This window comes from Streptomyces sp. NPDC057694 (genome assembly GCF_042799415.1).
Classification (GTDB): domain Bacteria; phylum Actinomycetota; class Actinomycetes; order Streptomycetales; family Streptomycetaceae; genus Streptomyces.
On record NZ_JBHVIX010000040.1, the window covers coordinates 1 to 41,046 of the forward strand.

The 41,046-nt window shown below is 71.2% G+C and carries 40 protein-coding genes; 23 read left to right on the forward strand and 17 right to left on the reverse strand.

Annotated features, from left to right (window positions below):
• Positions 1–121 precede the first annotated feature (121 nt).
• Positions 122–1,729, forward strand: a complete 1,608-nt coding sequence (locus ACFVDP_RS41780; protein ID WP_383502436.1) for an amidohydrolase family protein — start codon at positions 122–124, stop codon at positions 1,727–1,729.
• A gap of 422 nt (positions 1,730–2,151) precedes the next feature.
• Here the strand turns inward: ACFVDP_RS41780 and ACFVDP_RS41785 are convergent, their stop codons facing one another.
• Entirely contained in the window at positions 2,152–2,769 is a 618-nt protein-coding gene (locus ACFVDP_RS41785; protein WP_383502439.1) for an alpha-ketoglutarate-dependent dioxygenase AlkB, read from the reverse strand.
• Between the two features lie 137 nt (positions 2,770–2,906).
• On the opposite strand from ACFVDP_RS41785, the gene ACFVDP_RS41790 reads away from it, so the two are divergent.
• From ACFVDP_RS41790 to ACFVDP_RS41805, 4 genes are all read left to right on the forward strand, one after another.
• A complete protein-coding gene (locus ACFVDP_RS41790) occupies positions 2,907–4,064 on the forward strand; it encodes a ThiF family adenylyltransferase (RefSeq protein WP_383502442.1) in 1,158 nt (385 codons plus the stop codon).
• Positions 4,061–4,762 carry a GNAT family N-acetyltransferase gene (locus ACFVDP_RS41795; RefSeq protein ID WP_383502445.1) on the forward strand — a complete coding sequence of 234 codons (702 nt, stop codon included), beginning with the start codon at positions 4,061–4,063 and terminating at the stop codon, positions 4,760–4,762. Before ACFVDP_RS41790 ends, ACFVDP_RS41795 begins: the two co-directional genes overlap by 4 nt.
• Before the next feature lie 103 nt (positions 4,763–4,865).
• Positions 4,866–6,077: a pyridoxal phosphate-dependent aminotransferase gene (locus tag ACFVDP_RS41800; RefSeq protein WP_383502448.1), complete on the forward strand. Its 1,212-nt coding sequence runs from the start codon at positions 4,866–4,868 to the stop codon at positions 6,075–6,077.
• 112 nt (positions 6,078–6,189) lie between these two features.
• Positions 6,190–6,588, forward strand: a complete 399-nt coding sequence (locus ACFVDP_RS41805) for a hypothetical protein (protein ID WP_383502585.1) — start codon at positions 6,190–6,192, stop codon at positions 6,586–6,588.
• Here the strand turns inward: ACFVDP_RS41805 and ACFVDP_RS41810 are convergent.
• Together ACFVDP_RS41810 and ACFVDP_RS41815 are read right to left on the reverse strand one after the other, a co-directional pair.
• Entirely contained in the window at positions 6,585–8,921 is a 2,337-nt protein-coding gene (locus ACFVDP_RS41810) for an NACHT domain-containing protein (RefSeq protein ID WP_383502451.1), read from the reverse strand. The genes ACFVDP_RS41805 and ACFVDP_RS41810 overlap by 4 nt on opposite strands.
• The gene (locus ACFVDP_RS41815) at positions 8,914–9,882 is read right to left on the reverse strand and encodes a DUF6801 domain-containing protein (RefSeq protein ID WP_383502454.1); all 969 of its coding nucleotides are present in this window, start codon (positions 9,880–9,882) and stop codon (positions 8,914–8,916) included. The genes ACFVDP_RS41810 and ACFVDP_RS41815 overlap by 8 nt, the downstream gene beginning before the upstream one ends.
• A 253-nt stretch (positions 9,883–10,135) precedes the next feature.
• Between ACFVDP_RS41815 and ACFVDP_RS41820 the strand changes: the two genes are divergently transcribed.
• A complete protein-coding gene (locus tag ACFVDP_RS41820; RefSeq protein ID WP_383502457.1) occupies positions 10,136–10,504 on the forward strand; it encodes a hypothetical protein in 369 nt (122 codons plus the stop codon).
• A gap of 81 nt (positions 10,505–10,585) precedes the next feature.
• Here the strand turns inward: ACFVDP_RS41820 and ACFVDP_RS41825 are convergent, their stop codons facing one another.
• Entirely contained in the window at positions 10,586–12,451 is a 1,866-nt protein-coding gene (locus ACFVDP_RS41825; protein WP_383502461.1) for a phosphoenolpyruvate carboxykinase (GTP), read from the reverse strand.
• A gap of 298 nt (positions 12,452–12,749) precedes the next feature.
• Here ACFVDP_RS41825 and ACFVDP_RS41830 point away from each other — a divergent pair, with 298 nt between their 5' ends.
• The 3 genes from ACFVDP_RS41830 to ACFVDP_RS41840 all read left to right on the forward strand — a co-directional run bounded on the left by ACFVDP_RS41830 (position 12,750) and on the right by ACFVDP_RS41840 (position 15,748).
• Positions 12,750–13,439 carry a hemolysin III family protein gene (locus tag ACFVDP_RS41830; RefSeq protein WP_383502464.1) on the forward strand — a complete coding sequence of 230 codons (690 nt, stop codon included), beginning with the start codon at positions 12,750–12,752 and terminating at the stop codon, positions 13,437–13,439.
• Between the two features lie 126 nt (positions 13,440–13,565).
• Positions 13,566–15,125 (forward strand): MFS transporter, encoded by a 1,560-nt coding sequence (locus ACFVDP_RS41835; protein ID WP_383502467.1) that lies wholly within the window; start codon positions 13,566–13,568, stop codon positions 15,123–15,125.
• 11 nt (positions 15,126–15,136) lie between these two features.
• Positions 15,137–15,748 carry a TetR/AcrR family transcriptional regulator gene (locus ACFVDP_RS41840; protein ID WP_383502470.1) on the forward strand — a complete coding sequence of 204 codons (612 nt, stop codon included), beginning with the start codon at positions 15,137–15,139 and terminating at the stop codon, positions 15,746–15,748.
• A gap of 130 nt (positions 15,749–15,878) precedes the next feature.
• Here ACFVDP_RS41840 and ACFVDP_RS41845 read toward each other — a convergent pair whose 3' ends face one another.
• Both ACFVDP_RS41845 and ACFVDP_RS41850 read right to left on the reverse strand, forming a co-directional pair.
• Complete coding sequence (locus ACFVDP_RS41845) at positions 15,879–16,190, reverse strand: hypothetical protein (protein ID WP_383502473.1); 312 nt, start codon at positions 16,188–16,190, stop codon at positions 15,879–15,881.
• Between the two features lie 80 nt (positions 16,191–16,270).
• A complete protein-coding gene (locus tag ACFVDP_RS41850) occupies positions 16,271–18,301 on the reverse strand; it encodes a thioredoxin domain-containing protein (protein ID WP_383502476.1) in 2,031 nt (676 codons plus the stop codon).
• A gap of 119 nt (positions 18,302–18,420) precedes the next feature.
• On the opposite strand from ACFVDP_RS41850, the gene ACFVDP_RS41855 reads away from it, so the two are divergent.
• The gene (locus ACFVDP_RS41855; RefSeq protein WP_383502479.1) at positions 18,421–21,633 is read left to right on the forward strand and encodes a tetratricopeptide repeat protein; all 3,213 of its coding nucleotides are present in this window, start codon (positions 18,421–18,423) and stop codon (positions 21,631–21,633) included.
• Here ACFVDP_RS41855 and ACFVDP_RS41860 read toward each other — a convergent pair.
• The 3 genes from ACFVDP_RS41860 to mca form a co-directional block, all read right to left on the reverse strand.
• The gene (locus tag ACFVDP_RS41860; protein ID WP_383502482.1) at positions 21,611–22,243 is read right to left on the reverse strand and encodes a dihydrofolate reductase family protein; all 633 of its coding nucleotides are present in this window, start codon (positions 22,241–22,243) and stop codon (positions 21,611–21,613) included. The genes ACFVDP_RS41855 and ACFVDP_RS41860 overlap by 23 nt on opposite strands.
• A gap of 64 nt (positions 22,244–22,307) precedes the next feature.
• Positions 22,308–22,538 carry a hypothetical protein gene (locus ACFVDP_RS41865; protein ID WP_383502485.1) on the reverse strand — a complete coding sequence of 77 codons (231 nt, stop codon included), beginning with the start codon at positions 22,536–22,538 and terminating at the stop codon, positions 22,308–22,310.
• 18 nt (positions 22,539–22,556) lie between these two features.
• Positions 22,557–23,438 carry a mycothiol conjugate amidase Mca gene (gene mca / locus ACFVDP_RS41870; protein ID WP_383502488.1) on the reverse strand — a complete coding sequence of 294 codons (882 nt, stop codon included), beginning with the start codon at positions 23,436–23,438 and terminating at the stop codon, positions 22,557–22,559.
• 131 nt (positions 23,439–23,569) lie between these two features.
• Between mca and ACFVDP_RS41875 the strand changes: the two genes are divergently transcribed.
• Positions 23,570–23,980: a DUF4307 domain-containing protein gene (locus ACFVDP_RS41875; RefSeq protein ID WP_383502491.1), complete on the forward strand. Its 411-nt coding sequence runs from the start codon at positions 23,570–23,572 to the stop codon at positions 23,978–23,980.
• 208 nt (positions 23,981–24,188) lie between these two features.
• Positions 24,189–24,686: a transcription elongation factor GreA gene (greA, locus tag ACFVDP_RS41880; protein WP_111664073.1), complete on the forward strand. Its 498-nt coding sequence runs from the start codon at positions 24,189–24,191 to the stop codon at positions 24,684–24,686.
• An 83-nt stretch (positions 24,687–24,769) separates the two neighbouring features.
• Here greA and ACFVDP_RS41885 read toward each other — a convergent pair whose 3' ends face one another.
• From ACFVDP_RS41885 to ilvA, 3 genes are all read right to left on the reverse strand, one after another.
• Entirely contained in the window at positions 24,770–25,633 is an 864-nt protein-coding gene (locus ACFVDP_RS41885; RefSeq protein WP_383502494.1) for an ABC transporter permease, read from the reverse strand.
• Positions 25,630–26,601 carry an ATP-binding cassette domain-containing protein gene (locus ACFVDP_RS41890; protein ID WP_383502497.1) on the reverse strand — a complete coding sequence of 324 codons (972 nt, stop codon included), beginning with the start codon at positions 26,599–26,601 and terminating at the stop codon, positions 25,630–25,632. Before ACFVDP_RS41890 ends, ACFVDP_RS41885 begins: the two co-directional genes overlap by 4 nt.
• A 131-nt stretch (positions 26,602–26,732) precedes the next feature.
• Positions 26,733–28,025, reverse strand: a complete 1,293-nt coding sequence (ilvA, locus tag ACFVDP_RS41895; protein ID WP_383502500.1) for a threonine ammonia-lyase — start codon at positions 28,023–28,025, stop codon at positions 26,733–26,735.
• 183 nt (positions 28,026–28,208) lie between these two features.
• Here ilvA and ACFVDP_RS41900 point away from each other — a divergent pair, with 183 nt between their 5' ends.
• The 3 genes from ACFVDP_RS41900 to ACFVDP_RS41910 all read left to right on the forward strand — a co-directional run bounded on the left by ACFVDP_RS41900 (position 28,209) and on the right by ACFVDP_RS41910 (position 29,533).
• A complete protein-coding gene (locus ACFVDP_RS41900; RefSeq protein WP_383502588.1) occupies positions 28,209–28,697 on the forward strand; it encodes a MarR family winged helix-turn-helix transcriptional regulator in 489 nt (162 codons plus the stop codon).
• 81 nt (positions 28,698–28,778) lie between these two features.
• A complete protein-coding gene (locus ACFVDP_RS41905; RefSeq protein ID WP_383502503.1) occupies positions 28,779–29,282 on the forward strand; it encodes a sigma factor-like helix-turn-helix DNA-binding protein in 504 nt (167 codons plus the stop codon).
• Complete coding sequence (locus tag ACFVDP_RS41910; RefSeq protein WP_383502506.1) at positions 29,279–29,533, forward strand: hypothetical protein; 255 nt, start codon at positions 29,279–29,281, stop codon at positions 29,531–29,533. The genes ACFVDP_RS41905 and ACFVDP_RS41910 overlap by 4 nt, the downstream gene beginning before the upstream one ends.
• A gap of 29 nt (positions 29,534–29,562) precedes the next feature.
• Here ACFVDP_RS41910 and ACFVDP_RS41915 read toward each other — a convergent pair whose 3' ends face one another.
• Positions 29,563–30,732, reverse strand: coding sequence for a cystathionine gamma-synthase (locus tag ACFVDP_RS41915; RefSeq protein WP_383502509.1), 1,170 nt, complete (start codon positions 30,730–30,732; stop codon positions 29,563–29,565).
• 55 nt (positions 30,733–30,787) lie between these two features.
• On the opposite strand from ACFVDP_RS41915, the gene ACFVDP_RS41920 reads away from it, so the two are divergent.
• Together ACFVDP_RS41920 and msrA are read left to right on the forward strand one after the other, a co-directional pair.
• On the forward strand, positions 30,788–31,879 hold the full coding sequence (locus tag ACFVDP_RS41920) for a hypothetical protein (protein WP_383502512.1): 1,092 nt from the start codon (positions 30,788–30,790) through the stop codon (positions 31,877–31,879).
• 80 nt (positions 31,880–31,959) lie between these two features.
• The gene (msrA, locus tag ACFVDP_RS41925; RefSeq protein ID WP_383502515.1) at positions 31,960–32,634 is read left to right on the forward strand and encodes a peptide-methionine (S)-S-oxide reductase MsrA; all 675 of its coding nucleotides are present in this window, start codon (positions 31,960–31,962) and stop codon (positions 32,632–32,634) included.
• 37 nt (positions 32,635–32,671) lie between these two features.
• Here the strand turns inward: msrA and ACFVDP_RS41930 are convergent, their stop codons facing one another.
• Complete coding sequence (locus ACFVDP_RS41930; protein WP_383502518.1) at positions 32,672–33,775, reverse strand: serine hydrolase domain-containing protein; 1,104 nt, start codon at positions 33,773–33,775, stop codon at positions 32,672–32,674.
• Positions 33,776–34,130: 355 nt separating this feature from the next.
• On the opposite strand from ACFVDP_RS41930, the gene ACFVDP_RS41935 reads away from it, so the two are divergent.
• The 5 genes from ACFVDP_RS41935 to ACFVDP_RS41955 all read left to right on the forward strand — a co-directional run bounded on the left by ACFVDP_RS41935 (position 34,131) and on the right by ACFVDP_RS41955 (position 37,192).
• Entirely contained in the window at positions 34,131–34,514 is a 384-nt protein-coding gene (locus ACFVDP_RS41935) for an ATP-binding protein (RefSeq protein ID WP_383502521.1), read from the forward strand.
• A 5-nt stretch (positions 34,515–34,519) separates the two neighbouring features.
• Positions 34,520–35,116, forward strand: a complete 597-nt coding sequence (locus ACFVDP_RS41940; RefSeq protein ID WP_383502524.1) for a DUF4291 domain-containing protein — start codon at positions 34,520–34,522, stop codon at positions 35,114–35,116.
• 167 nt (positions 35,117–35,283) lie between these two features.
• Positions 35,284–35,835: an antibiotic biosynthesis monooxygenase gene (locus ACFVDP_RS41945; protein ID WP_383502527.1), complete on the forward strand. Its 552-nt coding sequence runs from the start codon at positions 35,284–35,286 to the stop codon at positions 35,833–35,835.
• Positions 35,836–35,873: 38 nt separating this feature from the next.
• Entirely contained in the window at positions 35,874–36,839 is a 966-nt protein-coding gene (locus tag ACFVDP_RS41950; protein WP_383502530.1) for a DUF1648 domain-containing protein, read from the forward strand.
• Entirely contained in the window at positions 36,833–37,192 is a 360-nt protein-coding gene (locus tag ACFVDP_RS41955) for a GntR family transcriptional regulator (RefSeq protein ID WP_383502533.1), read from the forward strand. The genes ACFVDP_RS41950 and ACFVDP_RS41955 overlap by 7 nt, the downstream gene beginning before the upstream one ends.
• 30 nt (positions 37,193–37,222) lie before the next feature.
• Here the strand turns inward: ACFVDP_RS41955 and ACFVDP_RS41960 are convergent, their stop codons facing one another.
• Complete coding sequence (locus ACFVDP_RS41960) at positions 37,223–37,570, reverse strand: DUF1330 domain-containing protein (RefSeq protein WP_383502536.1); 348 nt, start codon at positions 37,568–37,570, stop codon at positions 37,223–37,225.
• Positions 37,571–37,714: 144 nt separating this feature from the next.
• Positions 37,715–38,758, reverse strand: coding sequence for an NAD(P)-dependent alcohol dehydrogenase (locus tag ACFVDP_RS41965; RefSeq protein WP_383502539.1), 1,044 nt, complete (start codon positions 38,756–38,758; stop codon positions 37,715–37,717).
• A gap of 128 nt (positions 38,759–38,886) precedes the next feature.
• On the opposite strand from ACFVDP_RS41965, the gene ACFVDP_RS41970 reads away from it, so the two are divergent.
• Positions 38,887–39,759, forward strand: a complete 873-nt coding sequence (locus tag ACFVDP_RS41970; RefSeq protein ID WP_383502541.1) for a helix-turn-helix domain-containing protein — start codon at positions 38,887–38,889, stop codon at positions 39,757–39,759.
• Positions 39,760–40,235: 476 nt separating this feature from the next.
• Here the strand turns inward: ACFVDP_RS41970 and ACFVDP_RS41975 are convergent, their stop codons facing one another.
• Positions 40,236–40,901, reverse strand: a complete 666-nt coding sequence (locus tag ACFVDP_RS41975; RefSeq protein ID WP_383502544.1) for an antibiotic biosynthesis monooxygenase — start codon at positions 40,899–40,901, stop codon at positions 40,236–40,238.
• Positions 40,902–41,046 lie beyond the last annotated feature (145 nt).

The following is a 41,046-nucleotide window of genomic DNA, read 5'->3' on the forward strand; positions in this document are numbered from 1 at the left end:
GTTCCCCGCGCCCCTGGGCGAGCGGAGCTCGCTCCCAGGGGCGCGGGGAACTGCGCGACCAGCCACGACGTGACCCGCGCTCGACAACGTGACAACAACCCGGCAGACGAGAGGCTCCCCCATGGACCTGGTCATCAAGAACACCCGAGTGATCGACGGCACCGGCGGAGCCTCCTACCGCGCGGACGTGGCGATCGACAACGGCCGCATCGCAGAGATCCACCGCCCCGAAACCCCGGGCCCCCGCCCCACGGCCCCCCGCACCCTCGACGCCGAAGGCCTCACCCTCAGCCCCGGCTTCATCGACATGCACGCGCACAGCGACCTCGCGCTGCTCCGCGACCCGGACCACAGCGCGAAGGCCGCCCAGGGCGTCACCCTGGAAGTCCTCGGCCAGGACGGCCTGTCCTACGCCCCGGTGGACGACCGCACGCTGACAGAGGTCCGCAGGAGCATCGCGGGATGGAACGGCGACGGCAGCGACATCGACTTCGACTGGCGCACCGTCGGCGAGTACCTGGACCGCCTCGACCGCGGCATCGCCGTGAACGCCGCCTACCTCATCCCCCAGGGCACGGTCCGGATGTACGCGGTCGGCTGGGACGACCGCGACGCGACCGACGCCGAGCTGGCCCACATGAAGCGCCTGGTCGCCGAGGGCCTGGAACAGGGCGCCGTCGGCATGTCGTCGGGCCTCACCTACACCCCCGGCATGTACGCCAAGGACGCCGAACTCACCGAACTCTGCCGCACGGTGGCCTCGTACGACGGCTACTACTGCCCCCACCACCGCAGTTACGGAGCCGGTGCGCTGGACGCGTACCGCGAGATGGTCGAGCTGACCCGGACCGCGGGCTGCGCCCTCCATCTCGCCCACGCCACCATGAACTTCGGCGTGAACAAGGGCAAGGGAGTGGATCTCCTCGCCCTCCTCGACGAGGCGATCGCGGCCGGCGCCGACATCAGCCTGGACACGTACCCGTACACGCCGGGCGCCACCACGCTCGTGGCGATGCTGCCGAGCTGGGCCAACGAGGGCGGCCCGGACGCCACCCTCGCCCGGCTCCACGACGACGCGGTCTGCGAGCGCATCCGTGAGCACGTCGAGGTGATCGGCTCCGACGGCTGTCACGGCGTACCGATCGAGTGGGACCGGATCGAGATCTCGGGGACGACGAACCCCGCGCTCGCCTCCTACGTCGGCAAGACGGTCGCCGAGTCCGCCGCCGAGCGCGCCGAGACGCCCTGGACCGTCGCGCGCCGCCTCCTCCTGGAGGACAGCCTGGGCCCGACGATCCTTCAGCACGTGGGGCACGAAGAGAACGTCCGCGCGATCATGCGGCATCCCGTGCACACGGGGGGCAGCGACGGCATCCTCCAGGGGGCCAAGCCGCATCCGCGCGCGTACGGCACGTTTCCGCACTACCTCGGTCACTACGCCCGGGACCTGGGCGTGCTCTCCCTGGAGGAGACGGTCGCGCATCTCACGTCCCGGCCCGCGGCGCGGCTGCGGCTGCCCGATCGCGGGCTCGTCCGCGAGGGGTACCGGGCCGACCTGGTCCTGTTCGACGCGGAGACGGTGGCGGCGGGCTCGACGTTCGACTCGCCCCGCACCCTGCCGGTGGGCATCCCCCACGTCCTGATCGACGGCCGCCCCGTGATCGAGAACGGCCACCGCACGGACCTCCTCCTGGGCCGCTCGGTCCGCCGCACCCCAAACACCAACTAGCCCCTCGACGCGGGCCGATCGCGCAGTTCCCCGCGCCCCTGGTGGGTTGACGGTCAGCTGACGGCCGGTGGCCGCTTCTCGCGCAGTTCCCCGCGCCCCTGAGATGCGCACTTCGTGCGCCATCTCATCAAAGACGCGCCCCCACCCTTCATCAAAGGCGCGCCACCCACCCTCCAGGAGAGGCGCACCACCAGCCCTTCATCAGAGGCGCGCCACCCACCCTCCGGGAGTGGCCCGCCCCCTCATCAGAGGCGCGCGAAGCGCAGCCTCAAGGGGAGGCTGCGCGCAGCGCACGCCTCAGGGGCGCGGGGAACTGCGCGATCAGCCCCCACCGGCCCGCGGACGAACGACAACCCGATAAGGGGCGCGGGGAACTGCGCGAGAAGCGGCCACCGGCCCGCGGGCAGCCGCGACGCGCAGCGTCACCGAACCCCGCTGGGCCGGAACTGCACACTGATCCGGGGCCCGGCGGCCCGCGCCGACTTCGGGATCGCGTGTTCCCAGGTCCGCTGGCAGGACCCGCCCATCACGATGAGATCCCCGTGCCCGAGCGCCCTGCGCACCGAACCACCCCCACCCACAGGCCGCAGCACAAGATCCCGCGGCGCCCCCACGGACACGATGGCGACCATGGTGTCCTCCCGGGCCCCGCGCCCGATCCGGTCCCCGTGCCAGGCGACACTGTCCCGCCCGTCCCGGTAGAAGCAGAGCCCGGCGGTGGTGAACGGCTCGCCCAGCTCCTCGGCGTAGTGAGCGGACAGCGCCTCGCGGGCAGCGCCGAGCACCGGATGCGGAAGCTCCCGCCCGGCCCCGTAGAACTTCAGCAGCCGCGGCACATCGACCATCCGCTCGTACATCTGCCGCCGCTCGGCCTCCCAGGGCACCCCGTCGGCCAGCCGCTCGTACAGCGCGTCGGCGCCCCGCAGCCAGCCGGGCAGGACGTCGATCCAGGCACCGGCACCGAGCACGGTCCGCCGCACACCGGCGAGCGGGCCGAGCGCGATCTCCTCGCTCTGATCGAACAGCGAACCCTGAAGCATGACCCCACCGTACCGCCTTATTCGAACATTCGCTCGAACGACAGATGTTTCAGGGTACGAATCGTTCATGTTTTCCCGTAGCGCAAACCCCTTGCGCGCCCCCATCGCACCCCTTCGCGCTGCTAATTTCACCGACTGTGATCAATACCGCCCCCTCCGTCACTCTCCGCGCAAGTCTGCGAGGAGCGCCGGACACCCCGGCCGCACCGGCCCCCTGGCGCCCCGTCCTGCTGCGTCCCGCCGAGCCCCACGACCGGGCCCGCCTCGACTCCCTGCGCGCCTCCGGCGACGTACGCGAGACACACGACCGCCTCGCCGACCAGCTCGCGGAGCTCATGCGCTGCCTGCGCCCGGGTGACGCCCCGGCCGGACCCGCGCTCGACGCCGCGGTCGCCGAACTGCTCGACGGCACCGACCCGCGCCACTACGGAACCTGGGTCTGGTACCCGTGGTCGGGCCGGCTCGTGCGCGTGCTGCCCGAGCGGGAGTTCCGCCGGGTCCGCACCGACCGCAACCGGGACAAGATCACCACCGCCCAGCAGGAGCACCTGCGGCACCGCAGGATCGGGGTGGTCGGCCTCTCCGTGGGCAACAGCGCCGCGCTGACCTGCGCCATGGAAGGCGTCGGAGGATCGTTCCGGCTGGCCGACTTCGACGAGATCGGCCTGAGCAACCTCAACCGGCTGCGGGCCGGCGTGCACGACCTCGGCGTCGCCAAGTCCGTCCTGTGCGCCCGCCAGATGTACGAGACCGACCCCTATCTGGACATCGAGCTGTGGCCCGAGGGGCTGACCGAGGACACCGTCGGCGCGTTCGTCGGCGCCGGGGAGCAGGCGCTCGACCTGCTCGTGGAGGAGTGCGACACCCCCTGGGTGAAGACGGCCGTGCGCGAGCACGCCCGGGCGCACCGCGTCCCCGTCCTCATGGACGCCAACGACCGCGGACTGCTCGACGTCGAACGCTTCGACCTGGAACCCGGCCGCCCGCTCTTCCACGGCCGCGGCGGCGCCCTGACGGCGGCGCAGGTGCGCGCCCTCGCCCCGGCCGACGCGCTCGCGTACCTCCTCGACATCTGCGACGAGGAGAACCTGAGCCCCGCCATGACCGACGCCCTGAGCCGGATCGGCACCACCCTGTCCAGCTGGCCGCAACTGGCCAGCGGGGTGGCGCTCGGCGGCGCCCTGGTCACCGACACCGCCCGCCGGATCCTGCTCGGCGAACCGGTCGCGTCGGGCCGCTACTACGTGGACCTGGAGCGGCTCGTCGGGCGTGCGACGGCGGGAGCGGCCGCGTGAACCAGCTGCCCGAGCTGCACGGCCACCGGCTCTGGCTGCGCGAACTGCGGCCCACCGACCTCGCCCCGTTCGAACGCATCCACACCCACCGGGTGCTGACCCGCTATCTCGGCATCGACCGGATGGACGCCCGGCAGGCGCAGGACGCGTTCGTCCAGTGCCTGACCCAGCCCTTCTCGTATCCGCGCCGCAAGCACACGATGGCGGTGTGCGCGCCGGGCGACGACACGATGGTCGGCATGATGGGCCTGCTCGTCGAGGAGTACGGCCGCAACGCGATGCTGACCAGCCTGGTGCTGCTGCCCGGCGCCCCCGTGCGCGGCCACGGCCACGAGGCGGGCCGGCTGCTCATGGCGCACGGCTTCGGCCGGCTCGGCCTGCACCGGATCTGGGCGGGCCACCGCGCCGACCACACCCGGATGCGGGACATCATGCTCGCGGCGGGCCTGCGCCCGGAGGCGACCCTGCGCGGCCTCTTCCACACCCAGGGCGCCTGGCACGACGTGACGACCTACGCGGCCCTGGCCCCGGAGTGGATCGAACAGGCGACCCCCGCCGAACGGGCCATCCTCACCGAAGAGTCCGCCGACGAGTCCGCCGAAGGGCTTGCCGAGACCTCGTGGCGGGAGCCAGTGGCCCATCTCACCCGCCCGCGCGACCAGCTCGTTCAAAGCCCCGCCGGACCCGCCACCCCGTAATCCGAAGACACCCGGCACCGCGTGCCACCGCATCCGAAGTGCCTCTGCCGCCTGCGGCGCAAACCGCGCGCGCCGGGCCGAAACACCGCCGTAAAGTCTGAGCATGCAGCTCATCCAGTCGACCAAGCTCGCCAACGTCTGCTACGAGATCCGGGGACCGGTGCTCGAGGAGGCGATGCGGCTGGAAGCGGCAGGGCACCGGATCCTGAAACTGAACACGGGGAACCCGGCGGCGTTCGGCTTCGAATGCCCGCCGGAGATCCTGGAGGACATGCTCCGCAACCTCGGTGACGCCCACGGCTACGGCGACGCCAAGGGCCTGCTCACCGCCCGCCGCGCGGTGATGATGCACTACCAGACCCTGGGTGTGGAGACCGACGTCGAGCACGTCTTCATCGGCAACGGCGTCTCCGAGCTGATCGTGATGGCGATGCAGGCCCTGCTCGACGACGGCGACGAGGTCCTCGTCCCCGCCCCCGACTACCCGCTGTGGACGGCGGCCGTCTCACTCTCCGGCGGGACGGCCGTCCACTACCGCTGCGACGAGCAGGCCGACTGGATGCCGGACCTCGCGGACATCGAGCGCAAGGTGACCGACCGCACCAAGGCGATCGTCATCATCAACCCGAACAACCCCACGGGCGCCGTGTACAGCGACGAGATGCTGCGCGGCCTCACCGACATCGCGCGCCGGCACAATCTGCTCGTCTGCTCCGACGAGATCTACGACAAGATCCTCTACGACGACGCGACGCACACCCCGACGGCGGCGATCGCCCCGGACGTCATGACGCTCACCTTCAACGGCATGTCGAAGGCGTACCGGGTCGCCGGTTACCGCGTCGGATGGATGGCCGTCTCCGGCCCGCGCATCCACGCCGAGTCCTACATCGAGGGCCTGACGATCCTCGCGAACATGCGCCTGTGCGCGAACATGCCGGGCCAGCACGGGGTCGTCGCCGCGCTCAGCGGCCGCCAGACGATCAACGACCTGGTGCTGCCGGGCGGCCGGCTGAAGGAACAGCGCGACGTCGCGTACGACCTGCTGACCCAGATCCCGGGCGTGACGTGCGTGAAGCCCAAGGGCGCCCTGTACCTCTTCCCGCGCCTGGACCCGCAGGTCTTCAAGGTCAAGGACGACCGGCAGATGGTGCTCGACCTGCTGCGCGCCGAGAAGATCATGGTCGTTCACGGCACGGGCTTCAACTGGACCGAGCCCGACCACTTCCGCGTCGTCACGCTGCCGTCCGTGCAGCAGCTGACGGAGGCGGTGACCCGGATCGGGAACTTCCTGGACGGCTACAGCCAGCCGTGACACACGGAGCCCGGCCTGACGACCCGGCCTACTTTGGACAAGTTCTAACTTAGACAGTTTCTAAGGTACGATGGAGACCAAGTTACGCACCTGCCGCTGCCTGGAGGTCTCCATGTACGAGCCGATCCGCACCAAGTCGGTCCACTCGACGGCGGCCGGCCACGACACCTTCCCGCACCGCTCCCGCGAGGAGGAGCTGGACATCCAGCTCGCCGGGCATCTGTCCGCGCTGCTCGCGGTGACCGACGAGCTCCGCCGGCTCCAGCCCGGCGCCGAGCTGGACGCCGCCGCGGAGGCCCTCGCCGAGCAGGTGACCCGCCTTCGGGGCGGGCACCCTCCGGTCCGGTCCGCGGTGGCCGCCGCCATCCACGAGCCCGCCGTCGCCGGCCTGCACCAGCGCGCCCACGCCCTCGCCGGGCGGGCCCTGGTCGTCGCGGCGTCCCGCGCGGACACCGCCGCCGCGATCCTGGCCGCGCAGCGCATGGAGGCCCACACGCTCGTCGCCGCCTAGGAGCACGGGGCCGCGACATCGGTGGCGTCTCCATCGGTGGCGTCGCCATCGGGCGACGGCTGATCCTGCCTTCCTTTTGCCCCGGAGGACGGCGCCTGCGAAAGGGGCGTCGCCAAGTGAGCCTGGAGCCGGGCATGGCGGAACTGATACACGGCGCCTGCCCGTCGCAGCACGTCGCGTGAACAGGCATCCTCCAGGAACGCCACCGGCCGCCACGGCATACGCCCCGTCAGGGGAAGCCAGACTCGGACCAGGGCGAACCACTGGCCGTACGCCGTCAGACAGAGGCAGTAACCGAACCCGCCGCCGAACGCGCCTTCGAGCCCGAAGACGAGCCCGATCTGGAAGCTGCGGAGCGGGGTCTCGACGAAGCTGGCCGCGACTCCCGAAATGAGTCCGAGCGCGAGTGCCCAGACGACGAGTTGGGCGAGCGCGTTCTCCCGGTTCTGCCTCAACAGGTCGACACAGCCGACGGACTCCTTCAGGTCGATGGGCGTCTCCAGCCAGGTCATGAGCGCGAGTGCGGTCCCGGCGGACAGCCCGATGGTGAGCGGAAACTGGGCCGCCGCCACGAATCCGCCGCCGAGCCCGTCGCCGAGCGCCAGCAACGGCAGGAGCAGTCGGTCGACGAGCACGATGAGCAGCGCGACGACGAACCCGATGCGGGCGGCCAGGAGCGCTTTGTGGAAGAGCCCGTGGAAGAACTGTCCGCCCCGTTCACCTCTGTCGCGGCCGGTCAGGCGGACCTGTACGGGACTCGGTCGCGATCGTTGAACGGAGTTGGCGCGCCAGTAGGCGTAGCCGAAGGCCGGCCCGGACACGAGTCCGTGCAACAGCCCGACGACGACGCCGCGCAGGATCGCGAACCCCAGTCCGTGCGACGTGGCGATCAGGTTCACGGGAATGTTCCCGATCCCGGTCGCCAGCGCGAAGGGCATCCCCGCCAGGAACGAGACCACGGCCGTCCGCGCGCGCAGGCTCATCTCCGTGCCGAGCCGCCACCACTCCAGATCAGGGCTCTTGATGGAATTCAGATGGTCCGCGAGGTAACCGAGCCAGCGCCGGGCACGCCGCGGGCTCCAGTGCCGGGGAGGCGAGTTCGGGTCGCTGGGCCGCCGGTCGTAGGCCGACGGAACGAAGCTGCTCAGGAGGTGCTCCTCGAGCTTGTCCCGTGAGGCGAACTTGAGCAGGTCCTCGGGCCGCTGGTCGGGGCGTCCGGCGCCGTTCCCCGTGTCGGCCCTCTCGCCGTAGATGTCCCGGACGAGGGAGACCATCAGAGGCGTGGACAGGACCTCGCGCAGGCTGCTGTGGGCCGTGGTGTCGGGACGGTCGCGCAGCTTCGCCAGCACTTGGTTCCACTCGGACTCGGCGCTCGGGGCGCTGCCGAGCACCAGAAAGCTCTCCGTATCGTCCGGAGTGAGCGCGTTCAGTTCGATCGCGGCGGCGCGCTGGATGCCTCTGGTATCGGCGGTCGCGCCGGCGTACGGACCGGTACGGCTGGTCAGGACCAACGGGCCCTCGTACGAGTTGAGTTCCTTGAGCGCATCGTGCCGGAGTCTTTCGGCGATCTCGTCGAATCCGTCCAGCACAGGGAGGATCATCGCCTCGTCGACCAGTGCGGCGGCGACCGGCTTGCCGTCGGCGGTGGCGGCGTCCATACCGGTCGTGTCACGGGTCAGCCGACTGCTCAGCCACTCCGCCAGCTTCTCCTCCTTCGGGTTCCACGCCCCCAGACTGAAGAACTCCGGGACGGGCTCGCCGGGCCGCCGGTCCTTCAGGAGTTCAAGGACGAGTCGCAGGCCCAGGACGGTCTTCCCCGAACCGACTTCGCCTAGCACCACCAGTCGGCCGGAGGGCACCTTCCTGTACGTCCGGGCGATGTCTCCCGAGGCCTCGCTCAGGTCCAGTGGTCCGGCCCTCCCCTCCGTGTCGCCGCAGATGTGGGTCCAGTGGTCCATCAGGGTGTCGGCTGTCGTCCAGCGCACGGGCAGCAGCCGCGCTTTCGGCTGCCCGACCTTCCGCCGCCGTGTCTCGTTCCCCCAGCGGACCTCGACGGCTTTGGCCAGCCTCTCCGCGGCCCTGCGGAGTTCGTCCTGCGGGTCCGGCTCGGCGCGCAGCCCCGGCTCGCGCGCCGTCAGCTGCTCCTGCCCGGCCGTCGGAGGCAGGGAGAAGTGGACCGTCACCCCACCAGTGAAATCTCTGCCCTGGAACACCGGGCCGTAGACGACGGCACCGTCGCTCACCTTGTTCACGTGCGCCCCGGCAGGCGCGTCGTCCTTGTCCGCGGGTCCGGGCTCGGGTGCCCCGCCGTCGATGGGGGCCACGTCACTCATCCCGGCCCTCCGTCCGGCTGCGGCGGCCCCACCAGCCGATCCCGACCACGACAGCGCTCACCACGAGGAATGCCGCGACCGCGCCCACCGGCACCGGCCAGTGCGCGCCCCGGGCCGGGGCGTCGTCGGCAGCGGGGGTGCCCGGGGCGCCGGGCTGCGAGGGCATGGCCGTGCCACTGGGCGAACCGGAGGGGTCCTTCCCCTTTGCCGATGAGGAAGCCGAGGCGGACGCGGATGCCGAACCCGCGCCGCTGGTACCGGCCTTCCCCGGTCCCCCGGCAGTTCCCGGTGCGCCCGACGCTCCGGTCCTCCCCTCGGATCCGCCCGGCACGGGCGCCGTCCCCGATGCGCTCGGGCCCGTCGAGGCGGGTACGACCTTGAAGGTCGCCAGCAACCCGCTCTGCCCGCTGTTGAGGTCGCACGATGTATCGATCTTGCCTGCGAGCGTCTCGTCTCCGTCGGCGTTGCGCGGAGTGAGGTGCAGGTCGATCGCGCCGACGATGATCTTCGCCGGGCCCGAGCGGTGGAAGACGAACGAGGGGAGGGTGCCGCTCGCCGGGACGGTCAGCGCATCGGAATCCCTGACCGCAGTCCTGGCCACCTTCAGCCGCACGGTGACGGGGAGGTTGCCCTCCGGTGCGGCGACGACGGCGTGCACTTCCGCCGTGCCCTCGACTGTGGCCGCGCCGACGAACCGGAGCGACCGGACGACGCCGGAACCGACCGTCGCCGCCGTCCGGATCGGCTGCAGCGGGGTGGGCCGGCCTACCACGTGGGTGTGCGAGGCGTCCCACACGACCGACGCCGTCATCGGCTCGTCCCCTATCACCGGAAACGGGCACGTGTAGCGAAGCGAACTCGGATCCGGGTCCGCGACCGCGGAGCCGGATCCGAAGGCGGTGACAAGAACGACGAGCGCCGCTGTCCAGATGTGTAACGCGGCCCTGGGCAGGATCTTCATGTGGCGGCTCCCGTGAAAGCGTCGGTCACCGGTCTGGGGCGATGCCACGGAGACCGGCCGAACGGGGACCTCACATGGTGAAGCGGTTCCATGGCGGTCGTCAATAACCTTCTGTGCTCACTGAGTTGAGATGGTGTGACGAGGTCGTGATGCATTCGCGCGCCAAAGTTGTCAGGAAGCAGTACGAGTGGACATGGTGATGCGTCATCACGGTCAATGGTGGGGTTGCGGCACCTGAGTTCGGAGGTTTTCCGTGGAACCGATTGCAGCCGATCTGCTCATGGCCTTTGCGGGCAGCACAGCGGGCGCGGCGGGACACCAGGCGTGGCAGTCGCTGCGGGCGCTGGTGATACGTCGCCCGGGAGAAGAGGGGCACGGGCAGCGGGAGTTGACGGCACTGACCGACGAGCCTGGAAGGCGCGAACACGCTCAGGCTCTGGCTGCGGCACTGGCGTCCCGGGCCGAACAGGATCCCGAGTTCGCCCGGCTACTGGAGGCGTGGCGCCAGGAACACGGGACGCTGCGGACCGGCGCGGGCGATGTACGGAACGACATCTCCGGCACCGTGCACGGGCCGGTCGTGACGGGGCGGGACTTCAACGGACCGATCACCCTCGGCTGAGAGCTCGCGGCCCCGCGCCCCTCACAGGACGCGAACAAGCCCCCCGCACGTCGTTGTGCAGGGGGCTTGATCAGGTCCGGGCTAGCCGAGGCGGTCCACCAGCTTGTGGTACTCGGCCCACAACTCGGCCGGCGTGTGAGTGCCGAACGTGTTGAGGTGGGCCGGGACGAGAGACGCCTCCTCGCGCCAGACCTCCTTGTCGACGGTGAGCAGGAACTCCAGGTCGCTGTCGGCCAGGTTCAGGCCGTCGGTGTCCAGGGAACCCTTGGCCGGAAGAATGCCGATCGGAGTCTCGACACCTTCCGCCCGGCCGTCGAGGCGGTCCACGATCCACTTCAGGACGCGGGAGTTCTCCCCGAACCCGGGCCACACGAAGCGCCCGTTCGCGTCCTTGCGGAACCAGTTGACGTAGTAGATCTTCGGGAGCTTGGCCGCGTCCCTGCCCTCCGCGACCTTCACCCAGTGGGCCATGTAGTCGCCCATGTTGTAGCCGCAGAACGGCAGCATCGCGAACGGGTCGCGGCGCAGTTCGCCGACCTTGCCCTCGGCCGCGGCCGTCTTCTCGGAGGCCACGTTGGCGCCGAGGAAGACCCCGTGGTTCCAGTCGAAGGACTCGGTGACCAGCGGCACGGCCGAGGCGCGGCGGCCGCCGAAGAGGATCGCCGAGATCGGCACGCCCTTCGGGTCCTCCCACTCCGGCGCGATGATCGGGCACTGCGCGGCGGGGGTGGTGAAGCGGGCGTTGGGGTGCGCGGCCGGAACGCCCGACTCGGGCGTCCAGGAGTTGCCCTTCCAGTCCGTGAGGTGAGCCGGGGTCTCCTCGGTCATCCCCTCCCACCACACGTCGTTGTCGTCGGTGAGCGCGACGTTCGTGAAGACCGAGTTGCCCCAGAGGGTCTTCATGGCGTTCGCGTTGGTGTGCTCACCCGTGCCGGGCGCGACGCCGAAGAAACCGGCCTCGGGGTTGATCGCGTAGAGCCGGCCGTCCTCGCCGAACCGCATCCAGGCGATGTCGTCACCGATCGTCTCGACGGTCCAGCCGGAGATCGTGGGCTCCAGCATCGCGAGGTTGGTCTTCCCGCACGCGGACGGGAAGGCGGCGGCGACGTACTTCGACTCTCCCTGCGGCGGGGTCAGCTTGAGGATGAGCATGTGCTCGGCCAGCCAGCCCTCGTCCCGCGCCATCACCGAGGCGATGCGCAGCGCGTAGCACTTCTTGCCGAGCAGGGCGTTGCCGCCGTAGCCGGACCCGTACGACCAGATCTCCCGGTCCTCGGGGAAGTGCGAGATGTACTTCGTGGAGTTGCACGGCCAGGCCACGTCGGCCTCGCCCGCGGCCAGCGGGGCGCCGAGCGTGTGGACGGCCTTGACGAAGAAGCCGTCCTCGCCGAGTTCGTCCAGGACGGGCTGCCCCATCCGGGTCATGGTGCGCATGGAGACGGCCACGTAGGCCGAATCGGTGATCTCGACGCCGATGGCGGAGAGCGGTGAGCCGAGCGGGCCCATGCAGAAGGGGACGACGTACATCGTCCGGCCCTTCATGGAGCCGCGGAAGATCCCCCCGTTGCCCTCGTTGCCCCGGAAGATCTCCCGCATCTCCGCGGGGGCCTTCCAGTGGTTCGTGGGGCCGGCGTCCTCCTCCTTCTCGGAGCAGATGAACGTCCGGTCCTCGACCCGCGCGACATCGGTCGGGTCGGAGGCGGCGTAGTAGGAGTTGGGGCGCAGCGTCGGATCGAGCTTCCTGAACGTTCCCTTGGCGACGAGTTCGTCCGCGAGCCGCTGGTACTCGGCCTCGGAGCCGTCGCACCAGACCACACTGTCCGGTTGCGTCAGTTCAGCGATCTCGTTGACCCACGAGATCAGTTCCTTGTGGTTGGTCGGGAGGGTGGTGGTGTCCTGGGAGACAGGGGAAACAGGGGAAACGGGAGCCGCGATGTCGCGCGCCACGATCGCTCCTAATGAGGGTGTTGAGTTGGTTGCCCCGTGGGGGCTGCGACCCGGACGCTGCGCCTCCCGTCCACTGTTTCCCACAGCGAGCGCTCATCCGGTGCCGACCGCACTCATTTGATCATCCGACCGTTTCGCCCATCTGTCCAGGGGGGCTCACAGGTGAGCGACGTGAGCATTGCCACTCGCACGGAAAGGCCTCCGGAGGCTTAACGATCGATGAATTCGGGTTCCCCCCAGGCCGGATCCGGGGGCTGGCCCTATCTGTTACTTACGGTTGCGTAGGTACGATGCCGGGATGAGCGTCGCCGCAGAGCAGCCCGTCACCCCCGCCGCACTCACCGATCCGCCCACCCTGAAGCCGAGACTCCGCGGCTGGCTGCACGCGGGCATGTTCCCGGCGGTGCTGATCTCCGGCCTGTTCCTGACCGCACTGGCGGACTCCACCCGGGGCCGCGTGGCCTGCGGCATCTTCGTGCTGACGGCCTGCCTGCTCTTCGGGGTGAGCGCGCTCTACCACCGGGGGAACTGGGGGCCGCGCGCCGACGGCGTGCTGCGCCGGCTCGACCACGCCAACATCTTCCTGATCATCGCCGGTACGTACACACCGCTGACGATGCTGCTGCTGCCGGGCGCCAAGGGCGACGCGCTGCTGTGGGGCATCTGGGCGGCGGCCGGCGCGGGCATCGCCTTCCGCGTCTTCTGGGTCGGCGCCCCGCGCTGGCTCTACACCCCCTGCTACATCGCGATGGGCTGGGCGGCGGTCTTCTTCCTGCCCGACTTCATGCGGACCGGCGGCATCGCGGTGCTCGTCCTGGTCGTCGTGGGCGGACTGCTCTACAGCGCGGGCGGCGTCATCTACGGCATCAAGCGCCCGAACCCCTCCCCCCGCTGGTTCGGCTTCCACGAGGTCTTCCACTCCCTGACCCTCGCGGCGTTCGTCGTGCACTACGTCGGCATCTCCCTGGTGGCGTACCAGCACGGCTGACACCCCCCAACCAGCACGAACCCTGGCCGCGGCTCACCAGCCGCGGCCCTTTTTTGTGCCCGGATCCACAAGGAGAGAGCGACTTCCCATTGACAGACACTACGAACTGACAGCTACTCTCATTTCATGGTTACTGTCACTGCTCCTTCGGAGTCGCGCCTGGATCCCCGGCGCTGGTGGGCCCTCGGGGCCCTGGTCGCGAGCATGCTCGTGCTCGGTTTCGACATGACGATCCTGAACGTGGCGCTGCCGACGATCGCCGAGGACCTCGGCGCCAGCACCGGCCAGCAGCAGTGGATGGCGGACGCGTACATCGTGGTCTTCGCCGCCCTGATGCTCCCGGCCGGACTGCTCGGCGACCGGTTCGGGCGGCGCCGGATGCTCATCGGCGGGCTCGGCGTCTTCCTGGCCGCGTCGCTGGTCGGCGCGCTCGCGGGCGATGTCACCTGGGTCATCGTGGCCCGCGCCCTGATGGGCGTCGGCGGGGCGTTCGTGATGCCGCTCGCGATGTCCGTGCTGCCCTCGCTCTTCCCGCGCTCGGAGCAGACGAAGGCCATCGGCATGATCTCGGCGGCCTCCGCGCTCGGCATGCCGCTCGGCCCGATCATCGGCGGCTGGCTGCTCAACCACTTCTGGTGGGGCTCGGTGTTCGTGCTGAACGTGCCGATGGTCGCCATCGGCATCACCGCCTGCCTGTTCCTGCTCCCCGAGAGCCGCGACCCGGCCGCGCCCAAGGTCGACACCGTCTCCACCGTGCTCACCGCGCTCGGCCTCGGCAGCCTCATCTACGCGATCATCGAGGGCCCGGGCCGGGGCTGGAGCGACGCCGTCGTCGTCGGCGCCTTCGCGGCGGCCGTCGCGCTGCTCACCGCGCTGATCCTGCGCGAGCGGCGCGGTACCCGGCCCATGCTCGACCTCTCGCTCCTGGCCCACCGCGGCTTCCTCAGCAACACCCTGGCCGCCACGCTCGGCATGTTCGTCCTGTCCGGCGTGCTGTTCCTGCTGCCGCAGTACCTCCAGGCCGTCCTCGGCATCGACTCGCTCGGCACCGGTGTGCGGATGGTCCCGCTGATGGGCGGCATGCTGCTCGCGGCGCGTCTCGCGCAGCCGCTCGTCGTCCGGTTCGGGGCCCGGTCGGTGGTCTGCGCGGCGCTGGCGGTGCTCGCCTTCGCCGCGTTCCTCGGCGCCCGCACCACCGTCGACTCGGGCTACGGGTTCACCGCGCTGTGGCTGTCGATCGGCGGCGTCGGCATCGCCTTCGCCATGATCCCCGCGATGGGCGGCGCCATGGCCGCGCTCGACAAGGACCAGGCCGGGCGGGGCACGGGTCTGCTGAGCACGGTGCGCCAGACCGGCAGCGCGCTCGGCGTGGCCCTGCTCGGCGCGCTCGTCGCCGGCGCCTACACGGACCGGCTCTCCACCGCGGGGCTGCCGGGCCCGGCCGCGGAGGTCGCCCGCGACTCGGTGACCGGCGCCCATGTCGTGGCCGGACGGCTCGGCGACGAGGCGCTCGCGGCGTCGGCGAACACCGCGTATCTGCACGGCATGGACCTCGCCCTGATCGTCATCGGCGTCGTCGCGCTGGCCGCGGCGCTGCTCTCGGCGGCCCTGATGCCCGGCCGCGTCCGCCCCGACGAGAACACCTCTTCCACCGCGGAGGTGGCCCCGATCAGCGCCGATGCCTGACAATGAGCGCCATGGCCGCCTCAGCACAGACGCCCGCGGAGCCCAAGATCGGGCTCCGCGAGCGCAAGAAGATCAAGACCAGGACGGCGATCCGCGAGGCGACGTACCGCCTGATCGAGGAGCAGGGGTACGACGCGACGACGGTCGAGCAGATCGCCGAGGCCGCCGAGGTGTCGCCGTCCACGGTCTTCCGCTACTTCCCGACCAAGGAAGACATCGTCCTCACCGACGAGTTCGACCCGGTCCTGGAGCGCGAGCTGCGGGCCCGGCCGGCCGACGAATCGATCGTCGACTCCATCCGGCACGTCGTACAGCGCAGCCTGGAGCTCGCGTTCGAGAGCGAGAAGCCCGAGGTCGCCCGGCTGCGCACCCGCCTCCAGGTCGAGACGCCCGCGGTGCGCTCCCGGATGATGGAGTCGATGTCGGTCACCGGCCGGCTGATGTGCCGGGTGATCGCCGAGCGCACCGGCCGCGACGCCGACGACCTGGAGGTCCGCGTCTACGCGATGGCCCTGGTCGGCGCCATCATGCAGGCCACGATGTACTGGGCCGAGCACGACCACGAGGAGGACCTCCGCGACCTGGTCCTGCGCGCCCTGGACACCGTCCAGCACGGCCTCTAAAGCGCCCCGTAAGGGGCGCGGGGCTGTGCACATCAGCGGCTCCGCCGCGGGGCGCGAGCAACCACGACGAGAGCCGCGGACGCGTCCAGTCGTGCACCGCTCAGACGCGTCGGCGGCTTGCCGCGGCCCGCTAAGCGCGCCCGAGGTCGGCGAAGCTCAGCGGCTTCAAGGAGATGAAGCTCCACGTCGAGCCCTTGGCCCCGGCCTTGACCTTGATGTCCTCGTTGCCGGACGCCGCCGACGACCAGCGGATGCGCAGCGTGTGCGCGCTGTCGCAGCGATTGCGGTAGTACACGGTCGTCGTGACGGCGCCCCCGTCCTTCCAGGACCAGGAGAAGCAGCCGGTGACGCCCCGGTGGACCGTGTCCGGGGTGAGCGCCGGGGACGCGCTCGGAAGGAGCGGGGCGGCGGCGAGCGCGGCGGTCGCGAGGTAGCGGATCATGCCCTACGTATCTCAGCGACCGCCCCGGAGGAAACGGCCTTTGCACCGGTCCAGTGACGCCCGGCGCCGCACCGCGGCCGTCAGGCCGTCGTACCGCCCACGATCTGTCCCAACCGGTCGGGATCGGTCACCGGGGCGTCGCACACGAAGTGCCGGCACACATAGGCGGTGTCCTGGTCCTCGATCCGCAACCGGTCCGCCAGCAGCGGCAGTTCACCGCTGCCCTCGGGCCCGGCCGCGACGACGGCGCCGGGGGCCGTCCCGGTGAGCGCGGTGTGGTGCAGCCGCCCGCCGACCTCCCCGACCACGGCGATCTCGCGGGGCCCGTCGAGCAGCGCCTCGGCGACCGCCAGACCGTTGCCGATGAAGCGGGGCACGCGCGGGCCGAGCGCCTTGACGACGCCCAGCGCCCGCTCGGCGGCGGTGCGGTGCGGCTCCGAACCGGTCTGGGCCGCGTACGAGAGCAGGGCCCCCGCGGCGGCGGTCCAGCCGGACGGCGCGGCGTTGTCCGTCGGGTCCTGCGGGCGGCGGATCAGCTGCTCCGCGTCGACAGCGGTGTCGTAGAGCGCCCCGCTCTCCGCGTCCACGAACCGGTCCAGTACGTGGTCCAGCAGGAACCCGGCGAACTCCAGCCAGACGCCCTCCCCCGTCACCGAGGCCAGCGCGAGGAAGCCCTCGGCGACATCGGCGTAGTCCTCCAGAACACCCGCGTTGCGGCCGACGCGGCCGTCCTTGCTGGTGCGGGAGAGGCGGGCCTGCGGGTCCATGTGCAGGCGCACCAGCAGATCGCCCGCGGCGACGGCGGCGTCCACGAGGTCCTGCCGCCCGAAGTAGGCGCCGGTCTCGGCGAGCGCGGCGATCGCCAGGCCGTTCCAGGCGGCGACGACCTTGTCGTCCCGGCCGGGGGCGGGGCGCTCGGCGCGGGCCGCGGCCAGCCGCCGCCGGATGCCGTCGATCCGCTCGGCGTCGAACACCTCGTCGCTCTGCGGGAGTTGGAGGACGGAGGCGCCCTCCTCGAAGGTGCCCTCCTCGGTGACCCCGAAGCAGCGGGCGGCGAGCTGCCCGTCCTCCTCCCCCAGGACTTCGGTCAGCTGCGCGGGCGTCCACACGTAGTAGGCGCCCTCGACGTGCTCGCCGCTCACCGGGTCCTCGCTGTCCGCGTCCAGCGCCGAGGCGAACCCGCCCTCGTTCGTCCGCAGTTCACGGACCATGAAGTCGGCGGTCTCCAGGGCGGTCCGGCGGGCGAACTCCGAGCCGGTGGAGCGCCACAGATGCGCGTAGGCGCGGCACAGCAGCGCGTTGTCGTAGAGCATCTTCTCGAAGTGCGGCACGGTGAACTCGCGGTCCACGGAGTAGCGGGCGAAGCCGCCGCCGAGCTGGTCGTAGATCCCGCCGCGCGCCATCCGCTCGCAGGTGTCGGTGGCCATCTGGAGCGCGCCCTCGGCGCCGGTGCGCGCGTGGTGGCGCAGCAGGAACTCGATGACCATGGACGGCGGGAACTTGGGCGCGCCGCCGAACCCGCCGTACGTGGCGTCGTACTCCCGCACGAGCCCGAGCAGCGCCTGCCCCAGCTCCTCCGCGCCGGGCACCTCCGTGCCCCCGTAGGTCAGTTCGCGCGCCGCGAGATCGGCGCTGATCTTCCCGGCGACCTCGGTGACCTCCCCGCGCCGCTCGCCCCACGCGTCGCGCACGCCCTGGAGGACCTGGGTGAAGGAGGGCGAGCCGTGGCGCGCCTCGGGCGGGAAGTACGTCCCGAAGTAGAACGGCTCGGCGTCCGGCGTCAGGAACACCGTCATGGGCCAGCCACCGTGCCCGGTGGCGGCCTGCACGGCCTCCATGTAGACGGCGTCGACGTCGGGCCGCTCCTCGCGGTCGACCTTCACGGCGACGAAGTGCTCGTTGACGAGGGCGGCGGTGGCGTCGTCCTCGAAGGACTCGTGCGCCATGACGTGGCACCAGTGGCAGCTGGAGTACCCGACGCTGAGCAGCACCGGGACCCCCCGCCGCTTCGCCTCCTCGAAGGCGTCGGCCGACCAGGGCCACCAGTCCACCGGGTTGTCGGCGTGCTGGAGGAGGTAGGGGGACGTCTCATGGGCCAGTCGGTTCGGCATGCCCCCATACTTGCGCATCACCGTCACGGTCCTGATCTTTGGTCGCAGGGACCCTCGCGCCGACACCCCATACGCAGGACACTTGAGGCTGAACTGTCGCCACCGGAGGGGGACCGAAGATGCGAGACAGCCATCGGGCGGAGGCCGAGCGGCTGTTGGCCCGGGCCGTGGAGGAGGAGGTACGGCGCTCGGGCGGGCGGACGGATGCCGGGGTGCTGCTGTCCCGGGCCAAGGGTGCACTGGATGCCATGGAGCAGACGGCGGCCGAGGAGTATGCCGCGTACACCGGAGCGCTGGACGAGGCGGCGGCCGGGCAGATGACGTTCGGGGAGCGGTTCGCCAAGCAGGGCGGGTCGACTCCCCTGCAGGTGGCGGGAGTCGGCGCCGTCACCGCGTGCGTGGCCGACCTGATCGTCGGCACCAGCACCGGCACGGCCCTGGGAGTGGGCGCCGCCGTGGCCGTGCTCGGGGCCGCCGCGACCGTCGCCAAGGTGACCGCGTCGCACGTGCCCGCGGCCAGCCGCAGCGCCGGCGCGAGGAACCAGCCGGGCGGGCCCGAGCAGCTGCGGCTGCAATGGCTGACCGCCCTGGAGGTGCGGGGCATCCGGCCCTTCCTGGACCAGCAGCGGGTGCTCGCCGCGTCCACCGGGTCGGTCGGCACGAAGACGGTGGTGCCGGGCGGGCGCAGGCCCGACCGGAGCGCGGCCGCGCGGCGCAGGAGCGTACTGGAGCAGTCGTTCGGTCAACTCCCGCAGCCGCAGGGACCGTTCGCCGGGCGGCGGGCCGCGATGGCGCGGATCGCGCAGTGGGTGCACGCGGCGCGGGCCAGCACCGAGACCCGGCCGACGGTCGTCGTGCTGCACGGGACGCCCGGCGCGGGGCGCACGACGCTCGCGGTGCGGGCCGCGCACGACCTGCGCGACCAGTTCCGCGGGGCGTGTGTCGTGGACCTGCGCGGGGACCGGGCGGACGGGCCCGCGCTGTCGACGCGGGACGCGCTGCTGCATCTGCTGAACCGGCTCGGCGCCCCGCGCGAGCAGCTGCTGTTCCGTGAGCGGTCCACGCCGGAGCAGCAGGTCAAGCGGCTGAGCGAGCTGTACCACCAGCATCTGACCGGGCTTCCGGTGACGATCGTGCTCGACGACGCCGAGGACGCGCGGCAGGTGCGCACGCTCATCCCCGAGCGCTCCGACAGCCTGGTGATCGTCACCTCGCGGGAGCCGCTGGAGCTCGGGGACGACACCCCCGCCTGGGTGCACCAGCTGCCGGTGGAGGCGCTGGACGCGGCGGGCGCGGACGAGCTGCTGCGGGAGGCCGCGGAGGACACCGGCGGTCCCTACGACGCCGAGTCCGCGGACGCCGTACGGGAGTTGTGCGGCGGCCTGCCGCTGGCGCTGCGCATCGCGGGGTCCGCGATCGGGCCGCGCTCTCCGCGTCAGCTCGCCGCCGACCTGAGCGCGTACGGGCCCGTCGACCCGGTCGAGCGCGTGCTGTGGCTGCGCTACACCGACCAGTCCGACGCGGCCCGGCGGCTGCTGCGGCGCCTCGCGCTGGCGGGCCGGGCCTCGCTGGGCGCGGCAGCGGCGGCGGCGCTGCTGGCCACGGACGACACGGAGGCGACCAAGCACCTGACCGCGCTGGCCCGCGCCGGTCTCGTCGACCACGTCCGGGGCAGCCGCTACCGGCTGCACGACCTGGTCCGCGTCTTCGCGCAGGCCCGCCTCGCCGACGAGGAGGAGCCGCAGGAGCGCACGGCCGCCCAGGAACGGCTGATCCAGAACTACGCCGAGCTGGCCGACTCGGTGATCCGCCTGGTCGACGGCAACATGTCGACGCGGGCCGGTCAGATGGGCCCGCACGGCTTCACGTCGCTGGATGCGGCGCTGCGCTGGCTGGACGACGAGTCGAGCTTCATCACGGCGGCGCTGCGGCACGCGGAGGGGGTCAACCAGGACGCAGTGCTCGGCCTGCTCGGCGCCCTGTGCGACTACTGCCTGCTGCGCGGCGACCTCTACCGCCTGGGCGAGATCAGTGAGCTGACGCAGGCCATCGACCAGGGCCTGCTTGTGCGTTCGGTCCAGTGGCGCACCGGTATCGCGGCCCGTCATCTCGGCGAACTCGACAAGGCGCGTACGACCCTGTCGTCGGTGGTCGACCTGTACCGCGAGGCCCACCACCGGGCGGGCGAGGCGCGCGCGCTGTGCTCGCTCGGCATCACCCTGCACCACCAGGGCCAGCTCACCGAGGCCGCCGCGAAGTTGCGGGAGGCCCTCGATCTGCAGACGACGCCCGAGACCAAGGGCGACCGCGGCTGGACCCTGCACGCGCTCGCGGCCGTCGAGCGTGACCGCGCCCATGTCCGCGAGTCGCTGTCCCTGCTCACCGACGCCCTCGCCCTGCACCGGGAGAACGAGTCGCTGCACGGCGAGGCGTGGGCCCACTTCCAGCTCGGCCAGCTGTGCCTGCGGATGGGCGACGTGCCGCGCGCGGACGACGAGCTGCGCGCCGCGCTCGACCTGTACGGCCGCACCCGCGACGCCCGCGGCGAGGCCTGGGCGATGACCCAGCTGGCCCGCGCCCGGCTCGTCGAGGGCGACGCGTCGGTCGCGGTCGACGGGCTGCGCCAGGCGGCGTCCCGGCACCGGGACAACGAGGACGCGCGGGGCGAGGCCTGGACGTACTACTACCTGGGCCAGGCCCTGGAGGAGACGGGCAACCTGGACCAGGCGGTCCGCGAGCTGGAGCGTTCGCGCACGATGTTCTCCCGGATGCGGGACGTGTACGGCCTGGCCTGCGCCCGGCACCACTCGGCGCGGGTCACCCGCGACCAGCGGGCCGTGCAGACCGGCAGCCTGCGCAACTCCGGCTTCGCCCGCCAGCTCCTGGTCGACGCCCGCGCCGACTTCCAGCGGATCGGCGTCGCGCACGGCGAGGGCTGGACGTGCCTGGAGCTGGCGGTCGTCGACGCGGGCAACGCCCGCCTCCAGCAGGCGATGACGCTGTGCGAGGAGGCGCAGGCGCTCTTCGCCTCGTACGGCGACCGGCGCGGCGAGGACTGGGCGGTCTTCCTGCGCTGCACCCTGCTGCCCTACGCCTCGCCGGGCGGTTCGGAGGTCGGCTCGGCGGTCGCGCAGGAGGAGCTGGCCCAGCTCGGCCAGGCAGTGCACCCCACGCGCGACGGCAAGCTCGACGACTACGTGGAGGCGTACCAGCTGCTGCTGGAGCGGGGCGTGGACCTGGACACGGGCTGGCAGGCGTGGCGGCTCGGCATGGTCCCGAACCGGCACGCACGGGACACGATGGGCGTGGTCATGACGACTCCGCAGCCGTGACGCGGGTCCGGTACTGAAGGTGCAGCACCCGGTCTCCCTGGACGACCACGTGCGGGTCGTCCAGGAGCCGCTCACCGGCGGCGGACCCGAAGAAACGCCTGCCCGCGCCGAGGACGACGGGGGCGACGTCCATCGCCACCACGTCGACGAGGCCGAGGGCGAACGCCTGGCCGCCGATGTCGCCCGCGGTGATCGCGACGGACCGCGTCCCCGCCAGCTCCCGGGCCCTGGCGACGGCCTCGGGCACATCGCGGGCGAAGTGGTAGTGGGACGCCTCGGGGTGCCAGTCGGCGGGGCGCGGCCGGTGCGAGACCACGACGACGTGCTCACCGGCGGGCGGCTGCGCGTCCCAGCCGTTCGTCAGGTCGAACAGACGGCGGCCCATGATGATCACGCCGAGGCTGTCCCAGATCGCACGGGTGTACTCGGCGGAGGCCTTGGACACCCGGAACCCGGCGCCCTCGACGATCGGCACGTCCCCGTTGCCGTACCAGTCGAAGAGGGCGCCGACCTGGTCCTCGGCATCGGCGATGAATCCGTCCACGGAGACGACCGCGTGCATCAGTACGGGGCTCTTGCCGGCGGGGCTCTTGCCTGTCACAGGGTTCATACCCGTACGACCGTGCGCGCCCGCGAAACTCATCGCGCGGGCGCGCCGGCGGGCACGGGGTGCGTCAGGCCGAGGTGCGGCGGTCGTCCGCGCCGGACGCCGAGGCGACCGGCTCGGACGCGGCCCCGGACGACTTCTCCTTGAAGTCGACCTTGCGCATGTGCTTGTTCATGGACTTCATCAGACCCCACACGGCCAGGGCCATCACGGCGAAGACGATGAAACCGAGGACACCCGGGGTGACCTTGTCCTCGTCCACCTCCGACTGGGCGGCGAGCGACACAAGGTGGGTCATTGCCAGATTCGCGTTCACCTAGGCATTGTGACGGACGCCCGCGAAGAGGTCGTCCTCGGGGAGGGAGGTATCGACGAGCGACTTCGCGAGCTCGTACTCCTCGGTCGGCCAGACCTCCTTCTGGACCTCCATCGGAACGCGGAACCAGCCGCCGTCGGGGTCGATCTGCGTGGCGTGCGCGATCAGCGCCTTGTCGCGGATCTCATAGAAGTCGGCGCACGGCACGTGCGTGGTGAGGTTCCGCTCGACCCGCCCGAACTCGTCCCAGCGCTTCAGCCAGTCCTCGTACGGCGACTCCATGCCGCGGGCCAGGAGCGCGTCGTGCAGCGCCTGGGTGCGCGGGCGGTTGAAGCCCTGGTTGTAGTAGAGCTTCGACGGCTGGAAGACCGGGCCGAACTCCGCCTCCGGGTACGCGACCGGGTCGTTCGCCCCGTCGAAGGCCACCATCGTGATCTTGTGGGTCATGATGTGGTCGGGGTGCGGGTATCCGCCGTTCTCGTCGTACGTCGTGATGACCTGCGGACGGAAGTCGCGGATCTGCCGCACCAGGCGGCCGGCCGCCGTGTCGACGTCCTCCAGCGCGAAGCAGCCCTCCGGCAGCGGCGGCAGCGGGTCGCCCTCGGGCAGCCCCGAGTCGACGAAGCCCAGCCACTCCTGCTTGACGCCGAGGATCTCGCGAGCCTCGTCCATCTCCTTCTTGCGCACCTCGTGGATGTGCTCCTCGATGTACGTGTCCCCCTGGAGCTTGGGGTTGAGGATGGAGCCGCGCTCGCCGCCCGTGCACGTGACGACCAGCACGTCCACCCCCTCGGACACATACTTGGCCATGGTGGCCGCGCCCTTCGACGACTCGTCGTCGGGGTGGGCGTGAACGGCCATCAGTCGCAGCTGCTCAGTCAAGACAAGATCCTCGGTGAGATAAGGCGCCCTGGTGTGTTTCGGTGCAATGGGCGGCTTCTATAGTGACCGAACCGGGGGGCCGAAAATTCCGGCGTCCGCATCTTGACGGGCGAGGCGAGAGGAACTGGCTGATGAGTGCCGTGCGGCAGGACCTGCCCGAGGGCCGCTACAGCTCCCCGCGCAGCGCCGACGCCCGCGCCGACCGCAAGCTGCGACTGGCCGCGATGATCCTGGCCCCGCTCTTCGCCGCGATGCTCGTCTGGTTCGGCTGGTACTACATCTCGGGCGGCAACAAGTTCAGCGGCGAGGTCATCGCCTTCAAGACGTACGACGATCACGTCAAGGTCCATCTGGAGATCCGCAAGGACAGCGGCACCTCCGGCTACTGCACGATCCGCTCGCAGGACGCCGCCGGCGGCGAGGTGGGCCGCGCCGACTTCCGCTTCGACCAGAAGCAGGACCGGATCGACAAGCTCGTCACGCTCCGCACGTCCGGCGGCAGGGGAACGACGGCCGAGCTGCTCGGCTGCCACGCAGACTGAACGGCCTGAACCGCTTCGGCGGCTTGACCGGTCTGCCTGCGATCCCTTCGGGTTTGTGGTGGCTGACCTGCGTTGACGTAAAACTGATGCCTTATGTCCTCCCCCTTTGGTCTGCGAATTGTTAGGCTCGTGGTTTCGCCCACCCGAGAGGGAACATCCTTCTGGGTAGGGCGATGCTTTGTATCCAAGTACCTACGAGGAGCGACCTGTGACCCAGACCAGCGAAGACGTCACCTGGCTGACGCAGGAGGCGCACACCAAGCTCAAGGACGAGCTGGCGTACCTGTCTGGTCCCGCGCGCGAGGAAGTCACGCAGAAGATCGCTGCGGCGCGCGAGGAAGGCGACCTGCGCGAGAACGGCGGGTATCACGCGGCGAAGGAGGAGCAGGGCAAGCAGGAGCTCCGCATCCGCCAGCTGACCCAGCTCCTTGAGAAGGCCAAGGTCGGTGAGGCCCCGGCCGCGTCGGGCGTCGTCGCACCGGGCATGGTCGTCACCATCGCCTTCGACGGCGACGAGGACGACACCCTTGAGTTCCTGCTGGCCTCCCGCGAGTACGCGAGTTCCGACATCGAGACGTATTCGCCGCAGTCACCGCTGGGCACGGGCGTGAACGGCAAGAAGGTCGGCGAGGACGCCGAGTACGAGCTGCCGAACGGCAAGCTGGCCTCGGTCAAGATCCTCAAGGCGGAGCCGTACAGCGGCTGACGCCCACACTGTCGTACGACGAGGCCCCCGGAGCGCACACCGCTTCCGGGGGCCTTTCGTGTGCCTTCTCGCTGCCGGGCCGGTCAGCCGGCCGCCTTGCGGTACTTGCGGACGGCGAGGGTGCGGAAGAACAGGATGATCAGCACCGACCAGATCAGGGAGGCCCAGATCGGGTGCTCCATGGGCCAGGCGCCGGTCACCGACTTGGGGACGCCGTCGATGGTGTTGCCGAACAGCTCGCGGGCCGCCGACACCGTGGCGCTGAACGGGTTCCACTCCGCGATGTACTGCAGGAACTTCGGCATGCCGTTGACCGGCACGAACGCGTTCGAGATGAAGGTCAGCGGGAAGAGCCAGATCAGGCCGCCCGAGGTCGCGGCCTCGGGGGTGCGCACGGTCAGGCCGATCAGGGCGCCGATCCACGTGAACGCGTACCCGAGCAGCAGGAGCAGTCCGAAGCCGGCCAGGACCTTGCCGATGTTCTCGTGGGTGCGCCAGCCGACGAGCAGGGCCACGGCGGCGAGGACGGCGAGGGTCACGGCCGTCTGCACGAGGTCGGCGAGGGTGCGTCCGGTGAGCACCGCCCCGCGCGCCATGGGCAGTGAGCGGAACCGGTCGATGAGCCCCTTGTGCATGTCGTCGGCGATGCCGGCGCCCGCACCCGCGGTGGCGAAGGTGACGGTCTGGGCGAAGATGCCCGCCATCAGGAATTCCTTGTAGGCGCCGGGGCTGGTGCCCGCACCCGGGATGGAGATCGAGCCGCCGAAGACGTACGTGAACAGCACCACGAACATCACCGGCTGGATGATCCCGAAGAGGATCATCTCGGGGATCCGCGTCATGCGGATGAGATTGCGCTTGGCGACGACCAGGGAGTCCCGGACGGACTGGCCTATGCCGCCCGCGGGGCGCGGGGCGAGCTGGGGGGTGTCGGTGACGGCGCTCATTTTCCGGGCTCCTCGCTCTGGTCGGCTGCTTCGGCCATGTGCCCGGTGAGGGAGATGAACACGTCGTCGAGGGTGGGGCGGCGCAGGGCGATGTCGTCGATCTCGATGCCCTGGGCGTCCAGGTCCCGGATCACCTCGGCGAGCAGCTTGGCGCCGCCGGTGACCGGGACGGTGAGCTTGCGGGTGTGCTCGGCGACGGTGGTCTCGCCCTTGCCGAAGCCGGCCAGGATCTCCCGGGCGGCGGCGAGGTGCTCGCGCTCGTGCACGACGACCTCGACGCGCTCGCCGCCGGTCTGCGCCTTGAGCTGGTCGGAGGTGCCGCGGGCGATGACGCGGCCGTGGTCGACGACGCAGATGTCGTGCGCGAGGTGGTCGGCCTCTTCGAGGTACTGGGTGGTGAGCAGCAGCGTGGTGCCGCCCGCCACCAGCTCCTGGATGACCTCCCACAGCTGCTGCCGGTTGCGCGGGTCGAGTCCGGTGGTCGGCTCGTCCATGAACATCACCGGCGGGGAGACGACGAGCGCGGCGGCGAGGTCGAGGCGGCGGCGCATGCCTCCGGAGTACGTCTTGGAGGGGCGGTCGGCGGCGTCCGCGAGGTTGAACCGCTCCAGCAGCTCGGCCGCGCGGGCCTTCGCCTCCTTGGCCCGCATCTGGTAGAGCTGGCCGACCATCTGGAGGTTCTCGCGGCCGGTCAGGTACTCGTCGACCGCGGCGAACTGGCCGGACAGGCCGATCGAGCGCCGTACCTCGTTCGGATTCTTCAGAACATCGATGCCCGCGACGACCGCCCTGCCGCTGTCCGGCGTCAGCAGTGTCGTCAGACAGCGCACCGCCGTGGTCTTACCCGCTCCGTTCGGCCCGAGGAGGCCGAGGACGGTGCCTTCCGGCACGTCCAGATCGACCCCGTCCAGAGCCCGGACGTCGCCGAAGGTCTTCACCAGACCTTCGGCGTAGATGGCGCCTGGCATGTGGTTCCCCCAAATGATCGGCCCGCATGTCGCTTATATAGCGAAATTGTAGATTTCCCGGGCCGCACATGCCCGGCGAAGCGTGACGCGGGCCACACGCTATCGCGATGTATCGCGTATCGGCAACGGATTTACGCGGACTGCCCCAGGGAGGAGTGGCCCATGGCGGAGTGGCCCATCGCGGACTGGCTCGTGACCGTGTAGCCCGCGTCCCGCAGCGCGGCCCCGACCGCGGCGCAGTGCGCGGGCCCCTTCATCTCCAGGTGCAGCTCCACCTCGGCCTCGGTGAGCCCGAGCCGCGGATCGGTCCGTACGTGGCCCACGTCGAGCACGTTGGCGTCGGCCACCGACAGCACCCCGAGCAGCGTGGCGAGGGCGCCGGGACGGTCGGTCAGCCGCAGCCGCAGCGAGAGGTAGCGGCCGGCCGCGGCCATGCCGTGGGTGAGGACGCGCTGCATCAGCAGCGGGTCGACGTTGCCGCCGGACAGCAGCGCGACGACCGGGCCCTCGAAACCGGCGGGGTCGGCGAGCAGCGCCGCGACCGGGCTCGCGCCGGCCGGTTCGACGACCATCTTGGCGCGCTCCAGGCAGAGCAGCAGGGCGCTGGAGAGCTGGTCCTCGGTCACCGTACGGACCTCGTCGACCAGGTCCGCGACCAGCCGGAACGGGATGTCGCCGGGGCGCCCCACCTTGATGCCGTCGGCCATCGTCGCCGGGGCGTCGATCGCCACCGGACGGCCGGCCGCCAGCGAGGGCGGGTACGCGGCCGCGCCCGCCGCCTGTACGCCGATCACCCGCACATCGGGGCGCACCGCCTTCACCGCGACCGCGAGACCGGCCGCCAGGCCACCGCCGCCGATCCCGACGACGATCGTGCGCACCTCCGGGCACTGCTCCAGGATCTCCAGGCCGAGCGTGCCCTGACCGGCCACGATGTCCGGGTGGTCGAAGGGGTGGATGAAGACGGCGCCGGTCTGCTCGGCGTACTCCTGGGCGGCGGCGAGGGTCTCGTCGACCACCTGGCCGTGCAGCCGGACCTCGGCGCCGTAGTCCCGGGTCGCGGCGACCTTGGGCAGGGGCGCACCGACCGGCATGAACACCGTGGAGCGCACGCCCAGGAGTGACGAGGCGAGCGCCACACCCTGTGCGTGATTGCCCGCGCTCGCCGCCACGACTCCGGCGGCCCGCTCCTCGGGCAGCAGTCCGGCGATCCGCACATAGGCGCCGCGCAGTTTGAAGGAACCCGTCCGCTGGAGGTTCTCGCACTTCAGATGGACCGGGGATCCGAGCAGCTGGGACAGGTGGTGACTGTGCGCCATCGTTGTCACCCGGGCTACTCCGGAGAGCATCTTCTGCGCACCGCGTACGTCGTCCAGAGTGACCGCGGCCGGGAAAGGCAAGGAGTCAGACGCGCTGTAGCTCATGACGGAAGTCTCGCAGCTCACGCCCCGGATGACTCGGGATGTTCACGCTGCGAGACCGGATTGCGCACGGCCGGTACGGCCAGCGCTTTCGCCGCGTACTCTGTGGCCCAATCTCGTAATTGAGTGCAATCCACCACCCACGCATGAAGTGAGCCCCCGGCCATGCCCACACCACAGGAAACGATGGACATGTCGACCGCCGGCGACACCGGCCTCCTCGAAACGCTGCAGCACGAGGTGGCGGTCTTCGCCCGTCGCGCCGAACAGACCCGGCTCGGCGGGGTCGGGCAGGTGCGCAATTCGATGGACCGAGCCGCCTATCTGCTGCTCAACCGCCTCGACAAAGAAGGTCCGATGGGCGTCAAGGCGCTCGCGGCGAGCATGGGGATCGATTCCTCGACGGTGACCCGTCAGGTCGCCCCGCTCGTCGACACCGGCCTCGTGAAGCGCACCTCGCATCCCGAGGACGGCCGGGCCGTCGTGCTTCAGCTGTCCCCGCGCGGTCTCGCCCGGCTCGACGAAGTCCGTTCGTCGAGGCAGGAGTTGATGGCGCAGTTGACGCAGGACTGGGAGCCGCAGGAGCGCGAGCAGTTCTGCGCGCTCCTCACGCGCTTCAACACGGCCCTGTCGGCCCGCCAGTCGGGCCAGCCCACTCCGCCCGCCGACTCCTGAGGGCCGACGGCCTCCCGGACATCGGCACTGCCGCGGCTCCCGCCTCTTGACCGGGGGGCCGCGGCAGGCCTCATATGAAGAGTGCGCGATCGGCAGGCGTCCCGGGATGCCCGCCGGGCCCGCGAGTTCGAGGCGTTCGTCGCGGGCGCGGCCGGGCGGCTGCTCCATGCCGCGACGCTGCTGACCGCCGAGACCGGCGACGACAATCCCCGCGCGCAGAGGCTCCTCACGTCTTCCCTCGCCAAGACGTATGCCTCCTGGGACCGTCTTCGGGGGGAGGATCCCTACGACTGCGCCCGTAAGGACCTGGCCGTCCGCTTCGCCCATGGCACCTGGCCGCGCCTGCACCGGCGCCGCCGGGCGGGCGGTGGCGGTGGCGGTGTACTCGGGGGGCTGTCGCCGCAGGAACGGCTGATTCTCGTCCTGCGGCTGTTCGAGGGGGTCGGCGAGGAGCAGGTGGCGGCGCTGCTCGGCCTGCCCATGGAGCGGGTCCGTGCCGTGCACACCCGCGCGATGGGCCTGGTGCTGCATCCGCCGCGCGGACCGGCGCCCGCACCGCCGCTGCGGAAGGCGGCCTCGACATGAGCCTCGACGACCGCAGATCGGCCTCGGTACGCGCCGTGCTCGACTCGGCGCAGGCGCCGGTGGTCCCGGCGGAGCTGTGCGCGGAGGCGATGCGCAGGGGCGGCCGGGCGCTGCGCCGACGCCGGGCCGCCAGGCGGCTGCTGTGGTGCCTGCTGGCCGTGGCGGCGGTGACGTTCCTGGTGTGGGCGAGCATCACGCACCCGTGGGTGGAGCCGCCCTCGCGGACGACCCCACCGCTGACGGACTGGTGAGCCCCTGATGCTGCCCCGGTGAGACCTGCTCAGCCTTCGAGAGCCTGCTTCAGGTCGGCGAGGAGGTCGTCCGCCGACTCGATGCCGACGGAGAGCCGGACCAGGTCGGCGGGGACTTCCAGGGCCGATCCGACGACCGACGCGTGCGTCATCCGGCCCGGGTGCTCGATGAGCGACTCGACGCCGCCGAGGGACTCGCCGAGCGTGAAGAGCTTCGCCCGGTCGCAGACCGCGACCGCGGCCGCCTCGCCGCCCTCGACCTGGAACGACACCATGCCGCCGAACGCCTTCATCTGCTTGGCGGCGGTCTCGTGGCCCGGGTGCTCGGGCAGGCCCGGGTAGAGGACCTTGGTGACGCGGGGGTGGCGGGTGAGCATCTCGGCGACCCGCGTGGCGTTCTCGCTGTGCCGGTCCATGCGGACGGGGAGCGTCTTGATGCCGCGCAGCACCAGCCAGGCGTCGAAGGGGCCGGCGACCGCGCCCATCGCGTTCTGGTGGTAGGCGAGGTCGTCGCCGAGGCTGTCGTCGTTGACGACCAGGGCGCCGCCGACCACGTCGGAGTGGCCGCCCATGTACTTGGTCAGCGAGTGCACGACGACGTCCGCGCCGAGCGCCAGCGGCTGCTGGAGGTAGGGGCTGGCGAAGGTGTTGTCGACGACGAGCCGGGCGCCGGACTCGCGGGCGACCTGCGAGACGGCGGCGATGTCGGTGATGCCCAGCAGCGGGTTCGACGGGGTCTCGACCCAGATGACCTTGGTCTTCGGGGTGAGCGCGGCGCGTACGGCGGCCGCGTCACTGGTGTCCGCGACCGACCACTCGACACCCCACCGCGAGACGACCTTCGCGAACAGGCGGAACGTGCCGCCGTACGCGTCGTTCGGGATGACCACGTGGTCGCCCGGGCTGAGCAGCGTACGCAGCAGGCAGTCCTCTGCGGCCAGGCCGGACGCGAAGGCGAGGCCGCGGCGGCCGCCCTCCAGCGCCGCGAGGTTCTCCTCCAGCGCGGTACGGGTGGGGTTGGCGCTGCGGCTGTACTCGTAGCCGCCGCGCAGACCGCCCACGCCGTCCTGCTTGTACGTGGAGACCTGGTAGATCGGCGGGACCACGGCGCCGGTGACGGGGTCGGCCGTGTTCCCGGCGTGGATGGCGGTGGTCTCGAAGCCTCGCTGGGCTTCGCTCTGACTGTGCGTGTCGCTCATGTGCCCCGAGGGTAGTGCGCCGTGGAGCCGTCGCCGCCTCGGTTAGCTTTGAAGCATGGGAATTCTCTGGGGGCTGATGGCCGTGCTGATGATCGCCTGGGTGGTGATGCTGCGCAGGCGCGGCGGCATCCGTCAGGTGGCACCGGGGTCACCGGACGCCGCCGATCCGGCCGATTACGGGTTCACGCGACAGGAGGACCTGGACGTCCGCCTGCCCGGGCCCGATCAGGATCTGCTCGATGTGATGGCCGTCGTCCAGCGCAATCAAGATTTCACGGCCGCTTCGCAATTGCTCGCCGGCACCGGCAAGGAGACCGAGACCCGGTGGGAGCGGGTGCAGGCGATCGCCGGGGCCGCCGCCATCGAGCTCCAGCAGACGCCGCGGCTCGGCGCCGGGTGGCTGCACGCGTGGCGCTCGCAGCAGCCGAAGGACGCGGGCGGGGCACAGGTGTTCGCCGAGTTCCTGGTGCAGCAGGCCTGGCGGAACGGCGGCACCGAGGACGAGCAGCGGATCATCCTGGAGGAGGCGCGCGCCGCCTGTGAGCAGGCCGGACTGCTCGCGCCCGGTGACCCGGTCCCGCACATCACGCATCTCGCGGTGGCGCGCGGGCTCGGCTATTCCCAGTCGGAGTTCGAGCAGGTCTGGCTGAAGATCCTGGACACGGCGCCCGGGCACATGGGGGCGCATCTGGCCGGTCTTCGCTACTGGTGCGAGAAGTGGCACGGCTCGCGCGAGCAGGCGTTCGCCTTCGCCGAGGCCGCCGCGGCCCGCGCCCCGCGCGGCTCGCTGCTCGCCGCGCTGCCGCTCTTCGCGCTGTACGAGCACATGCCCGATCTGAACCTGGTGCGCGGGTTCTACGAGAGCGAGGTCGTGTCCAAGGCGCTGCACGGCGCCCTGTACGCGGTGCACGCGGCCCGTCCCGACGACCCGATGCTCTCCCACGTACGGCACCTGCTGGTGTTCTTCCTGGTGCGCGCCGAGCGGTGGTCCGAGGCGATGCAGCAGCTCATCCGGGTGGACGGGCACGTGGGCGCCGTGCCGTGGACCGCGGAGGCCGATCCGGCGGCGTCGTACGCCGTGTACCGGGCGCTCGCGGTGGCCGGTTACGAGGCGAACGGGGGCAGTCCGGCGACGCTGTCCGCCTGACCCCGGAATCCTGTGGCGGGCCGGGGTTGTTGTAGGCGGTGACGTCGACGTCACCGCCACCACCCGGGAGGCAGCACCCCATGGCACTCTTCGGCCGGACCCCGGTCCTGCCCACCCCCGAGCAGGCCCTGCGCGGCCGCTCCGAGCCAGAATTCACGGTCCCGGAGCGGCACGCGGTCCTCGGCAACCCACTGGTGGGCCCGTACCCGGACGGCCTGGCCGTCGCCGATTTCGCGCTCGGCTGCTTCTGGGGCGCCGAGCGCGTCTTCTGGCGGACGCCGGGCGTGTGGACGACGCTCGTCGGCTACCAGGGCGGCTTCACCGAGAACCCGTCGTACGACGAGGTGGGCACGGGCCTGACGGGCCACGCCGAGGCGGTCCGAGTGATCTACGACCCGTCACTGGTCCCGTACGAGACCCTGCTGAAGCTCTTCTGGGAAAACCACGACCCGACCCAGGGCTTCCGCCAGGCCAACGACGTGGGCACCCAGTACCGCTCGGCGCTGTACACCCACTCCCCCGCGCAGGCCGCTGCCGCGGAGGCCTCGCGTACGGCGTACCAACAGGTCCTGACGGGCTCCGGCCACGGCACGATCACCACGGCGATCCTCCCGGCGGAGGGCCGCGTCTTCTACCCGGCGGAGCCGGAGCACCAGCAGTACCTGGAGAAGAATCCGGGCGGGTATTGCGGGATCGGGGGGACCGGGGTGTCGTGTCCGGTCGGGGTGGCGGAGCCGGACGGCCGAACCCCTTGAGCGAACCCGTACCCACCTTGCGGGACGGCCCGACGTCCTAGGAACGCGTCCGGCACAGTTCCTGACCCACGAGTCCGATCATGGCCTGCTGGGTGTCCTGGCCGCCGTCACGGGTGACGTACACCACGGCGCTCCGGGTCCCGTCCCGGGTGGCGCCGCCCCAGGCGACATAGCCGAGAAGCTCGCCCCGGTGGCCGAAGAAGCTGCCGCCACAGGGCAACGGGATCTCGGCAAGGCCGAGTCCGTACCGCACGCCCAACTCGGGCGCGCGCATGGTGGTCGCCATCTCGTCGAGCTGTGCCGGAGCCAGCAGACGGCCGCCGAGCAGCGCGGCGTAGAACCGGTTCAGATCACGCGCGGTGCTGATGATCGAGCCGGAGCCGACCGCCATGCTCGAATTGAGCTTGGTGACGTCGGTGTCGGTTCCGGTGCCGAACGCGGTGTAGGCCTGGGCGTGGGGACCCAGGATGGACGGGAAGACGCCGGGCGTACTGGTGTCCCTCAGCTTCAGGGGGCGGATGATCCGATCCTTCACCTCCCGTGCCCAAACCCGGCCGGTGACCTTGTGGATGATCATCGCGGCGAGAATGTAATTGGTGTTGGAGTACGACCAGCCGTCGCCCGGTGGGGAGAACGTGGGACGGTGCCGCATCGCCAGCCCCACCAGTTCCTCGGGAGAGTACGTGCGAAATCGCTCGGCCCGGTAGCCGTTCGCGCTGTTCAACGCGGGTATCTCCGGCCCGACATCAGGGATGCCGCTGGTGTGCTGCAGCAACTGCCGCACGGTGATCTGGCCGCCTTCGTTGCCGTTGGCCCGGACCAGTCCCGGCAGCCACTGCTCGACGGTGTCCTCCAGTGACATCCGCCCCTCGCCGACGAGTTGCAGCACAACCGTGGCCGTGAAGGTCTTGGTCGCACTGCCGATCCGGAACCTGCCGTCCCGTGGCATCGGCCTCTTTGTGTTCATCGCGGCCGTCCCGGCGTACGCGCTGTCGCGTGCGTCCGGTGACATCACCTCGGCGTGCACACCGACGGCCCCGGTGTCACGGATCGCCTCCACCTTCTGTTGGAGAGGATCGGCGGGCCGCGGCCTCGCCGCCGCCATGGGCGCGGTCGATGCGGCGAGGACGGCTGTAGCCATGCTGGTCAGGACGAGCGCGCCGCGCCAACCTCTTCTTAACCCATGCATGATGAACCCCTTCTCTGGTCAGGTTGCACGCCTCCACGGACCGCTCAGGCGCCTGAGACCCGCGACTGTGTCGCCCCCGGAGCCGACGGTCGGCGACCATCTCACCAGCAGAGGGAGGATCGCCCCATCCGGCTTTCCCCCCGACGTACTGGTGCGCTGTCCTCAGGGCGGTGCCGGGGGCTACCCCCCTAAGAATGCTGAGACTCCTCACGGTCGGCTCCGATCAGCAACATCACGATCTACGACCGGAGTGCCGGCCCCCACCGCCGACGACATGGCCCGCGCGCTGCGAGAGGGCGGCCGAGCGATGAGGATCGAGTTGCTGGCCACCGCGAAGGCGGTGCCTGAGCTGCGGCACCGCCTTCGCGGTCACGGCTTCGAAGTCCAGCTCTGCGTCAGCGAGTTGGTGACGAACGTGATCGACCATGTCGGGGAGGGCACACCGGTGACGGTGCTCGTCCGGGACGGGGACGGCGGCCGTACGCGGATCGAGGTCACCGATCCCGATCCGCGCGCGCTGCCCGTTCTCCTGCACGCGGCACCCGTCGACGAGTCCGGGCGCGGGCTCGCGCTGCTCGGCGCGGTCGCCGTGCGCTGGGGCGTACGGCAAGCAGCGCACGAGAAGACGGTGTGGTGCGAGGTAGCGGAGCGGAAAATCGCTGGCCGCACCCCGCACGCCACAGCACCCTGAACGGCATGACATCCGAACCACGCCACGAGATCCGCGCCGCGTACACGGCGTCGACGATCACCGTCTACCAGGCGTACGCGCCGGAGATCGGGCTGCCCGCCGCCCGTGACGGGCGGTTCCCCGCGCTCTGGAAGCGGGACCGGATGACGTGGATCAAGCCGTCCTTTCTTTGGATGATGTATCGGTGCGGGTGGGCCGAGAAGCCCGGGCAGGAAGTTGTGCTCGCCGTGGAGATCGCGCGGGAGGGGTTCGAGTGGGCGGTGCGGCATGCCTGTCTGTCCAGCTACACGCGCTCCGTTCACAGCGATCAGGCCTCGTGGAAGCGGGAGTTGAAGCGGTCGCCCGCGCGGGTGCAGTGGGATCCTGAGCGGGATCTGCGGCTGCGGCCGCTGGAGCACCGGGCGTTGCAGCTCGGGCTCTCCGGTGAGGCCGTGCGGCTGTACGCGGACGAGTGGACGGTCGGCATCAGGGATGTCACGCCGCTCGCGCGGGAGGTGCGGGCCGCTGTCGGCGAGGGGGACACGGAGCGGGCCGCCCGGCTGGTCCCTGCCGAACGGCCCTACCCCGTCGCCGGGTTGGATCTCGGGCACCTCGTGCCCTGACGGCCCGTCCCGGTCGGCCGACGCGGCGAACATGCCCGGCTCGTAGTCCCCTGTGACAGCTCCGCGACGTGACGTAGCGCAACGGCCGCGACTGTCACGCGACGCTCCCGGCCGGTGTCCGGGGCGATCTTGACCTCAACCTCGGTCGAGGTCGCAGGGTGTTCGCCATGACACGCTTCCTCGATCTCGTGCACCCCGACGCAGGAACAGCCCTCATGAGCGAGTGGCTCACCGGCACCGCCGAGCGCTCCCGGGCCGCCGCCGAGGCCCTGGCCGACGAATGGGCGGCCGCGTCCGCGCCCGCGGCACGCCTCGCCCAGCACGTCTTCCGGGCGGCGGACGGAACGGGCCTCCTCTTCTACGCGCAGTGGACCAGCGACGAGGCTCACCTGAGCTGGGCCCGCGCCCACCGCCCCCAGGTGGTCGGCCGCGTCGACACCCTGGTGCCCGGCATCGAGCGGCCCGGGCTCGTACGGACCCGGCTGGAGCGCAGCGTGGTGCACGACCCGGTGCGTCCGGCCGGCGTCTTCGAGGTGATCACCACGACACCCGATGCCGTCGAGGCGGCGACGGCGCCCGCCCCGGGCCTGCTCGGCGCGCACATCCACGCGACGCCGGACGGCGAACGCGCCGTCGTCATCGCGGAGTGGTCCGACGCGGCCGCGCGAACGGCGGTCGCGCCAACGCCTTTGCCTCGATCGCTTATTGTTCTACTATGACGCTAACAACCAACGCACATTGAGTGGATGGAGCCGTCATGACCCCTTCCCGAGCCACCCGCACCCCACGGGCCCTCCTCGCCGGGCTGCCGTTCGCCGCGGCCGCCCTCGTCGCGACCGCCGTCCACACCTCGCTGCGCGACCGGCTGCCCGACCCCATGGCCACGCACTTCCCGGGCAGCGGGCCGCCCGACGGGTTCTCCTCGGCCGAGGGCTTCCTGGTCGTAGGTCTGCTGATGCTGATCGGGACCGGGGTGCTGTTCGCCGTCGTCGCGGCCCGGCAGCGGGTCGGCGCCGCGCGCTGGACCGTGGTGCTCGGCTGGGCCACGGCGGGGCTGCTGGGATCCGTGTCGGTGTCCGTGCTGCGCGTGAATGCCGTCGTCGGCGATGCCCATGACGCCCGTATGCCCTGGTGGCATCTGGTCGTGGCCTTCGGGATCGGGGCCGTCGCGGGCGGGGCCGGGTGGCTGATCACCCGGGGCTGGCCCCGGGCCTGGGAGGTGGGCGAGGGCACGGCCGGCGGCGCCTCGCTCGCGCTGCGCGAGGGCGAGCGGGCGGTCTGGGTACGGCAGGCCGGGTCGTGGCCGCTCGCGCTGATCGCGGCGGCGCTGATCGTGGCCGGGCTCGTGGTCACCGCGTTGGTCAGCCGGTGGGGCCTGGTGGTCGCGGGCGCGGGGCTGGCCACGCTGGTGTTCGGCCGGGTCCAGGTGACCGTCGGGCCGAGGGGGCTCGTCGTGGCGCAGAGCCTGCTGTCGTGGCCGCGGGTGCGGATTCCGCTGGAGCAGGTCGAGAGCGCGTCGCGGCGTACGATCAGCCCGCTCGGTGACTTCGGCGGCTGGGGGTACCGGATCCGGCCCGGCGCGAGCGGGGTGGTCCTGCGGGCGGGTGAGGCCCTGGTCGTACGACGGTCGGGCGGGCGGGAGTTCGCCGTCACCGTCGACGACGCCGGAACCGCGGCCGCCCTGCTCAACTCCCTCGTCGCGCGAAAGGGCAGCCCGTGCTGATCCGTGTGGACCCCGCCTCCGCCACTCCCCTCGGCGACCAGATCGCGGCACAGGTGCGCCGCGCCGTCGCCGACGGGGACGTGGACCCGGGAGAGCGGCTGCCCTCGGCCAGGGCGCTCGCCGACTCGCTGGGGGTCAATCTGCACACCGTGCTGCGGGGCTACCAGCGGCTGCGCGACGAAGGCGTCATCGAGCTGCGGCGCGGGCGGGGCGCCGTGGTGCTCGGCGGGGCGGCGACCGCGGGGCGGGCCCGGCTGGTCGAGGCTGTGCAGGTGCTCGTGGGCGAGGGGCGCCGGCTCGGGCTGAGCGACGAGGAGATCGTGGGGCTGGTGCGGGGCGGGCTCTCGCCCTGACGTGCCCTGCCCCGGGCCGGCCCGCGCACCTCACATCGCCGCGGCCCCCCGCATCAGCGACGCCGTGCGCCCCGCGTCGTACCCCTCCGGTACGCCGTCCAGGAGGACCAGCTCTCCGGGGATATGGTCGGCGCGCAGCGGGAGGATCTCCCGGTAGGCGTCGGACGCGTACCAGTCGTGGGCGTGGGCGAGGTCCGGGAACTCGACGATGACCAGGTCGCCGGGGCGCTCGCCCTCCACCCACTCCCCCGGTTTGCCGTGCGACAGGAACCGGCCGCCGTAGGGCTCGAAGGTGCCCTGTACGCGCTCGATGTAGATGAGGACATCGGGGTGCAGGGGCTGGGTCGGGCGCAGTACGGCGATGGCGTAGGCGGTCATGGGCGAGCCCTCCTCGGGTCCGGCTGGATAGGGGGATCCTGCCGGGAGCCCGGGGAGGGCGTCGATTACCCCTCAGGTCATGAGGAGTGCCCCTCAGGTCGTGAGAGGTGCCCCTCAGATCATGAGGAGTGGTTCAGCACGGGCTCAGATCGTGGCCGTGTCGATCACGAAGCGGTACCGCACGTCCGAGTTGATGACGCGCTCGTACGCCTCGTTGACCTGGCTCGCCTCGATCAGCTCGATCTCGGCGCCCAGGTTGTGCTCGGCGCAGAAGTCGAGCATCTCCTGGGTCTCGGCGATGCCGCCGATCGCGGAACCGGCGAGCACCTTGTTGCCGCCGATGAGCGAGAACAGGTTCAGGGAGATCGGCTCCTCGGGGGCGCCGACGTTCACCAGGGCGCCGTTCGTCTTCAGCAGGCTCAGGTACGCGCCGAAGTTCAGCGGGGCGGAGACGGTCGACAGGATGACGTCGAAGGCGCCGGCGAGGTCCTTGAAGGTCTGCTCGTCGCTGGTCGCGTAGTAGTGGTCGGCGCCCAGCTTCAGGCCGTCGTCCTTCTTGCGCAGCGACTGCGACAGGACGGTCACCTCGGCGCCCATGGCGTGCGCGAGCTTGACGGCCATGTGGCCGAGGCCGCCCAGGCCGACCACGGCGACCTTCTTGCCGGGGCCCGCGCCCCAGCGCTTGAGCGGGGAGTACGTGGTGATGCCCGCGCAGAGCAGCGGCGCGGCCACGTCGAGCGACAGGCCCTCCGGGATGCCCAGGGTGTACGCCTCGTCGACGACGACCTTCTGCGAGTAGCCGCCGTAGGTGGGCTCACCGTCGTGGCCGACGGCGTTGTAGGTGCCGACGTTCCCTCGCAGGCAGTGCTGCTCGTTCCCGGCCAGGCAGTTCTCGCACTCGCGGCAGGAATCGACCATGCAGCCGACGCCGACCCGGTCGCCGACCTTGAACTTGGTGACACCGGAACCGACGGCCTCGACGACACCGGCGATCTCGTGCCCGGGGACCATCGGGAAGATGGCCTCGCCCCAGCCCTCACGGGCCTGGTGGATGTCGGAGTGGCAGATTCCGGCGAACTTGATGTCGATCAGAACGTCGTGTTCGCGGACGTCACGGCGCTCGATGGTGGTGCGCTCCAGCGGGGCCTTGGAGCTGGGCGCGGCGTACGCGGCAACAGTGGTGGTCATGGATTCAAGCCTGCCCGAGCCGCACCCCTGCTGCGACATCTGCGCAGGTCACCCCTTTGCGTACGACCAGTGGTCCTACTACTGACGGGGTCAGGCTCACCGTCGTACGACCGGGAATACTGGACAGCATGGACGACAACCCGACCCTGGACCGCCGCGCCGAGCTCAGCGAGTTCCTGCGCACCCGGCGGGCCCGGCTCCAGCCCGAGGACGTGGGGCTCTCGCCGGCCGGCCGGCACCGCCGGGTCCCGGGGCTGCGCCGCGAGGAGCTGGCCCAGCTCGCCGGGGTCTCGGTCGCTTACTACACGCGTCTGGAGCAGGGCAACGGGCGCAATGTGTCGGCGGAGGTGCTCGACGCGATCGCGCGCGCCCTGCAACTGAGCGACACCGAGCACGCCCACCTGGTCCATCTGGCGAAGCCCACGCAGGCGCGGCGCAAGCAGCGGGCGCCCCGGCGGCAGCAGGTGCGGCCCTCGCTGCGGCATCTCCTGGACAACCTGGAGGGCGTGCCCGCGTACATCGGCGGGGCGCGGTCGGACATCCTCGCCTGGAATCCGATGGCGGCGGCGCTCTTCGGCGACTGGGGCGAGCTGGCGCCGGCCGAGCGGAACTGGGCTCGGCTGACGTTCCTCGATCCCGCCTCCCGCGAGCTGTTCCTCGACTGGGAGTCGAAGGCGTCGGACATGGTCAGCTATCTGCGGCTGTACGCGGGCCGCAACCCGGACGATCCGGAGCTGTCGGCGCTCGTGGGTGAACTCTCCGTCAAGAGCGAGAAGTTCAGGAAGTTGTGGGCCACGCACGATGTGAAGGAGAAGGGGCACGGGGTGAAGCGGATGCGGCATCCGCTGGTCGGTGAGCTGTCCCTGTCGTACGAGACGCTGCATCTTCCGGACGACGACGGGCAGTTCTTGTCGGTGTACCACGCCGAGCCGGGGACTTCTTCGGCGGAGGCACTGCGGTTGCTGGCCAGCTGGGGCGCCGACGCGCGGGCGCCCCGCTGAGGTTTTCGGTCGGCTGCGAGTGCGTCGTGGCTGGTCGCGCAGTTCCCCGCGCCCCTTGTCGGGTTGTCGTTCGCCCGCGGGCCGGTGGCCTCTTCTCGCGCAGTTCCCCGCGCCCCTGATGGGTTGACCTTCAGCTGACGGCCGGTGGCCTCTTCTCGCGCCGTTCCCCGCGCCCCTGATGGGTTGACCTTCAGCTGACGGCCGGTGGCCTCTTCTCGCGCCGTTCCCCGCGCCCCTGAGGCAGGCGCTTCGCGCCGCCTCCCCCTGAGGCTGCGCTTCGCGCGCCTCTCCTGAGGGACGGGGCGCGCCTCCGCCTTGGGCAGGGGGCGCGCCTCCGCCTTGGGCAGGGGGCGCGCCTCCGTCTTGGGCAGGGGGCGCGCCTCTGATGAGATCGCGCACGAAGTGCGCATCTCAGGGGCGCGGGGAACTGCGCGACCAGCCACGACGAGAGCCGCAGCCGGAGAGCCGCCCGACCGTCACAGCCGTGCCGCCCACTCCACACACCCGGCGAACGCGGAGCGGAAGCCGGGGTCGGGCGGCAGGTCGGCCGCGTCGGCGGCGTCGTGCATCAGGTTCGCCCAGCGCCGCCGCTGCGCCTCGGTGATGTCCTTGCCCGTGTGCCAGGCGGCCATCTGGCTGTGCCCGGACGGACCCGGTCCGCCGAACGCCTCGGCGAGCCACAGCGCGACATGGTCGGCGTACGCGTCGGGCAGCTCGGCGACGAACGGGCCCAGGAGGTCGTCCCTGACGGCGAGGGCGTGGAAGGCGGAGACGAGGCGGGTCACCCCGTCCGCGCCGCCCGCCCGCTCGTACAGCGTCGGCTCGGCCGAGCCCTTCCCCCGTACCGTCGTCGGCTTGTAGTGGCGCATCTCGTCGATGTCACCCACGTAGGGACGGATCTCGGCGAGGAAGTCGGGGAACAGCTCCGATTCCCGGAACCCCTCGACGTGGTCCTCGGTCGACGTCCACACGATGCGCAGGATGAAGTGCTCGAAGTCCTCCTCGCAGCGGTCGAGTTCGTACGCGACGCAGTGGGGCGAGGCGGCCAGGAGCCGGGACGCCCGGGTGTACGCGGCGAGGAACTCGGCGGAGCGGGCTTCCGCGATGCGGTAGCGGATGTACTCGACCGTCTGCGTTGTCATGTCCGCCAGCCAAACACGAGCGGCCCGGCCCCAGCCCCCGACCCAAGGGGGGGAACCCGGGCCGAAGCCCCCCCCCCTCTCCCTGTTCCCACTTTTGGTCGGAAGCTTTTGCATGGTTTCCCTCTTTTTTGTTGTCCTTTCTCCG

Coding starts and splice junctions, on each gene's coding strand:
- ACFVDP_RS41780 (WP_383502436.1), top strand. CDS start 122: ATGGACCTGGTCATCAAGAACACCCGAGTGATCGACGGCACCGGCGGA.
- ACFVDP_RS41785 (WP_383502439.1), bottom strand. CDS start 2,769: ATGCTTCAGGGTTCGCTGTTCGATCAGAGCGAGGAGATCGCGCTCGGC.
- ACFVDP_RS41800 (WP_383502448.1), top strand. CDS start 4,866: ATGCAGCTCATCCAGTCGACCAAGCTCGCCAACGTCTGCTACGAGATC.
- ACFVDP_RS41805 (WP_383502585.1), top strand. CDS start 6,190: ATGTACGAGCCGATCCGCACCAAGTCGGTCCACTCGACGGCGGCCGGC.
- ACFVDP_RS41810 (WP_383502451.1), bottom strand. CDS start 8,921: ATGAGTGACGTGGCCCCCATCGACGGCGGGGCACCCGAGCCCGGACCC.
- ACFVDP_RS41815 (WP_383502454.1), bottom strand. CDS start 9,882: ATGAAGATCCTGCCCAGGGCCGCGTTACACATCTGGACAGCGGCGCTC.
- ACFVDP_RS41830 (WP_383502464.1), top strand. CDS start 12,750: ATGAGCGTCGCCGCAGAGCAGCCCGTCACCCCCGCCGCACTCACCGAT.
- ACFVDP_RS41835 (WP_383502467.1), top strand. CDS start 13,566: ATGGTTACTGTCACTGCTCCTTCGGAGTCGCGCCTGGATCCCCGGCGC.
- ACFVDP_RS41840 (WP_383502470.1), top strand. CDS start 15,137: ATGGCCGCCTCAGCACAGACGCCCGCGGAGCCCAAGATCGGGCTCCGC.
- ACFVDP_RS41845 (WP_383502473.1), bottom strand. CDS start 16,190: ATGATCCGCTACCTCGCGACCGCCGCGCTCGCCGCCGCCCCGCTCCTT.
- ACFVDP_RS41850 (WP_383502476.1), bottom strand. CDS start 18,301: ATGCCGAACCGACTGGCCCATGAGACGTCCCCCTACCTCCTCCAGCAC.
- ACFVDP_RS41855 (WP_383502479.1), top strand. CDS start 18,421: ATGCGAGACAGCCATCGGGCGGAGGCCGAGCGGCTGTTGGCCCGGGCC.
- ACFVDP_RS41860 (WP_383502482.1), bottom strand. CDS start 22,243: ATGAACCCTGTGACAGGCAAGAGCCCCGCCGGCAAGAGCCCCGTACTG.
- ACFVDP_RS41865 (WP_383502485.1), bottom strand. CDS start 22,538: ATGACCCACCTTGTGTCGCTCGCCGCCCAGTCGGAGGTGGACGAGGAC.
- ACFVDP_RS41875 (WP_383502491.1), top strand. CDS start 23,570: ATGAGTGCCGTGCGGCAGGACCTGCCCGAGGGCCGCTACAGCTCCCCG.
- ACFVDP_RS41885 (WP_383502494.1), bottom strand. CDS start 25,633: ATGAGCGCCGTCACCGACACCCCCCAGCTCGCCCCGCGCCCCGCGGGC.
- ACFVDP_RS41890 (WP_383502497.1), bottom strand. CDS start 26,601: ATGCCAGGCGCCATCTACGCCGAAGGTCTGGTGAAGACCTTCGGCGAC.
- ilvA (WP_383502500.1), bottom strand. CDS start 28,025: ATGAGCTACAGCGCGTCTGACTCCTTGCCTTTCCCGGCCGCGGTCACT.
- ACFVDP_RS41900 (WP_383502588.1), top strand. CDS start 28,209: ATGGACATGTCGACCGCCGGCGACACCGGCCTCCTCGAAACGCTGCAG.
- ACFVDP_RS41910 (WP_383502506.1), top strand. CDS start 29,279: ATGAGCCTCGACGACCGCAGATCGGCCTCGGTACGCGCCGTGCTCGAC.
- ACFVDP_RS41915 (WP_383502509.1), bottom strand. CDS start 30,732: ATGAGCGACACGCACAGTCAGAGCGAAGCCCAGCGAGGCTTCGAGACC.
- ACFVDP_RS41920 (WP_383502512.1), top strand. CDS start 30,788: ATGGGAATTCTCTGGGGGCTGATGGCCGTGCTGATGATCGCCTGGGTG.
- msrA (WP_383502515.1), top strand. CDS start 31,960: ATGGCACTCTTCGGCCGGACCCCGGTCCTGCCCACCCCCGAGCAGGCC.
- ACFVDP_RS41930 (WP_383502518.1), bottom strand. CDS start 33,775: ATGGCTACAGCCGTCCTCGCCGCATCGACCGCGCCCATGGCGGCGGCG.
- ACFVDP_RS41935 (WP_383502521.1), top strand. CDS start 34,131: ATGAGGATCGAGTTGCTGGCCACCGCGAAGGCGGTGCCTGAGCTGCGG.
- ACFVDP_RS41940 (WP_383502524.1), top strand. CDS start 34,520: ATGACATCCGAACCACGCCACGAGATCCGCGCCGCGTACACGGCGTCG.
- ACFVDP_RS41945 (WP_383502527.1), top strand. CDS start 35,284: ATGACACGCTTCCTCGATCTCGTGCACCCCGACGCAGGAACAGCCCTC.
- ACFVDP_RS41950 (WP_383502530.1), top strand. CDS start 35,874: ATGACCCCTTCCCGAGCCACCCGCACCCCACGGGCCCTCCTCGCCGGG.
- ACFVDP_RS41960 (WP_383502536.1), bottom strand. CDS start 37,570: ATGACCGCCTACGCCATCGCCGTACTGCGCCCGACCCAGCCCCTGCAC.
- ACFVDP_RS41965 (WP_383502539.1), bottom strand. CDS start 38,758: ATGACCACCACTGTTGCCGCGTACGCCGCGCCCAGCTCCAAGGCCCCG.
- ACFVDP_RS41970 (WP_383502541.1), top strand. CDS start 38,887: ATGGACGACAACCCGACCCTGGACCGCCGCGCCGAGCTCAGCGAGTTC.
- ACFVDP_RS41975 (WP_383502544.1), bottom strand. CDS start 40,901: ATGACAACGCAGACGGTCGAGTACATCCGCTACCGCATCGCGGAAGCC.